This window comes from Mycoplana sp. MJR14 (assembly GCF_029210525.1).
Lineage (GTDB): Bacteria > Pseudomonadota > Alphaproteobacteria > Rhizobiales > Rhizobiaceae > Mycoplana.
This window is the reverse complement of record NZ_JARGEO010000007.1, coordinates 1-56,268: the sequence shown is the minus strand read 5'-3', so window position 1 is coordinate 56,268 and position 56,268 is coordinate 1. Positions and strand designations below refer to the sequence as shown.

The following is a 56,268-nucleotide window of genomic DNA, read 5'->3' as shown; positions in this document are numbered from 1 at the left end:
ATGGCGGGCCGCGCCAGCAGTGCCTGTCGCCCTACTACTGAAACAGCGAAGGGCGGCCCACGAGGCCGCCCTTTCCCTTGTCACGCGCCTGAAGCCCGTTCACTCTGCCGGTTGCTGCTGTTCGGCAGCCGTGTCGTTCTTCTTCAGGAGAACGACCTCATCCGAGGCGGGCGTGGACTTTTCCGAAATGCTGGCCGTCGTGGTCGTCGTGTCGACGTCGGCCTTGGCGTTGGTCTGGTGATAGGCGCAATCGGCAAAAGCCATGGGAGCCGACAGGCCGAGCGCGCATGCAAATACGAGGATGCGTTTCATCAATCGTCTCCTTGTTCGTTGCAGCGAGAGGATATCGGCGCAGGCCGCAAAGCGGAAATCACGATTGCGCGCGCGTCGCGTCAGATGAACGTCGCGACAGCACAATCAAGGAGAGAACGCCCCGTTCTCTCTCCCCATTAAGTCGTCCTTAACCACCCCTTAAATCGCCGCATTTAAAGTTCAACGGACCGAGAGCCCTGCCTTCGCGGCCGCTCTTCAGAATAAAGGCGCTACCGTAACGCCCTGTCCGCGCTGCGGACCTGGCTCGAGCGGCACGGACACGAAAGGCATATTTCTTCCAGGATGGCAGGCCGGCGCAAATCACAGCGGATCGAGCCCTCGTTCAACGACGAGGACGACTACGACGATGACGATCTGCGCATCGACGAGGAGGATCGCGTGACCCGATCTGCGACGCGCAAGGCGAAGCCCGCGGCCCGCAAGGCGCCGGCGTCGCGCCGGAGAGCTCCGGCCCGCAAGCGCCGCCACAGCGGCGGCGGGGGCCTCCTCGGTGCCGTCCGGTTCCTCGCCTACTGGTGCGTCGTGCTCGGCATCTGGGGCGGCATGGCGATCGGCGCGCTCGTTCTCTACTACGGCGCGCAGATGCCGAGCGCGACGACCTGGAACATTCCGGCGCGCCCGCCGAACGTCAAGATCATCTCGACCGACGGCACGGCGATCGCCAACCGCGGCACCACCGGCGGCGAAGCGCTGGCGCTGGAACAGATGTCGCCCTACATCCCGCAGGCGGTGATCGCCATCGAGGATCGCCGCTTCTACTCGCATTTCGGCATCGACCCGCTCGGGCTCGCCCGCGCCATGGTGACGAACATTGCGACCGGACGCATGGTCCAGGGCGGCTCGACGCTGACCCAGCAGCTCGCCAAGAACCTCTTCCTCTCGCCGGAACGGACGCTGGAACGAAAGGTCCAGGAGGTGCTGCTCTCCTTCTGGCTGGAGCACAAGTACACCAAGGACGAGATCCTGGCGATGTACCTGAACCGCGTGTTCTTCGGCTCCAACGCCTATGGCGTCGAGGCCGCGTCGCGCCGCTACTTCAACAAGTCCGCCCGCGACGTGAACCTCGGCGAGGCGGCGATGCTCGCGGGCCTGTTGAAGGCGCCTTCGCGGCTTTCGCCGGCGCGCGATCCGGAGGCGGCGGAAGAGCGGGCGCAGGTCGTGCTCGGCGCGATGCGCGACGCCGGCTTCGTGACCGAGCGGGAGATCACCACCGCCATGTCCCAGCCGCCGACACGGGCAAAGAGCTACTGGTCGGGGGCCGAGCACTATGCGGCGGACCTCGTCATGGACCAGGTGCCGGCGCTGATCGGCGACATCACCGAGGACCTCGTCGTCGAGACGACGATCGATCTCGACCTGGAGAAGAAGGCGGAGGATGCGATTGCCGCCGTGCTCGACGCCGAAGGCGCCAAGCTCAACGCCTCGCAGGCCGCCCTCGTCTCGATCGACGGCACCGGCGCGATCCGGGCGCTCGTCGGCGGCCGCGACTATGCCGAAAGTCAGTTCGACCGTGCCTCCAGGGCCAAGCGCCAGCCGGGCTCGGCCTTCAAGCCGTTCGTCTATGCCACCGCGCTGGAAATGGGCCGCTCACCGCTGTCGATCCGCAACGACGCACCGGTGCGCATCGGCAAGTGGACGCCGGAGAACTACGACCAGAAATATCGCGGCGAAGTCACGCTTTCGACCGCCCTGGCCAACTCGCTGAACACGATCGCCGCCCAGCTTGTGATGGAGGTCGGGCCGGACAACGTCATCAAGCTCGCCCACCGGCTCGGCATCGAATCCGAGATGCAGTCGAACGCCTCGATCGCGCTCGGCACCTCGGAAGTCTCGCTCGTCGAGCTGACATCGGCCTATGCGCCGTTCATGAACGGCGGATACAAGGCGACGCCGCATATCATCCGCCGCATCTCCACCGTCGAGGGCCGGGTCCTCTACGAGAATACCTATGACAACCCGCCGCGCGTGCTCCAGCCCGAGATCGTCTCCATGATGAACGGTATGATGACCCGCGTCATCACCGAGGGTACGGGCAAGAACGCGAAGATCCCGGGCTGGGAGGCGGCCGGCAAGAGCGGCACCACCCAGTCCTTCCGCGATGCGCTGTTCGTCGGCTACACCAGCAACCTGACCACCGGCGTCTGGTTCGGCAACGACGACGGCAAGTCGATGAAGAAGGTGACCGGCGGCGGGCTGCCCGCGAAGGCCTGGAGCCGGTTCATGATCGCCGCACATGACGGGCTTTCGCCGTCGCCGCTGTTCGGCACCACCGGCGGCGGACTGCCGGTGGCGAGCGCCGAACCTCCACCGGCTGCCGGGGAAGGCGAGGAATCGCTGGCGGAGATGGTGGCGCGCGCGCTGGGCACGAGCAGCCGCGACGGCGGCGGCGAGACGGCCACGGCGCCGGAACAGACCGGCGGCATCGGCGGCGATCTGCCCGTCCCGCCGGCCGATGTCGGCGCGCAGCCGGCACGGCCGCGGCGCTCCAGCCTGCTGGACGTGCTCATCGGCGGATGATCGGGCCGGGCGACGAGGCATCGGTTCCGCCCGTCCGACAGGCGCCGGCAACCTTGACGGAGACAGGCGGCCCCACCACATTTCAGCCGGAGGCATCGGCCTTTTTCGACTGTCCGCGCCGGTCTGGAAGGCGCATTCCAGGGAGATTGACGCCTTGCAGTCACCTAGACTGATCCTTATATAGCCGGAAACCGCGGCCCCGTTCGCGAATTCCTGCAATACCATCCCACTAGGGACTGCCAAACGAATGCCTGATTGGGTTCCGGCAGTTCGCTTCAAGGAGAGAATGACATGGCAAAAGTTATCGGTATCGACCTCGGAACAACGAATTCCTGCGTCGCCGTCATGGATGGCAAGGACGCGAAAGTGATTGAAAACGCCGAAGGCGCGCGCACGACGCCCTCCATGGTCGCCTTTACGGACGACGGAGAACGCCTCGTCGGTCAGCCGGCCAAGCGCCAGGCTGTCACGAACCCGGAAAACACCCTCTTTGCGATCAAGCGCCTCATCGGCCGCACCTTCGAGGACCCGACCACCCAGAAGGACAAGGGCATGGTGCCCTACAAGATCGTCAAGGCCTCCAACGGCGACGCCTGGGTCGAGGCGCACGGCGAGACCTATTCGCCCTCCCAGATCTCCGCGATGATCCTTCAGAAGATGAAGGAGACCGCCGAATCCTACCTCGGTGAAAAGGTCACGCAGGCCGTCATCACCGTTCCGGCCTACTTCAACGACGCCCAGCGCCAGGCCACCAAGGACGCCGGCAAGATCGCAGGCCTCGACGTGCTGCGCATCATCAACGAGCCGACGGCTGCAGCCCTCGCCTACGGCCTGGACAAGAAGGATGGCAAGACGATCGCCGTCTACGACCTTGGCGGCGGTACGTTCGATATCTCGGTCCTGGAGATCGGCGACGGCGTCTTCGAGGTGAAGTCCACCAACGGCGACACCTTCCTCGGCGGTGAAGACTTCGACATGCGCCTCGTCGAGTATCTCTCGGCCGAGTTCAAGAAGGACCAGGGCATCGACCTGAAGAACGACAAGCTCGCCCTGCAGCGCCTCAAGGAAGCTGCGGAAAAGGCAAAGATCGAGCTGTCCTCCTCACAGCAGACCGAGATCAACCTGCCGTTCATCACGGCTGACGCGTCCGGCCCGAAGCACCTGACGATGAAGCTCTCGCGCGCCAAGTTCGAAAGCCTCGTCGACGACCTGATCCAGCGCACCGTCGCCCCGTGCAAGGCCGCGCTCAAGGATGCCGGCGTTTCCGCAGCCGAGATCGACGAAGTCGTTCTCGTCGGCGGCATGAGCCGCATGCCGAAGGTGCAGGAAGTCGTCAAGCAGCTGTTCGGCAAGGACCCGCACAAGGGCGTGAACCCGGATGAAGTGGTCGCCATGGGCGCCGCCATCCAGGCCGGCGTCCTGCAGGGCGACGTCAAGGACGTGCTGCTTCTCGACGTCACCCCGCTGTCGCTCGGCATCGAAACGCTCGGCGGCGTGTTCACCCGCCTGATCGAGCGCAACACGACGATCCCGACGAAGAAGAGCCAGACCTTCTCGACCGCCGAGGACAACCAGTCGGCCGTGACGATCCGCGTCTCCCAGGGCGAGCGCGAGATGGCTGCGGACAACAAGCTGCTCGGCCAGTTCGACCTCGTCGGCATTCCGCCGGCACCGCGCGGCGTGCCGCAGATCGAAGTCACCTTCGACATCGACGCCAACGGCATCGTGCAGGTCTCGGCCAAGGACAAGGGCACCGGCAAGGAGCACCAGATCCGCATCCAGGCATCGGGCGGCCTGTCGGACGCCGATATCGAGAAGATGGTCAAGGACGCCGAGGCCAATGCCGAGACCGACAAGAAGCGCCGCGAGGCCGTCGAGGCGAAGAACCAGGCCGAAAGCCTGATCCATTCGTCCGAGAAGTCGCTGACGGAATACGGCGACAAGGTCTCCGCCGATGACCGCAAGGCCATCGAGGATGCGATCGCCGCGCTGAAGACGGCCGTGGAGGCTTCCGAGCCCGACGCCGAGGACATCAAGGCGAAGACCAACACGCTGATGGAAGCCTCGATGAAGCTCGGCCAGGCGATCTACGAGGCCCAGCAGGCCGAGGCGGGCGCCTCGTCCTCCGACGCCGGCGACAACGTCGTCGATGCCGACTACGAGGAAGTCAAGGACGACGACGACCGGAAGCGTTCGGCTTCCTGATCATGACGATCGCTGGCCGCGCAAACGGCGCGGCCAGCCTGTCTTTTTCAGCAGGGGCGGAAGAAACCAAGGGGCGAGTTCCATGATGCATCCCGTTCGAGGCGGCGACGATGTCATGGCTTCACTTGCTCCCACGGCACCGCCTCCTTGCTTTTTGGCCGTGAAGCCGGATACATCAAGCTACGGCTGGCATTTCCACCTTCAACGAACAAGAACTCCGTTCACGAGACGGGCGCGGCACCAATATGGCTAAGAGTGACTTCTACGAGACGCTGGGCGTTTCCCGGACCGCCGACGAAAAGGAGCTGAAAAGCGCCTTTCGCAAGATGGCAATGAAATACCACCCCGACAAGAACCCCGGGGATGCGACGGCCGAGATCCGCTTCAAGGAAGTCAACGAAGCCTACGAGGTCCTGAAGGACCCGCAGAAGCGGGCCGCCTACGACCGCTACGGCCATGCGGCCTTCGAGCACGGCGGCATGGGTGGCGGCGGCATGGGCGGCGGCGGTTTCGGTGCCGGCGGCTTCTCCGACATCTTCGAGGACATCTTCGGCGAGATGATGGGCGGCGGTCGCCAGCGGCGCTCCTCCGGCGGCCGCGAACGCGGCGCCGACCTGCGCTACAACATGGAGATCTCGCTGGAAGAGGCCTTCACCGGCAAGACGGCGCAGATCCGCGTGCCGACCTCGATCACCTGCGACGTCTGCGCAGGCTCAGGCGCCAAGCCCGGCACCAAGCCGCAGACCTGCTCGACCTGCCAGGGTGCGGGGCGCGTACGTGCGGCACAGGGCTTCTTTTCGATCGAGCGGACCTGTCCGACATGCCAGGGCCGCGGGACGACCATTCCCGACCCCTGCACCAAGTGCCACGGCCACGGCCGCGTCACCGAGGAGCGTTCGCTGTCGGTCAACATTCCGCAAGGGATCGAGGACGGCACCCGCATCCGGCTCGCCGGCGAAGGCGAAGCCGGTGTGCGCGGCGGGCCGGCGGGCGATCTCTACATCTTCCTCTCGGTCAAACCGCACGAGATCTTCCAGCGCGACGGCGCGGACCTGCATTGCAGCGTGCCGATCTCCATGACGACGGCCGCACTCGGCGGCACCTTCGACGTCTCGACGCTGGACGGCACGAAGTCGCGCGTGACGGTGCCGGAAGGCACCCAGAACGGCCGGCAGTTCCGCCTGAAGGGCAAGGGCATGCCGGTGCTGCGCTCGAGCCAGGTCGGCGATCTCTACATCCAGATCATGATCGAGACGCCGCAAAAGCTGACCAAGCGCCAGCGCGAGCTGCTCAAGGAGTTCCAGGAAATCTCCTCGAAGGACAACAATCCGGAATCTACCGGCTTCTTTGCCCGGATGAAGGAATTCTTCGAGGGCTGAGCGCCCCGAACGCCCTCCGGCCCGCTGAACGCCCGTGCGCGCATCGAGGCGGGTTCCGGAGAACAGGGCCTCACTTGCAGTCAGAACCGAGGCACGCCCGCGATCGAACCCGCGGGCGGCCTTGGTCGTTTGTTCGCGCGCTTCCGGGTCGCCGCGGCCCGGACCCTTTCTGCCGGCTAGGCGCGCAGCCGCTCGGGCGCGCGGTAGTCCGAGGCGGCTTGCGCCTGATCGGACAACCGGAAGCCGGCGAGCAGCCGTTCCAGCGTGCCGCTCTCCTGCGCAAGCCCGGCCCCGGCCGCATTCATCTCCTCCACCATTGCGGCGTTCTGTTGCGTTGCCTGGTCCATGTGGTTCACGGCGGTATTGACCTGCGAAAGGCCGGCGGACTGCTCGTGGGCGGCCGTCGCGATCGCCTCCATATGCATGTTGACCTGCTGCACCAGCTGCACGATGTCCGCCAGCCCCTCGCCGGTGTCGGAGACGAGCCTTACGCCTTCGGCGACGGCGACCTCGGAATTGCCGATCAGCGTCTTGATCTCGCGCGCCGCGGCGGCGGAACGCTGGGCCAGCTCCCGCACCTCCTGGGCCACGACCGCAAAGCCCTTGCCGGCGTCGCCGGCGCGCGCCGCCTCGACGCCTGCGTTCAAGGCCAGGAGGTTCGTCTGGAAGGCGATCTCGTCGATGACGCTGATGATCTGGCTGATCTGGCCCGAGGCATGCTCGATCCGCTCCATCGCCGCAACAGCCTCGCGGACGACCTCGCCGGATCGTCCGGCCTGCGCATGCGCTTCCTGCGTCACGTCGCGCGCTTCCGTCGACCGGCGCGAGGTTGCCGCAACGTTGGCGGTGATCTGCTCCAGCGCCGCCGCGGTCTCCTCGAGCGAAGCTGCCTGCTGCTCCGTGCGGCGCGACAGATCGTCGGAAGCGGCGGACACCTCGGCAGCGCCGCTGTTGACCGTCAGGACCGATCGACCGACGCTGAGAAGCGTGCGGCGCAGCTGGCCGACCGAGCTGTTGAAGTCCTGGCGAAGGGCCTCGAACTGCGGCGCGAACGGCTCGTCGATCTCGCAGAGCAGGTCGCCTTCGGCCAGTTTGCGGAGGCCGGCGGCCAGCGTCCCGGTGGCCCTGTTCAGGCGCTCCTCCGCTTCCGCCTCGGCCCGGCGCTGCGTCTCGATGCGCTCCTGCTCGGCCCTTTCCCGGGACGCGGCCGCTTCCGCCTCGAGCGCGCCGTTGCGGATGGCCGCTTCGCGGAAGACGTCGACCGCACGCGCCATGTCGCCGATCTCGTCCTTGCGACCCGCGCCCGTATCGCGCGCCTCGAGATCGCCGCCGGCCAGCGCCCGCATCGCCGCAACCATCCTGTTGAGCGGCCGAACGATCGTCGCGGCCATGAAGCCCGACAGGCCGATCATGACGATGCCGCCGCCGACGCACAGGACCAGGATCGTGACCAGGCCTGCAAGCGCTCCGGCAGCATCGGACTGCGCCATTTGCGACAGATGCGCGAGGCTCCTGGCTTCGACCTGCCGCATGGCGTCGATGCGCTGCGTGGTCGCGGCAAACCACTTCAGGCTGTCGAGGCCGGTGAGGTCGGCCGCCGCCCCGCCTGCAACGATCGTACGGCGAACGGCCTCGATCTCGCCGAGAGCGGCAACGTCGAGGCCGGCGGCGTAGCTGCCGCGCAGGTCCTGGTCCTGGAGGGACAGGAAATCGTCGAGCAGGGCGCTCTGCGCACCCGCCATCTGGGCGAAGGCGACGAGACGATCGGCATCGGGCCGCCCGGCCTTGATGAAGCCGGTTCCGGTGGCGCGCTCCTGTCCTGCGATCTCCTTCGCCTGCATCAGCTGGGTATAGGCGACGACCTCGGCTGAGATCGCCGACCCCAGCCCCCGCATCGACAGGTCGTTCGACAATGTGGCCAAAGAGCCGATGATGCCGGTGTAGGCCTCGAAGGATTGCTGGCCGGACAGGGCGGCGCCGTCGATCGCCTGCCGCGTCGTTTCCAGCAGCCTCACCGTGTCGCCGAGCCCCTTCGCCTTCTCCTGAAGACGCGCATCCTCGAGCGTTCCGACGCCCCTCTGGAACGCCGGCAGCTTTCGCAGTGCGGCGTCGCTTTCCTTGCGCGCCGCGCTCAGCTCGGATGCGCCGCGCTTTCCGGCAGAGCCGACGAACTCGGCGCTGCGCGCTCTCTCGATCTGGATCGCGTGCACCATCTCGCCGATGATCGCCATGTTGTCGCTGACGGTCACCACCACTTCCATACGCCTGTAGGAAGCCCACATGTCGGAAACCTGGAGCGACGCGAGATAGCCCATCGCCAGGAGAGGAAGAAGGACGGCAAGCCAAAGCCGCCGATTGATGGAGATGTCGGTGATACGCATGAGAGCCTCTAGTTTCCGGGCCTCATGCCGTTTCAACGACGCGATCATGCGTCACGCCATGCTTTTCAGGCAGGCATTAACATATCGTCATTGCGTTTTGTCATGGCTCACGGGGTTTTCGGGCGTTCGAGGCCTGGTCTGCACGGCAGAAACGGCACGGTGCGACATCAGACCGCGGCAGCGGTTTCCAGGCAGGCAAGCACAAAATCGACCCGTTCCCCGACCGAAGCCCTCGGCAGTTCGACCGGCCGGTAGCCGAACCTGGCAAACGTCTTCAGCGACGCATGGTACTGCGCGACGGCCTCTTCGTAGGAATGCCTTCGCTCGTTGTCGCCGGCATAGATCGCTCGCCAGGGCGGGGTGAGAAAGACGGTCGCATTGTAGCGCAGCAGCTGCGCCGCCCGTTCGAGATGGGCGGGGACTTCGCGGCCGAGGTAGTCGAAGAACGCGACGGCATCGACGATGCCGCGATCGAAGAACACCGGTCCCGTGCTGCCGGCGGCCGTCTCCATCTGCTCGACGGCGCAGAACACGCACAGCTCGGCGAAGAGGGCCTGGTCGCGCCAGGGCAGCCCAGGGCCGTCAATCAGCATCTGCGCCTTGACGACCTGTCGCCCGGGTTCCTCGAAGGCGAGATGACCTTGCTCCTGCAAGGCGGCGAGCAGCGTCGACTTTCCGCCGCCCGAACAGCCTGACAGGAGAAAAAAGCGGGCGGCATCGTGCGCGAAGTCCTCAGTGCCACGACCGTCATCCCCCATCACTTATCGCCTCAGGTTAGTCGACCATTGCGGCCGCAACTCTTGCGGCCGTTTCTGACGAACACCGGCCGCTCCGGCGCAGGTTCAGTTTTTCGACGGTGCCAGGGCCAATGCGCCCTGCACAGACTGCAGATGCAGGTCCTGATAGCTTGCGATCGTCAGATGGGGCGTGTCCATCCTGTGTCGATGCGTTGCCGTAACGACCACGACACCGGCGCCGGCCCGTTCGCCGGCCTGGACCCCGGCCTCGACGTCCTCGAACACGAGGCAGCGGGCGGGATCGACGCCGAGCCGCGATGCCGCCAGGAGATAGCCTTCCGGCGACGGCTTGCCGGTCTTGACGTCTTCCGCCGTCACGATGGTCTGCGGAACGGCAATGCCGGCGGCGGCCAGCCTGCGTCTTGCGAGCGCCACGGGCGCGGAGGTCACGATCGCCCAGCGATCCTTCGGCAGCGCGGAGAGGAACGCGATCGCGCCATCGATCGCCACCACACCCTCGACATCCTCGATCTCGCCCCGCTCGACCTCCAGCGCTTCGGCGCGCGGATCGATGCCCGGCAGGCCGAGCGCGGTAATCGTGTCGATGCCGCGCTTGCCGTGCATGGTCGGCAGGAAGGCCTCCACGTCGAGACCGTGCTTGCGCGCCCACCTGCTCCACACCCGTTCGGTCGAGGCGATGGAATTGAGAAGCGTGCCGTCCATATCGAACAGGAAGGCGTCGAAGGTCTTGCCAAAGATCGGAAAGGTCTGTGCGTCCACGTCTGGTCCATTCATCTTGGGGGAACAGGTGCGCCGACAGGGCGCGCGGACCCTGGGATACAGTGCCAGCGCCGAAGAGGCAACGCCGGCGCGTTCACGATCGGGAAAGCCTGTGCTTTGGTGTACAGTCCATTCATCCGCAGGATACTGGCGTCCGGGCGCAAGGGGGCCTATCTTTTATCAAGATATCGGCGCCGGGCCGCGGAAAGCAGGAATGCGGAGGTGCCAGACGGCCGGCTGCCGGCCAGGGGGTGTCACGATGCACTTGCGAACCATTTTCGTCCTCGCCGCCGCCCTGGCGATGGCCGGCACCGCACTGGCCGCCCCGCCCGAACCGGAAGAGGATGCATCCTACCAGCTCCCGGTGGTGGTCCACGGCAAGACCAGCATGCGGCAGGCGATGCGATCCGGCTCGACGTTCAGCTTCAAGATGTTCCAGCAGGAGGGCCGTGCGACGCGCCAGCCCTACTCCTACCCGGAGCCGGACAGCAACAGGTGAAGCCGTGCCGCCATCCGGCGCGTTCCGGTGAGAGCTGACCCCGTCGTCAAGCCTGTCAGATGTGGAAGGCCGCGCCGATCAGGGCCTTCGTATATGCATCGGCCGGCGCCTCGAAGATCAGATCGGTCTCTCCCTCCTCGACGATCCGGCCGTCCTTCATCACCACGACATAGTCCGACATGGCCCTGACGACGGACAGGTCGTGGCTGATGAAGATGTAGGACAGGCTGTGGCTCTGCTGCAGCGTGCGCAGAAGGTCGATCACCTGGCCCTGGACGGAGCGGTCGAGCGCCGAGGTCGGCTCGTCGAGGATGACCACCTTCGGCTTGAGGATCATCGCCCGGGCAATCGCGATGCGCTGGCGCTGGCCGCCGGAGAATTCGTGCGGATATCGATTGCGGGCATCGGGATCGAGCCCGACCTCCTTCAGGGCGGCAATCGCGCGCCGGTCGCGCTCGGCCTTGCCGAGATCCGGCTCGTGTACCAGCAGACCCTCGGTGATCACCTCGCCGACCGTCTGCCGGGGCGAAAGCGAGCCGTAGGGATCCTGGAAGACAAGCTGCATCGCCTTGCGCAGGGGACGCATGCGCGCACGGTCGTAGCCCGAGATGTCGGTCGTGCCGAAGCGGTAGTAGCCGGCGCCGGGGATGAGGCGCAGGAGCGCGCGACCGAGCGTCGACTTGCCGGATCCGGATTCACCGACGATGCCGATCGTCTGCCCCTCCCTGAGCCGCACCGTCACGCGGTCGACGGCGCGGAACATCGCCTTGCCGCCGGAGAACAGGCCGCCGCCGATCCGGTAGTCGACGACGACGTCGCGGCCCTCCAGGATGATCGGTGCGGTGTCGGCGGGGGCCGCCTTGCGCCCGTGCGGCTCGGCGGCGAGCAGCATCTTCGTGTAGTCGGACGTCGGCCGCTCGAAGATGTCGGCCGTCGTGCCCTGCTCCACCACCTGGCCACGCCGCATCACCGCGACGCGCTCGGCGAAATGGCGGACGATGCCGAGGTCATGGGTGATCAGCACGATCGCCATGCCGAAGCGTTCCTGCAGGGAGCGCAGGAGCTTGAGGATCTGCGCCTGGATGGTGACGTCCAGGGCCGTCGTCGGCTCGTCGGCAATCAAGATGTCGGGATCGTTGGCGAGCGCCATCGCGATCATCACGCGCTGGCGCTGGCCGCCGGAAAGCTCATGCGGATAGCTGTCGATGCGCCGCCCGGGCTCGGGGATGCCGACGAGCTCCAGGAGTTCCAGCACGCGCTTGCGCGCATCCTTGCAGGTGCCGCCGCGATGGTGGACGATCGGCTCGGCGATCTGCCGCCCGATCGGGTAGAGCGGGTCGAGCGAGGTCATCGGCTCCTGGAAGATCATCGTGACCTTGGCGCCGCGCACCTTGTTCAGCTCGGCCGGCGGCAGGCCGATCAGCTCCCTGCCGCGATAGCTGGCCGAGCCGGTGACGGCGCCGTTGCGGGCGAGCAGCCCCATGATGCCCATCATGGTCTGGCTCTTGCCGGAACCGGATTCGCCGACGACGGCGAGCGTCTCGCCGGCGCGGACGTCGAGGTCTATGCCCTTGACCGCGTTCACGGTGCCGTCCGGGGTCGTGAAGTCCACCTTCAGGTCGCGGATGGCGAGGATGGTTTCGTTCTTGTCTGCCATCTCAACGGTCCTTCGGATCGAACGCATCGCGCAGGCCGTCGCCGACGAAATTCAGCGAGAAGAGGGTGGCGACGAAGAATATCGAGGGGAAGATCAGGAGCCAGGGCGCGGACTGGATGTTGTTGGCGCCCTCGGAGATCAGCGCGCCCCAGCTCGTCAGCGGCGCCTGGACGCCGAGGCCGAGGAAGGACAGGAAGCTCTCCAGCAGGATCACCTTCGGCACGACGACGGTGACGAAGACGATGACCGGGCCGATCGTGTTCGGAATGATGTGGCGGCGGATGATCTGCCAGTCGGTCAGCCCCAGCGCCTGGGCGGCGCCGACGAACTCCCGCCGCTTCAGGGCCAGCGTCTGTCCGCGGACGATGCGCGCCATGTCGAGCCACTCGACCGCGCCGATGACCAGGAAGATCAGGACGAAGCTGCGGCCGAAGAAGACGACGAGCACGACGACGAGGAAGACGAAGGGCAGCGAATAGAGGATTTCGACGAAGCGCATCATGACGTTGTCGACGCGCCCGCCGATATAGCCCGAGGTCGCGCCGTAGACGACGCCGATGCCGAGCGAGACGAGACTTGCGAGCAAGCCGACGGCGATCGAGATCTGCCCGCCCAGCATGACGCGCGCCAGAAGGTCTCGCCCGTTGGGATCGGTGCCGAACGGGAAATATTCGCGGTTCACCTGACCGGTGAGCTTGAGGACGCGGCCGTCGTTCTCCGTCGCCGCCACCGTGGTTTCCCTGAACTCGTTAGCGCGATCGAAATAGCGGGTCGCACGCGGGTCGATCGGTTCGTCGGCGCTGATCGTGGCGGTGAAGGTCTGCCCGTCGACGGCAAATGCGTCGAGATTGACGCGGGCGCGGGCGGCAACCCCCTCCATCACCTCCTGCAGCGTCGAGGTGTCCGGCCGTGGCTGCAGGCTCGGCGGGACCGTCACGTAGGACGAGAACACCTGGTCGTAGGTGTGCGGGACAAAGAGCGGCCCGACGAAGGAGAAGAGCGCGATCAGCAGAAGCATGACGCAGCCGGCCATCGCCGCCTTGTTGCGGCGGAAGCGGATCAGCGCCAGCTGGAACAGGCTGCGGCTCGCCGTCTTCGGCGCCTCGTGCATCGGGGTTGCGGCAAGGTCAGTCATGGCGGACCCTCGGATCGAGAAGGCCGTAGAGGATGTCGACCAAGAGGTTGAAGACGATGACGAAGATGGCGATCAGGATCACCGTCCCCATCACCAGCGTGTAGTCGCGGTTGATGGCGCCGAGCACGAAGTAGCGACCGACGCCGGGGATGGTGAAGATCGTCTCGACCACGGCGGAGCCCGTCAGCAGTGCCGCGGCACAGGGCGCGAGATAGGAGACCACCGGCAGCATGGCGCCGCGCATGGCATGGGTGACGACGACGACCCGCGACGGCAGGCCGTAGGCGCGCGCGGTGCGGATGTGGTCGGCGTGCAGCGCCTCGATCATCGAGCCGCGCGTGAGGCGGGCAAAGACGGCGAGCTGCGGCAGGGCGAGCGCGATCATCGGCAGGATCAGGAAGCGCAGCGAACCGTCGCCCCAGCCGCCGGCGGGCAGCCAGGACAGGGCGATGGCGAAGATCAAGGTCAGGACCGGGCCGACGACGAAGTTCGGCACCGTGGTGCCGACGGTCGCAAGCGACATGATGGAGAAATCGAGGGCGCTGTTCTGGCGCAGGGCGGCCACCGTTCCCATGGTGACGCCGCCGATCAGCGCGAGCAGCAGCGCGTAGAAGCCGAGCTCCATCGAATAGGGCAGGCCCTTGCCGATCAGTTCGGCGACGGTGTTGTCCTTGTAGATGTAGCTGGGGCCGAAATCGCCGGTGACCGCATTGGTGATGTAGGTCACGTACTGGCGCCAGAGCGGCTGGTCGAGCTGGTAGGTGCGGACCAGGTTCTCCATCGTGGCCGGAGGCAGCGGGCGTTCGAGATTGAAGGGGCCGCCCGGGGCAAACCGCATCAGGAAAAAGGAAATCGTGACGACGATGAACAGCGTCGGCACGGCGCTCGCAAGGCGGCGCAAGACAAAGGCGATCATGCCCGTTCTCCCGCGAGGCGGCGCGCGCAGACCCGCGCGCCGCCTCGTATGGCAATGTTACTCGGAAACGCTGAGGAAGCGGCTCAGGTGCTGGTTGGCGGCATTGTCGTGCCAGCCCTGCACGCGGCCGGAAACGAGCCAGAGATCCGCCTGGGTGAGGAACGGCGCGATCGGCTGGTCCTTCATCAGCATGGCTTCGGCCTCGTGCATCAGCTTCGAACGGGCCGCGGGATCGGTTTCCTCGTAGGACCTCTTCATCAGGTCGTCGAACGCCGGGTTCTCGTAGTGACCGTAGTTGAAGGTCTTGTTCGAGCTGAGGCTCAGCGCCAGGAAGTTCTCGGCGTCGGCATAGTCGGCCACCCAGCCGGCCCGGGCGACGTTGAACTTGCCGCCCTCCTGCAGGTAGGCGTAGTGCGAGGAGACGTCGAGGTTCACCAGCGAGACGTTGGCGCCGAAGGTGTTCTTCCACATGTCGGCAACCGCCGTCGCCACGCGCTCGTGGTTCGGGTTGGTGTTGTAGCGGATCTCGATGTTCAGCGGCTTGCCGCCTTCGCCATAGCCCGCTTCCTTCATCAGGGCGACCGCCTTGTCCTCACGATCGAGCTGCGACATCGTGCCGAAATCGGCCTTGGACGGCTCGCCATAGGTCTCGATGCCGGGGGGCACCATCGAATAGGCCGGGATCTGCGAACCCGAATAGATCTCCTTGGCGAGGAAGTCGCGGTCGACGGCCATGGACAGCGCCTGGCGGACGCGGACGTCGCTATAGGGCTCCTGGCGGGTGTCGAAGGCGTAGTAGTAGGTCGCGAGCGTCGGCGAGACGTGGACCTGGTCGCCGTAGGCACCGCGCAGCCGGTCGATCTGGTCGGCGGAGAAGTTGTAGACGAGGTCCATTTCCTTCGCCTCGAAACGGCGGACCGAGGCGGCCTGGTCGTCGATCGGGTAGAAGATCACCTTGTCCAGCTTGACGTTGGCGGCATCCCAGTAGCTGGCGTTCTTCTCGACGACGAGATTGTCGTTCGGCACGTGGCTGACGAGCTTGAAGGCGCCGTTGGAAACCATGGTGCCCGGCTTGACGAAATCGGCGCCGTTCTTCTCGACGCTGGCCTTCGAAACCGGCAGCGCCGTCTGGTGCGCCAGCAGCTCCAGGAAGAAGGGCGTCGGGCGCTCCAGCGTCACTTCCAGCGTCTTTTCGTCGATCGCCTTCACGCCGAGCTCGGCGGGCGGAACCTCGCCCTTGTTGACCTTTTCGGCATTCTTGATCGGGTAGAGGATGTTGGCGTAGCCGGCTGCGGTCTTCGGATCCTCGACGCGCTGGTAGGAGAAGACGAAGTCCTCAGCCGTGAGCGGCGATCCGTCGGACCACTTGGCGTCGGCGCGCAGCTTGAACGTGTAGGTCAGGCCGTCGTCGGACAGGTCCCAGGTCTCGGCGGCGCCGGGCACGATCTTGCCGCTGGCGTCATAGACCGTCAGGCCTTCGTAGAGATCCTTGAGGATGAATTCCTCGATGTTGATCGAGGTGTGCGCCTGATCGAGCGTCTGCGGTTCGCCGGCATTGCCGCGATGCAGGACGGCTTCAGCCAGCGCCGGGCTGCTCGCGAGCAAGGTTGCCCCGAGCAGGAGGGCTGCGCGCAGGTTGAGAATTCGAGGTGTCATTTTAAGTTACCTTCCCCGTGTTGTTTTTGCTTTGAAGGCCGAAGTGAATGCCAGAAAGACCGGAAACGCAAGGATTTTTGCGCGGAGGCCCGCCAAATCGGTCGAAGGCGCGCAGAAGGGTGAACGCCATGATTGTAGGCCTGATCGTTCCCCGGCGCCGTGTTCCAAAGCAGATCATCGCGATCGCGGGCGGGCACGCGGACGGCCCGCGACGGCCGCCGCGCAATTTTTCGAATGCTGGACTGCCGCTTACGTAATATGTGGAATTGCGAAAGCCGGTCGCCTTCATCTTTCGTTTGCGGGCGGCAGCGGACTGTCCGGCGCACACGTTCCCCAAACGGGTCGATCGGAATTTTCGAACCTCGACGCCTTTCTATCTGTGGTAGCAGGCGCCTCTGTGGATGGCAGGGCACCATCGCGGCCGGAAACCCGCCTCCCGGCCGCCTTGCCTTGCGGTCGGCTTCGAGGCTAACCTCGCGCCGACCGAACCGGGAGCTCCACATGCGCGTCGTTTTCTCAGAGGATCACAAGCTCAGAAATGCCAAGACCGAACTGCACGGCGGGGAGCTCGTACCGCCATTCGAGGCACCGTTCCGGGCGGAATGGATCCTTGCGGCGGTGAAGGAGGCAGGGTTCACCGACGTGGTGGCACCGGCAAGGCACGGGCTGGAGACGGCGCTGAAAGTGCACGACGCCGGCTACCTGAAATTCCTCGAGACCGCATGGGACCGCTGGCAGGCCGCCGGATACCGGGGCGAGGCGATCGCCACCTCCTTTCCCGTGCGCCGGACCTCGCCGCGCATCCCGACCGACATCGACGGACAGATCGGCTACTACTGCAACGCCGCCGAGACCGCGATTTCGCCCGGCACCTGGGAGGCCGCGCTCTCCTCGATGGCGTCGGCCCTCGACGGCGCGGATGTGATCGCCGCGGGCCACAGGGCCGCCTTCTCGCTCTGCCGGCCGCCGGGCCACCACGCCGGCATCGACATGTTCGGAGGCTACTGCTTCATCAACAACGCCGCCGTCGCCGCCCAGCGCCTGCTCGACGCCGGCGCCGGCAAGGTGGCGATCCTCGACGTCGACTTCCATCACGGCAACGGCACGCAGGACATCTTCTACGAACGCGGCGACGTGTTCTTCGCCTCGCTGCACGGCGACCCGGCCGAAGCCTTTCCGCATTTCCTCGGCTACGAGGAGGAAACCGGCAAGGGTGCCGGGGCGGGGGCGACGCGGAACTACCCGATGGGCCGGGGCACGCCCTATTCGGTCTGGCGGGTCGCGCTGGAAGACGCGCTGAAGCAGATCGCGGTTTTCGGCGCGGAGGCGATCGTCGTCTCCCTCGGCGTCGACACGTTCGAAAAGGACCCGATCTCCTTCTTCAAGCTGACCTCCCCGGACTATATCGACATGGGCCACAAGATCGCTTCGAACGGCGTGCCGGTCCTCGTCGTGATGGAAGGCGGCTACGGCGTGCCGGAGATCGGCCTGAACGTGGCAAACGTGCTGAAGGGCATCGCCGGCTGAGGGCCATGGTGGCCGGCCGGCCACACGGCGGGGCCGTCGTGTGCCGCGAAGCTGGGGACGACGGCGGCGGTTCCATCTTGCCGCCGCAATCGCTAGTTTGAAGCAGAATCAGGATAAACGCTCGGAATCACCTCTCCATGTACAAGAAGATCGCAATCGTCTCCCTTTCCGCCATCTACCTCTCCGCCTGCACCACCACCGATCCCTACACGGGGGAACAGAAGGTCTCCAACACCGCCGGCGGCGCGCTGATCGGTGCGGGCCTCGGTGCGGCGACCGGCCTTCTCGTCGGCAACAACCCGGTACAGCGGCGCAACGCCGCGCTGATCGGCGCGGGCGTCGGCGCGCTCGCCGGCGGCGCCATCGGCAACTACATGGACAACCAGGAGGCCGAACTGCGGGCGCAGTTGCAGGGCACCGGCGTCTCGGTCACCCGCGCCGGCGACCGCATCATCCTGAACATGCCTTCCAACATCACGTTCGCCACCGACCAGGACCAGATCGTGCCGGCCTTCTATCCGACGCTCGATTCGGTCGCGATCGTGCTGCGCAAGTTCAACAAGTCGCTGATCGACGTCGACGGCCACACCGATTCCACCGGCACCGCCGCCCACAACCAGGCGCTCTCGGAACGCCGCGCCTATTCGGTCGCCAACTATCTGGGCTCCCGCGGCGTCGACCAGCGGCGTATCTCGGCCATGGGCTACGGGCAGGACCGCCCGATCGCCTCCAATGCGACCGAGGCCGGCCGCGCCCAGAACCGCCGCGTGGAAATCTCGATCTCGCCGCTGCGCCAGGGCTGATCGCCGCCGATCGCCACAAGCGCATGATCTTCGGACGCGCACCCCGCCGGGGTGCGCGTTTCTCGTTGGACTGCAGGCAAAGCGGCACGGCCAGCGGCCACTGCCGGATCGTCGCCGGAATATCAGACCAGCGACGCGCGTGGTCGTCTAGAACAGCGAGCCCTGCTTCGGCGGATCGGCCGCGGCGTCGGCGGGCCTTGCGATCTTTCGCTTCTGCGGTGCCGGCGGGGTGGTGGGCGGCGTTTCGCCGCCCTGCGAGGGCTTGCCGGCCACCGCTTCGATGGTGCCGTCGGAGAACTCGAGGCTGATGGCCGCTCCCTCCGAGAGGTCCGCGGCCTGCTTGACGGCATGTCCGGCTTCATCGCGGACCAGCGCGAAGCCGCGCTTCAACACGTTCCTGTAGGACAGCGATTGCAGGATCCGGCCCTGCCCCGAAAGCAGTGCCTTGCGGCGGGCAAGGTCCGCCGAAAGTGCCGTGTCGGCGCGAAGGGCGAGCCCCGCGAGCCGGTCGCGCGAGCGGCCTGCTCTTGCCAGGATGCGCGACGGGGCCGTGCGCAATGCCGCATCCAGCGCAGCAACCCGGCTGCGGCCCTGGTCCAGCCGCCGCTCGACGAGCCGATCCGCCCGGCGGAGGGCATCGCTCAGCTTCTGGCGGCGCTCGACCATCCGGCCGGACAGAAGCTCCGGCCGCACATGCGCCGCGACCCGCTCGAAGGCGCGGCGCTTGTTGACCGTGTTCATCCGCAGCCCGCGGCCGAGGCCGGCGGCCGCCTCGTCGAAACGCCGCCGCGGCAGCGCCAGCAGCTGATCCAGCGACGGCAGCGCCCGGGCCAGCGCGCGCACGGCCTGCCGGCGCCCGTCCATCTGGCGGCTTGCGGCGTTGCGCAGGCGCGCGGCCAGCGCCGATACCGCCGCCTCCAGGTCGGCCTTGACCGGAACGGCCATTTCAGCCGCGCCGGTGGGCGTCGGGGCGCGACGGTCGGCGGCATGGTCGATCAGCGTCCAGTCGGTCTCGTGGCCGACGGCCGAGATCAGCGGGATCGCCGAGGCGGCGGCGGCCCGCACGACGATCTCGTCGTTGAAACTCCAGAGATCCTCCAGGCTGCCGCCGCCACGCGCAACGATCAGAACGTCGGGGCGCGCGATCGCCCCGCCCGGCTGCAACGCGTTGAACCCCCTGATCGCGGCGGCGACCTCCTCGCCCGAGCCCTCGCCCTGGACCTTCACCGGCCAGACGAGCACATGAACCGGGAAGCGGTCGGCAATGCGGTGCAGGATATCGCGGATGACGGCGCCGGTCGGCGAGGTGACCACGCCGATCACATGCGGCATGAACGGCAACGGCCGCTTGCGCGCCTGCTCGAACAGGCCCTCGGCCGCAAGCTTGCGCCGTCGTTCCTCCAGAAGCGCCATCAGCGCGCCGGCGCCGGCGGGCTCCAGCGTCTCGATGACGATCTGGTACTTGGAGGAGCCCGGGAAGGTGGTGACCTTGCCGGTGGCGATCACCTCCATGCCTTCCTCGGGACGGAAGCGAAGCCGGGAGAAGCTGCCCTTCCAGATCACCGCGTCGATGCGGGCACGATCATCCTTGAGGCTGAAATAGGCGTGGCCGGAAGAGTGGGGGCCGCGATAGCCCGATATCTCGCCGCGCACCCGCACCTGATCGAAGGCCTGCTCGACCGTGCGCTTGATGGAGCCGGAAAGCTCCGACACGGAGTACTCGGCGAGGTTGGTGGGCGAATCGTTTTCCGGAAACATGCTCATGGCCCATTCTGACCGGCTCCGCGCCGCCTGGCCAGAGGGAGCCCTCGTCCCGTCCCGGCAAAGGGGAAGGCGCCCGCTTGCGCCGGACCTATTGCGCGGCCCGCACGCGGTAGATCCGCAATCGCGACGCTCCATTGTCGACCGGCTCCAGATAGTCCGGGACGTTGCCGGAGGTCAGCTCCGCGTAGAGCCCGCCCGGCTCTGCCCTGACCAGGCTGCGCACGCCGGGATCCGACGGGCAGAAGGCCAGGAGCGTCACCCCGGCGCCGCGCAGAAAGGCTTCGGCCTGATGGGGTTCGGACAGGCCGATATGCATTTCGGTCAGCATGCCGCCCTGGTTGCGGTGGTAGGGCGCGGACAGCACCCGGTGACCGGTGAACCGGAGGATGTCGGTGCCGAGGTCCGTCGCCGCGGCGACGACGCCGGTCGGCTCGGCTGCGAGGGCGAGAAGGGACGCGCGGCTGTCGCAGGCCGCTGCGTCGTCCTCGCTGACGGTCTCGGCCGCCGGCTTCTCCGTCGTCGTCACCTTCGATACCAGAAAGCCTGCGAGCGCCCAGGCAGGCGGTACGCTCGCCAGGGTGAACGCCGCAAAGCCGAGGCCAAGCCGCCAGTTCTTCGTGTCCGCATTGGCGCGCCGGCGAAGGTCGACGATCGCCGCGGCAAGCGGCGGCATGGCGAGCAGGTTGGTAAAGACGTAGCCGCGCACTTGAATCAGCGAGATCGCGAACGAGACGGCAAGGAGGGGCAAGAGCGCAAGATAGGCGTCCGCCTGCTGCCGCCGCCTTGCCCGATACAGGCAGACGGCCATGGCAATGAGCCCCGGCATGTAGAAGCCGCCGATCGGGACCGGATTGCCGCGCCACTGGCTGAACACCGACTGTGCCTCGACGACCCCGGAAAGCCAGAAGGTGTTCAACATGGGATCGAGATCGGCCAGCGGGCTGCGCAGGCATTGCGGCGCGATGACGAGGACCGCCAGCGACAGGACGGCGCCGGTCCCGGCCAGCGCGAGGAGGCGCATCCTGACGCTCCATCCGCTCGCCACCGCCGCCACAAGGAAGAGCGCCGAGCCGCCAAAGGTCGCAAGCGCGTAGAAGCCGTAGGACAGGCTGTCGCAGGTCACCTGGCCATAGTGCGAGGGCGGCACCGTGGCGAAGAAGGCGAAGCTGGTCGTTGCCGCAAACGCCAGGCCGAAAGCGGTCGCCGCCCGCCGGAACGCCATGCCGTGGCAGGCCCAGCGAAAGGCGGTGACGATGCAGATCACGCCGATCAGGGGCGTGGTCTCGGCGCCGATCGCAATCGCCAGCCCGCACAGGATGCCGGCGAGCGCATAGCTTCGGCCGCGATGCCGCGCATCGAGCAGCATCGCGGTAAGCAGCGCCACGATCGCAAGCTGGACGTTGTGGTGATCAATCGCGCCGGGCCGGAAGCGGCCGACGGCAATGACATAGATCGCCGCCAGAACCAGGGCGGCGTGCATGGCGGACCGCCCGCCGAGCCTAAACGCAGCCAGGCCGATGCCGAGCAGGAACGGAGCGATCAGCATGAGCGGCCAGGCCGCCAATGCGGCCGCCTCCGCACGCTCCTTCGGCAGGAACAGGCCGAAGAAATCGATGAGATTGGCGATCGGCAGGTCGACGAAGCGCGACCAGTGCATGGGCGTGCCGCCGGCGAGCCCCAGCCGGTACTGCATCATGTCGAACCAGCCCTGGCCGGCGAGCAGATCGCGCACCTCGACGAGGCGCATCGCGTCGTCGTTGTCGCGCCCGACATAGTCGTTGCCGAAGATCAGCCAGACGGAGAGGATGTAGAGGATCGTGCCTGCCACATAGAGGGCAACCGGTCGGAGCGGCAGCCTTTCGGTGTCCTTCGGACCAGGCACGCATGCGGCCGGGACATCCTGCAAGTCCGCCGTGCCGTCCGTCATCCCTCTTCCCCGTGCCGCTGCATTTTCCCGCAGCGAAACCTAGCCTTAACCTTCTCAAGAAATAGTAAAGCGGGGGGAGACGCCGGTGCCTGCGGCCCCGCCGGTATTGCGTTGACGGCACAACGGAACAGACCATGTCGGATTCGTCGCAGTTGCCGCTCGATGTGGCAGTCCTGCTGCCGTGCTACAACGAGGCCCAGACGATCGGTGCGGTCGTGTCGGGCTTCAGGGAAGCCCTCCCCGGCGCGCGCATCTACGTCTACGACAACAACTCGACCGACGGCACGGCGCTCCGCGCCCTTCTTGCCGGCGCCACCGTGGCGCGCGAACGGCGCCAGGGCAAGGGCAACGTGGTGCGGCGGATGTTCTCCGACATCGACGCCGACGTCTACATCATGGCGGACGGCGACGGGACCTATGCGCCGCAGGATGCCCGGCAGCTGATCGACACGCTGATCTCCGAACGGGCCGACATGGTCGTGGGAACGCGGCGCGGCGTGCGCGCCGATGCCGGCCGGCAGGGCCATGCCTTCGGCAACCGGATCTTCAACCGCCTCTATCGGACACTGTTCGGCACGGACTTCACCGACATCTTCTCCGGCTACCGGGCCTTTTCGCGGCGCTTTGCCAAGAGCTTCCCGGCTATGTCCGCCGGATTCGAGATCGAGACGGAAATGTCCGTCCATGCGAGCCGACTGAGGGCGCCGATCCACGAAATCGAACTCGACTACGGCCGCCGGCCCGAGGGATCGCATTCGAAGCTCTCGACCTTCCGCGACGGTGGCAAGATCCTGTGGATGTTCGCCATGCTGATGAAAGAGACGCGGCCCTTCACCTTCTTCGGCGCTTTCAGCGGCCTGTTCATGCTGGCGAGCTTCGTCTTCATGGCGCCGGTGCTCGTCGAGTATTTCGAGACCGGCCTCGTGCAACGGCTGCCGACCTGGGTCCTGTCGATGGCGCTGATGATGATTTCCTTCCTCGTCTTCTCCGCCGGCCTCATCCTCGATTCGCTCGCCCGTGCGCGAAACGAGCAGCTGCGCATGCATTACATGACGCTGCCCAAGCTTCCCGCGGGCCTGACCGCACCGCTTGCAACACCTCTTGCTGAAGGCGCCGCATCGGTGGATGCGGCATGAGGCGGATCGTCTGGTTTGCCGTTGCCGGCGGAACCGGATTTCTCGTGGATGCGGGCCTGCTTGCGCTGCTGTTGGCTGCGACGCCGCTCGGTCCGCTGACCGCGCGCGTCGTTTCCATCGTTACGGCGATGGCTGCGACGTGGGTGCTCAACCGTCAGCTGACGTTTGGCCGAAGCGGACGGTCGCTCGTATCCGAAGGCGCCCGTTACGGTGGCGTGGGCCTGACGTCGGCCGCCCTCAATTACCTGCTTTATACCGGAACTCTGCTTGCAGTGCCGTCGACACCACCGGTCCTGGCCGTGGCTGCCGCTTCGGCAATCGCGATGCTCTGGTCGTGGTTCGGTTATTCCCGCATCGTCTTCGGCTCGCCCGCCTCCCCGAAATAGGCACGGGTGGCCTCGTTGCCGGGGAAGAACGTTTCGATCAGGACACCCTGCACCAGCGCGTCCTGCGCCGAGCCGAACGAGGTGAGCGTGGTGATGAAGCTCAGGCGCTCGATGCCGTGCCGGATCTCTATCGGCAGCACGGGCAGGCGTTCCGTCTCCGGATAGGTTTCGAGCGCGGCGCGCACTGCCGGATCTGCCGACAGCCGCTCGATCCTTTGCGCCAGCGCGCTGCGCGGGCCCTGCAGCCACGCGTCGGTGCGGATGCGGTGGACGAGATCGGCGGCTGTTCGCGGCCAGTTCACGACCAGCGCCCGGAACGGGGATGGCCCGAGATAGGCATCGAGGAAATTGTCACCGATCTGAAGCGTCATGCCTGCCATTGCCGCCAGACCGCGGAAGGCGGCATTGGCGTCAAGCACGTTGTAATCGTGATCGAAGACGACGCCCGGATAGGGATCGTGACGCTCCAGGATAAGCCTGATCGCCTCGATCACCGGCGCCGGCAGGGCTTCCAGACGACGTGCGGGATGGGTCTCGTGGCGCGGCCGGAAACCGGCGGCGGAAAAGAGGGCGCCCTGGTCGCGGGCGGGGATCGCCAGCACATCCGCCAGACGCAGGATCATGCCCTCGGACGGCCGTGAGCGGCCGGTCTCGAGAAAGGACAGATGGCGCGCGGAAATACCGGCCTCCACGGCGAGGTCCAGCTGACTCATGCGCCGATGGCCGCGCCATTCCTTGAGATGCTCGCCGAACTCCATAACCTCTCCCCTCCGTTCCGCGCCATCAAAGAGGATCCGCGGGAGCAAATCCATTACCTCAGAGGTAATTGGTTTTGGTTCCGGCACCATCGAGGATCGCCCCATCCGCAACGAAAGGAGCATCTCATGCTTGCCAGCATCAATCGCAATCTCCTGAAGTCCGTCATGCTCGCCGACGGCGCCTTCTCGCTCGCGGCCGGAGCGGGGCTCCTCGCCCTGTCCGGTCAGATCGCCACCCTTGCCGGCCCCGCCGTTCCGCCCGGTATCGTCATCGCCGTCGGTGTCTTCCTGCTCGGCTGGGGCCTGTTTCACCTGGTGTCGGCGCAACCGGCGCACCCGGCTGAAAGCGCCGTTCGCTTCGCCATCGCCGGCGACGCCGCGTGGATCATCGGCAGTGCAGCCATCCTTCTTGCCGGCCGCGATGGCCTGTCGGCAGCCGCGATCGGCGTCATCACGGTCGCCGCTGTCGCCGTCTTCGGTATTCTTTTGCTGAAGATGGCCGGGCTGCACCGCCAGCGGGCAGCGATGGCGTGAGATGCAGGTGAAGGCCTTCCGCCGTGATCGTCGGAAGGCCTTTCGTCTGTCCCGACAAACGGCCGGGCGTCAGACCGTTTCCCAGCCGTCCTTCTCGCTGGCGCGATAGATCGCGTCGATCAGCTTCTGGCTGTTCATCGAGCTCTCGAGCGTCACCACTTCCTCGGGCTCGCCTTGCGCCGCACGCGCGAAGGCCTCGGCCTCCAGCTTGTACTGTCGCGAGTCCTGGAAACGGAACAGCTGCGATTGCGAGTGGTTCTGGTTGGTCAGTTCGATTTCCTCGGCGCCGTAGCGGTCGGCGTTGAAGGGCGACTTGACCTCGATGAAACCCTTGTCGCCGTGGAAGACCATCACCTGGCGGGCGGCGAGCTGGGTCGAGATGTAGAAACTCAGGTCGAAGTCGCCGAAGTCGGCGCGGACGGTGGAATAGATGTCGGTGCCGAAGTCGGGATCGCGCTCGGTCGCCGCCTGGACGCGGATCGGCTCCTTGCCGGTGGCAAAGCGCGTGGTCATGGTCGGATAGACGCCGATGTCCGGCAGGCCGCCGCCGCCGAGCGCGGGAATGTTGCGCATGTTGCCGGGGTCGCGGTTGAAATAGGTGAAGGCGCCCTGGACATGGCGAAGCCTGCCGACGGCACCCTCCTTCAAGAGTTCGCGGACCTTCCGCCACACCGGGGCATAGGTGACCATGTAGGCCTCGGAGATCAGCACCTTGTTGCGGTCGCGCGCGGCGATCAGGGTCTCGATCTCGGACGCGCGCAGCGCGATCGGCTTTTCGCAGAGCACATGCTTGCCGGCGTCGGCCGCCTTGATCGTCCATTCGACGTGCTGCGAGGTCGGCAGCGGGATGTAGACGGCGTCGATCAGATCGGAGGCGAGCATCTCCTCGTAGGAGCCGAAGGCGTGCGGCACCGAGAAGCGGTCGGCCATGGCGCGGGCCTTGGCGAGATCGCGGCTGGCAATTGCGGTGACGACGCAGTTCTCCGCGTCCTGGATCGCGGGCACGACCAATTCACGGCCGATCTTGGCCGTAGACAGAATACCGAAACGCAACATGGCGGCTCCTCCTTGAATCGGCCGCAGACTATGCCTGAGGTACGTGCCTAGCAAGGGTGACCTGCAGCGAAATTCCTTTGCCGCTGGTTCAAAAGTCCGCCGCCTGCCCTATGCTTGCAGGCGCCACCCGCCTGCCTCGCCACCTGACAATGGAGAATGCACCATGCAGAAACGCAACCTCGGGCGAACCGGCCTGGACATCGCGCCGCTCGTGTTCGGCGGAAACGTGTTCGGCTGGACCGCCGACGAGAAGACCTCGTTCACCCTGCTCGACGCCTTCACGGATGCCGGCTTCAACGCCATCGACACGGCCGACGTCTATTCGTCCTGGGTGCCGGGCAACAGGGGCGGCGAGTCCGAGACCATCATCGGCAACTGGCTGAAGCAGTCCGGTCGACCGCGCGACAGCGTCGTCCTGATCACCAAGGTCGGCTCGGACATGGGCCAGGGCCACCGCGACCTGTCGCGCAAGTGGATCATGGAGGCGGTCGAGGCTTCGCTGAGGCGGCTGCAGACGGACCACATCGATCTTTATCTTTCGCATTGGCCAGACGACCGCACCCCGTACGAGGAAACGCTCGCGGCCCATGCCGCGCTCGTTTCGGCCGGCAAGGTCCGCGCCTTCGGCGCCTCCAATCTCAATGCCGCGCAGTTGCAGGCATCCTTCGAAGCCGCCGACCGGGCCGGCCTGCCGCGTTACGGCGCGCTGCAGCCCGAATACAATCTCTACGATCGGGCCGGATTCGAGGGCCCCCTTGCGGCGCTCTGCACGCGCGAGCATATCGGCGTCATCACCTATTTCAGTCTCGCCCGCGGCTTTCTCAGCGGAAAGTACCGCTCGATCGCCGACACGGAAGGCAAGGCGCGCGGCGGCGGTGTCGCCGGATATCTTGACGACAAGGGCCTGCCCATCCTCGCGACCCTCGACAGGATCAGCGCCGAGACCGGTGCGAAGCCTGCCGAGATCGCTCTCGCCTGGCTGATCGCCAAGCCCGCCGTCACCGCACCGATTGCCAGCGCAACCAATCTCGAGCAACTGAAGAGCCTGACCAGGTCGGCCGGTCTCGCGCTCTCGGCCGAACACATGGCGGCACTGGACGCCGCCGGCGCCTGACCGGCCGCCGCTCCGCAACGGCATGGTCCGGCCGACGCGCCTTCGGGCCGGTCCTGCCGTGCGGGTGGGCGATCTCGCATCAGGAAAACGTCCACACGACGGAACAACTGCGTTCGACCATCGTTGTCGGGGAGCCACCGCGACGTGGCATTCCCAGATTTTCCCCAGGAGGACGAGGCAGATGGCCAAGGAAAAGACATTGGACGACCTGTTCTACGACACGCTGAAGGACATCTACTACGCCGAGCGGCAGATCCTGAAGGCGCTGCCGAAGATGGCCCGCGGCGCCCAGTCGGCCGAGTTAAAGGCGGCTTTCGAGAAGCACAAGGAACAGACGCAGGGCCAGATCGAGCGCCTTCAGAAGGTGTTCGAGATCATCGGCAAGCGCGCCCAGGGCAAGACCTGCGAGGCGATCGAAGGCATTCTCGCCGAGGGCGAGGAGGTGATGGAGGAATTCAAGGGCACCGCGGCGCTCGACGCCGGCCTGATCTCCGCCGCGCAGGCGGTGGAGCACTACGAGATCTCCCGCTACGGCACGCTGAAGACCTGGGCGCAGACGCTCGGCCACAAGGAGGCCGTCAAGCTCCTCGATGCGACGCTGCAGGAGGAAGGCCAGACCGACGAGGACCTGACCAGGCTGGCCGTCGCGACCTCCAACAAGAGGGCCGCCAAGGCGGCCTGACGTTTCGCCGGACCCGATCGAGCGACCGGGGCCGGGCATGAAGAATGACGGGCGGGGAGGCCATCGAAGCGGCCGGCGGATCCCTCGCCCGTCATTCCGTTACGTTTCCATTCGTCACCCGATCAGGCGCGAAGGACACCGCCCGTCGCCTTGGCGACGCTTGCGACGATCTTGGCGGTCAGCGCCTCGAAGTCCTCGTCCGTCAGCGTCTTGTCGGACGGCTGGATGACCACTTCGATCGCAACCGACTTCCTGCCTTCGCCGACGGAGGCCCCCTCGAACACGTCGAAGACGGTCACGGCCGTAACCAGCTTGCGGTCGGCGCCGGCGGCAGCGCGCACGATGGCGCCTGCTTCCACCGTCTTGTCGACCACGAAGGCGAAGTCGCGCTTCACCGCCTGGAAGGGCGACAGTTCCAGCGCCGGCTTGGTGCGCGTCGCCTTCTTCTTCGGCTCGGGCATGGCGTCGATGAAGATCTCGAAGCCGGCGAGGGCGCCGGAGACGTCGAGGGCGGCCAGCGTCTTCGGATGGAACTCGCCGAAATGGCCGAGCACGATCTTCGGACCCATCTTGATGGTGCCGGAGCGACCGGGATGGTACCAGTCCGGGCCGCCCGGCTCGATCTGGACATTGGCCATCGGCAGGCCGCAGGCCTCGATTACCGCGAGCGCATCGGCCTTGGCGTCGAAAACGTCGACCGGCTTGCCGCCACCCTTGGCCGGATTCGACCAGAGGCGCCCGGCCCCGGACAGCGAGGCCGTTGCGCGGCGGATACCGCCGGCCACGCGACGCTGGCCTTCCGGCCGGTCGTTCTCGTAGGTGCCCGAGACCTCGAAGATCGCGACGTCGCCGAAGCCCCTGTCGGCATTGCGCTGCGCCGCCGTCAGGAGGCCCGGCAGCAGCGAGGGCCGCATGTCGGACATGTCGGCCGCGATCGGGTTCGACAGCGCCAGTTCCGGCGCGCCGCCACCGAAAAGCTCGGCCTGCGCCTTCGGAATGAAGGACCAGGTGACGGCCTCCATCATGCCGCGAGCGGCCAGTGCGCGCTTGGCGAGGCGCGAACGGATCTGCAGCGTCGTCAGGATCTTGCCGTTGACGCTTGCGTGGTTTTCGAGCGGCGCCGCATGAATGTTGTCGACGCCATGAATGCGCATCACCTCCTCGACGAGGTCGGCCTTGCCGTCGACATCCGGACGCCAGGACGGGACCGATACCGAGAGCCGTTCACCCGAGCCGGAAACGCCAAAGCCGAGCTTCGTCAGGATCGCGCGGCTCTCCTCTGAAGAGACTTCGAGGCCCGTCAGGCGCCTGACCTCGGAGACCGGGAAATCGACGACCTTCGGCTCGTAGCCCCGGTAGCCGACGACGTCGGCCTTCGCCGCGACACCGCCGCACAGCTCGAGCACGAGTTCGGTCGTGCGCTCGAGGCCGGGCGTCATGTACTCCGGATCGACGCCGCGCTCGAAGCGGTAGCGGGCATCGGTGATGATGCCGAGCGTGCGGCCGGTGCGCGCGATGTTCATCGGGTCCCAGAGCGCGGACTCGATCAGGACGTCGGTGGTGGACTCGTCGCAGCCCGAATGCTCGCCACCCATGACGCCGCCGATGGACTCCAGGCCGCTGTCGTCGGCGATGACGACATTGGCGGGGGACAGCTTGTACTCGCGCTGGTCGAGCGCCAGGATGCTCTCGCCCTCCTTCGCCCGGCGGACGACGAGATCGCCCTTGACCTTGGCCGCGTCGAAGACGTGCATCGGCCGGCCCTGGTCGAAGGTCATGTAGTTGGTGATGTCCACCAGCGCATTGATCGGGCGCAGGCCGATCGCGATCAGCCGCTGCTGCATCCAGCGCGGGCTGGGGCCGTTCTTCACGCCGCGTACGAGCCGGAGCGCGAAGCCCGGGCAGAGATGGGCATCCTCGCCCAGATCGAGCTTCACCTTCACCGGCGTCTCGCCCTCGACCTTGAACGACGGCGAAACGGGGTGCTTCAGGGTGCCGAGGCCGGAGGCTGCGAGATCGCGGGCGATGCCGAAGACGCTGGTGCAATCCGGGCGGTTGGGCGTCAGGTTGATCTCGATGACCGGATCGTCGAGGCCGGCATAGGCGGCGAAGCTCGTGCCGACCGGCGCATCGGCCGGCAGGTCGATGATGCCGTCGTGGTTGTCCGACATCTCGAGTTCCTTCTCCGAGCACATCATGCCGCGGCTCTCGACGCCGCGGATATTGCCGACGGAAAGGGTCACGTCGATGCCGGGAACGTAGGTGCCGGGCGATGCGAAGGCGCCGACGAGGCCTGCGCGCGCGTTCGGCGCGCCGCAGACGACCTGAACCGGTGCACCGGCGCCGGTGTCGACCATCAGCACGCGCAGCTTGTCGGCGTTCGGGTGCTGCTCGGCGGAGACGACCTTGGCGATCACGAAGGGGCGGAACGAGGCCTTGTCGTCGACGTCCTCGACCTCGAGCCCGATCGCGGTCAGGCGTTTGCAGATCTGTTCCAGCGTCGCATCCGTATCCAGATGCTCTTTCAGCCAGGAGAGTGTGAATTTCATCGTTTCTGATCCTTACGCGCGCGACTTAAGCACTGAGGCCGCCGAACAGGGTCGGGACGTCGAGCGGGCGGAAGCCGTAGTGGTTCATCCAGCGGACATCGGCGTTGAAGAAGTCGCGCAGGTCCGGCATGCCGTATTTCAGCATGGCGATGCGGTCCAGCCCCATGCCCCAGGCGAAGCCCTGGTACTCGTCCGGGTCCAGCCCGCCAGCGCGCAGCACGTTCGGGTGCACCATGCCGCAGCCGAGGATCTCCATCCAGTCGGTGCCTTCGCCGAACTTGACGATCGGTCCCGACGAGCGGTCGCACTGGATGTCGACCTCGAAGGAGGGCTCGGTGAAGGGGAAGAAGGACGGGCGGAAACGCATGGTGACGCCGTCGACCTCGAAGAAGGCCTTGCAGAACTCTTCCAGCACCCAGCGCATGTTGGCGACGTTCGCGGTCTTGTCGACCACGAGGCCTTCCACCTGGTGGAACATCGGTGAGTGGGTCGCATCCGAATCCTGCCGGTAGGTCTTGCCGGGGATGATGATGCGGATCGGCGGCTTCTGCGCCTCCATGGTGCGGACCTGCACCGGCGAGGTGTGGGTGCGCAGCACCTTGCGCTCGCCGTTTGCATCCGGCGGGAAGAAGAAGGTGTCGTGCATCTCGCGCGCCGGATGGCCCTCGGGGAAGTTCAGCGCGGTGAAATTGTAGTAGTCGGTCTCGATGTCCGGACCTTCGGCGATCGAAAAGCCCATGTCGGCGAAGATGGCGGTGATCTCGTCGATGATCTGGCTGATCGGATGGATGCGACCGCGCTCGGCCGGCGAGGACCGCACCGGGAGGCTGACGTCGACGGTCTCGGCCGCAAGCCTTGCGGCGATCGCGGCGTCGCGCAGTTCGCTCTTGCGGGCGGTGATCGCCTCCGTCAGCTCGTTCTTCAGCGCGTTGATCGCCGCGCCGCGCGTCTGGCGCTCTTCCGGGGTCATCGTGCCCAGCGTCTTCAAGAGCTCGGAGACGGAGCCCTTCTTGCCGAGCGCGTTGACACGCACGGCCTCGATGGCCGCTTCATCGCCGGCGGCCCCGACGTCCGCCAACAGGGTCTGTTTCAGGGAATCAAGATCGGACATCGTTTCAAATCCATTGGGCCCAAAGAAAAACCCGCGCCAGCCCTGCCAGCGCGGGTTTCCCAATTCTAGATACAAAGGCTTGGGAAGCGCTGGTCTTAACGAACCGCGCTTTCAAACTCGTTCTTCGTGCCGGCGTCCTTGAGGTAGGCGAGCGCCTTCTTGGAAGCTTCGACGAGGGCGCCGAAGGCTGCCGGCTCGTGGATCGCCATGTCTGAGAGAACCTTGCGGTCGACTTCGATGCCGGCCTTGTTCAGGCCGTCGATGAAGCGGCCGTAGGTCAGGCCGAATTCGCGGACGGCAGCGTTGATGCGCTGGATCCACAGAGCGCGGAAATTGCGCTTGTTCACCTTGCGGTCGCGATAGGCGTACTGCTTGGAACGGTCAACCGCAGCCTTGGCGGCGCGGATGGTGTTCTTGCGGCGGCCGTAAAAGCCCTTGGCTGCCTTGAGGGTCTTCTTGTGCTTGGCGTGGGCGGTAACGCCGCGTTTTACACGTGCCATGTCATGATCTCCTTAACGTATCCAAATAGCCCGAAAGTCTCAGAGACCGTTCGGCAGGTAGTTCTTGACGACCTTCTTGCCGTCGGGCTCGGCGAGAACCATGGTTCCACGCGCGTCGCGAATGAACTTGTTGGTACGCTTGATCATGCCGTGGCGCTTGCCGGCGGCGGCAGCACGGACCTTGCCGGTCGCGGTGATCTTGAACCGCTTCTTGGCAGACGATTTCGTCTTCATCTTGGGCATTTTGCTACTCCATTCTTCTTGGTTTCGAGACGGCTGACGAGGCCCGTCTCCAGCGTAAAGAACGGCCACGGCATGCCCTGCCGGACCGTTCGGACGGGGGCTTGTAACCGAAGTCCCCCGAAAGCGCAACCGGATTCCTGAAAACCGGGCGGTTGCGCCGGAAAAGCAAAAAGCCGCCCGGGGGGCGGCTCATGCGTCTCGTCGCGCGCCTCAGCGGGGCGCCAGCACCATCATCATCTGGCGGCCTTCGAGCTTCGGCTCGGCCTCGACCTTGGCGATCGTCTGCGTGTCTTCCTTGACCTGCAGCAGAAGCTTCATGCCGAGTTCCTGGTGCGCCATTTCGCGCCCGCGGAACTTGAGCGTCACCTTGACCTTGTCGCCGTCTTCGAAGAACCGGTTCATCGCCTTCATCTTCACGTCGTAGTCGTGCGTGTCGATGTTCGGGCGCATCTTGATTTCCTTGATCTCGACGATCTTCTGCTTCTTGCGCGCTTCGGCCGCCTTCTTCTGGTTGGCGTATTTCAGCTTGCCGAGGTCGAGGATCTTGCACACCGGCGGATCGGTGTTCGGGGAAATCTCCACGAGATCGAGGCCGGCGTCTTCCGCCATGCGAAGGGCCTGATCGGTGGGAACGATGCCGTGGTTCACGCCTTCGGCATCGATGAGCTGAACCCGGGGAATCCGGATTTCTCGGTTTGAGCGCGGGCCGTCCTTGACCGGGGCGTCCGCTTTGAAGGGTCTGCGAATGGTCGTATTCTCCTCGAATAGTTTCGGATAGGCATTCCAATTTTTCGGGGCAATTTTCACCGCCGCATCGCGCGGGTGCGCTGCTTGCGGGCAATGTGTCGATCGCCGAGGCGAAGTCAATACCACGTCGCGCGGAAAAAATCACCACCTGTGCCGCCCCGTGCGAAATCGTGTAAATCGGAGCCACAGAGGCGGTCGAGGCAGGTGTGGCAAGCTGTCGCCGCCATCATTTCAGGAGCATTTCATGACCTCAGGGGACACCACCGAAACGAGCGGCATGCTGGCCGTCGGCACAGGCAACGACCAGCGCGCGATCGCCATGCGCCTTCTCGCCGAACGGGAGGGCAATGGCCATCCGCATCTCGTCTGGCTCGGCGGCTACCGTTCGGACATGACCGGCACGAAGGCCGAGGAGCTCGCGCGCCTTGCCGCCGACCTCGGCACCGGCTGCGTCCGGTTCGACTATTCCGGCCACGGCGCCTCCGGCGGCGCCTTCGTGGACGGCACGATCTCGCGCTGGCTGGAGGAGGCGCTCGCCGTCGTCGGCCACGCCCGCAAACAGATCGGAATGCGGCGGATGATCCTGGTCGGCTCGTCGATGGGCGGCTGGCTCGCGCTGCGGCTGACGCAGGAGCTGCGCCAGGGCGGACAGGGCTCCGACATCGCCGGCATGGTCCTGATCGCGCCGGCGCCGGACTTCACCAGCGAACTGATCGAGCCGAACCTGACGGATGCCGAACGCCATTCGCTCTCCGAGCGCGGCTATTTCGAAGAGCCGACGCCCTATGGCCCCGACCCCAACGTCTATACCCTGAAGCTGATCGAGGACGGACGCCGAAACCGGGTGCTGAACGGGGTGATCGACACCGGCTGCCCGATCCATGTGCTGCAGGGCATGGAGGATCCGGACGTGCCCTACACGCACGCCATCCGGCTGATGGAACACCTCGCCTGCGACGACGCCGTGCTCACCCTGATCCGCGACGGCGACCATCGCCTGTCGCGTCCGGAGGACATCGAAAAGCTGAAGGAGGCGGTTTCCCACCTTGTGAATGCTGCATAATGGTCACGCGACGCGGCGCATTTTAACCATGTTGTCGCATTGCGAATTATCGTGATTGACGAGCGGGCCCCTAAAAATTTAACGTTTTGTTAACGATTGAGGGGACACCCATGGCGCGAATGATTGGTGCTAAGGCTATTTTTGTGGCATTTTCAGCCCTGTTCATTTCCTCTTCCGTCGCCATGACGGCCCCCGCATCGTCCCTTTCGATGCGCACGGGTAGCGTGACCTCGCAGCCGATCGGGCACTACGAGTTCTGCCGGTCCAACCCTTCGGAATGCAAGACATCGCAGCGCGATCCCGGTGCGGCGAAGGTCACGACGTTCGGCTGGTCGGTCGTCCGGGACATCAATGCCGAGGTCAATCGTGACGTCAGCCCGATGACCGACAAGGACCTCTACGGCCGGGACGAGTACTGGTCCTATCCGGAAGCCGCCGGCGACTGCGAGGACTTCGTCCTGCTGAAGCGCCGCAAGCTGATGGAACACGGCTTCGATCCCGCCGACCTGCTGATCACCGTCGTGCGCAAGCCCGACGGAGAAGGACACGCGGTCCTGACGATCCGCTCGACGGACGGCGACTTCGTCCTCGACAATCTCGACGACGGCGTGAAGCTGTGGACCGAAACCCCCTATCGCTACCTGAAGCGCCAGGCGTCCTTCAATCCGGGCCGCTGGGTCTCGATCGAGAACGGCGATGCAGTCATGGTGTCGTCGGTCGGAAAATAACCGGAGCGTCCCGGCACCGGTTTCGGAAGCGGCTGTATTCAGCCGCTTTTTTCATGCGTTCCCGATCAGCACGCCGCAGGCAAACACCAGTCCGCCGCCGAGAACCACCTGGAAGGCGGCGCGCAGGAACGGCGTCTCCATGAAACGGTTCTGGATGAAGGCGATCGCCCACAGCTCGACGAAGACGACGGCGACGGCGATCGCGGTGGCGACGACGAAATTCGGGATCAGGTAGGGCAGCGCGTGGCCGAGGCCGCCGATGGCGGTCATGATGCCGGACGACAGGCCGCGCCTGACCGGCGAGCCGCGCCCGGAGATCTTACCATCGTCGTGGGCGGCTTCCGTGAAACCCATGGAGATCCCTGCGCCTATGGAGGCGGAAAGCCCGACGAGGAAGGTCTGCCAGGTATCCTGAGTGGCGAAGGCGGCGGCGAAGATCGGGGCGAGGGTGGACACGGATCCGTCCATCAGCCCGGCAAGGCCCGGCTGCACATAGGTCAGGATGAACTGCCGGCGCCCCGCCGCGTCCTCCTCGGCGATCGCCGCGCGGTTCTCCTCCCCCTCGCCCATCCGCCGCGCCTTGCCCTCGTGCGATTTCTCCGCAATGGCGAGGTCGCCGAGAAGCCTGCGCGTCGATGCATCCGTCGTTCGTGCCGCCGCCGCGAGATAGAAGCGATGCGCGGCCTCCTCCATCGCCTCTGCCTGGGCGCGGGCGGCTTGCGCCGACATGTTGGCGATCAGCCAGTCCGGCTTTCGCTCCGGAAAGTCGCGGACGAATTCGCGGCGGACCAGGGGAATCCGGTCGCCGAAGCGGCGGACATGCATGTCGATCAGCATGCGGCGATGCCCGTTCTCCTCCCGCGCCATCTCCTCGAACATGCCTGCCGTATGCGGGGAACTCTCACGCAGCGCGTCGGCATAGGCGAGATAGATGCGACCGTCGTCCTCTTCGGACGAGATGGCGAGGGCGAGAATTTCCTGTTCACTGAGCGATTCCAGGGTGCGCTTGGCGCTACGGAAGAGGCGGGAAAACATGTCTGAACCTATTTTTAGAATTATTCTAAAAATAGAAGCCGGGATGCAGGACGTCAACCGTTTGCGTCAACTCGCCGCGCTGCAAGGATCAGGTTCGGAAGATGCGACCGGGCCGGAGCGGGGCGGTCCGACCGGATGCTAGAGCAGCCCCTCTTCGGCGCGCCGGCGGGCGGCCGAAAGCCCACGGAAGATCGGCGAGGCGATGTCGGCCTCGATCATCGCCGACAGGCCGGCCGCGGTCGTGCCGCGGTATTCAAGGAAGATGTCGACCAAATCGGACGGCGGCGTCTCGGACTGCGCCATCAGCACGCCGGCGCCGAGAAAGAGCTGGCGCACCGCGGCATCGGCCGTCTCCGGATCGAGCCCGGCACCGATCGCATGGCGGATCATCGCGTCGGCAAAGAGGGCGGGGAAGGCCGGTCCGGAACCGGTCAGCGCCGTGAAATAGTCGAGCTGCGCCTCTTCGGTGATGCCGTGCGCCTGACCCGAGGCCGAAAAGAAACGGAAAACGAAATCCGCATCCGCGTCGGTGACGCGGTCGGTCGCAAACCAGGGCGTGAACGACAGCCGATATTCGGCGCAGGCATTGGGCATGGCGCGCACGATGCGGGCGGCACCGAACCGCGCGGCAAGATCCGCCGCGCTGACGCCGGCCACCACGGAAACGAGCAGCCGGTCTGTCAGATCGACGTCGATCTCGTCCAGGTCCTGCGGGCGCACGCACAGGACGACGATATCGGCACGCGCCACCAGCGCCTCGTTGTCGTTCGTCGTGACGATCTCCGGCCAGTCCTCGAAACCGGCGATTTCGCCGGACCTCGAGGACAGGATCAACTGGCGCGGCCGGATGACGCCGTCTTCCAGCGCAGGGGTCAGCAACGCGCCTGCAAGCCAGCCTCCGCCGCCGATGACCCCGATCGTCGCCACGCCCGCCTCAGGCCCATTCGCCGGCGCGCATCACCGGGATGCGGCTGCCGTCGGCACGGATCCCGTCGATATCGATCTCTCCCGAGCCGATCATCCAGTCGATGTGGATTAAGCTCGAATTGCCCCCCTGTGCCGCGATCTGGTCGGCGGAAAGGCTGGCGCCGTCGAGGAAGCATTTCGAGTAGCACTGGCCGAGCGCGATGTGGCAGGCGGCGTTCTCGTCGAAGAGGGTGTTGTAGAACAACAGCCCGCTCGCCGAGATCGGCGAGGAATGGGGAACGAGCGCGACCTCGCCGAGCCGGCGCGCGCCCTCGTCCGTGTCGAGCACCTTGTTCAGCACCGCTTCGCCCCTGGAGGCATGCGCCTCGACGATGCGGCCGCCCTCGAAGCGAACGCGGATGTCGTCGATCAGCGTGCCCTGATGCGACAGCGGCTTGGTGCTCGACGCGTGGCCCTCGACGCGCAAGGCATGCGGCGTCGTGAACACTTCCTCGGTCGGGATGTTCGGATTGCAGGTGATGCCGTTCTTCGCCGTCGAGGCGCCGCCATGCCACTCGTGCCCGTCGGCGAGCCCGACCGTCAGGTCGGTGCCCGGCCCCCTGAAATGCAGGGCGGCGAAGCGCTCGCCGTTCAGCCAGCGCGAGCGGCTGTGCAGGTTGGCATTGTGCGCCTTCCAGGCGCCGACCGGATCGTCGCGATCGACGCGCGATGCCGCGAAGATCGCATTGGCCAGCTTCTCCACCGCCACGTCCTCCGCATCGTCCGGAAACACCTGCCTCGCCCAGGACGGATTGGGATAGGAGACGATGTTCCAGTTGATGTCGAAGTTGGCGATCTTTTCGAGCGCGGGCTTGTAGGCGATCGAATTCGCCTTGTTGGCGCGGGCGACCTTGGCCGGATCCTCGCCGGAAAGAAGCATCGGATTGTCGCCGGCGATCGCAAGCCTGGCGGCGCCGGCGGCATAGGCCTTCGCCATGCCCTCGTAGAGCCAGTCGGTGGCCCGGTCGAAGCTCTCGTCGGGGGCATGGCGATAGCGGGCAAGCGTGGCATCCTCATCGGCATAGAAGGTGCTGACGAGGCCGGCGCCGGCCATGTAGGCGTGCTTGGTGATCAGGCGGACCAGCGGAAGTGCCGCGATCGGCGCCGTCATCACGAGATCCTGGCCCCTCTGCAATTGCAGGCCGACCCTGACGGCCACTTCGGCGAGCCTATCGAGCTTGACGGGATCGACGGGCGTGGTTGCTGTACGAAGCGGTGCGTTCATCGCTCTACCCTGCTGTCTTCGATTGCGTTGCCTTCTACTTAGGACGGAATGGCGGAAAACAGAAGATCGACGACGACAGGCGGAGGCAAATAAGTCGCCCGCCTTCCTGCCTGCTCGCCCTGTCTCAGCCTCTCAGGCGACGACGGAAGCGCCCACGGCGGAAAGCGCCTTGCGGGCGTCCTCCGGGGAAAGGCGGACCTGCAGGCCCCGCTGCCCGCCATTGATGTAGACGCGTTCATGCCCGAGTGCGGTCTCCTCGATCGCCGTCGGAACCGCCTTGCGCTGCCCGAACGGGCTGATGCCGCCGACATGATATCCCGTCAGGCGCTCGGCGTCGGCCGGCTTCATCATGCTCGCCGACTTGCCCCCGAAGGCCGCGGCAAGCTTCTTCATGCTGACCTCGCAGTTGGACGGCACGACGACGCAGACGGGCTTGCCGTCCACCTCCGCCATCAGCGTCTTCAGCACGCGGTCCGGCACCTCGCCCAGCGCCTCGGCCGCCTGCAGGCCGACCTTCTCGGCGGAGGGGTCGTAGCCGTAGGTATGGACCGTGAAGGGAACGCCCGCCTTTTGCAGAGCCTGGGTGGCGCGAGTGGTCTTGGACATGGCTTGGCCGTCGGGATAGGTCGCTTGATGATGGACGATCGGTGCCGCATCGCCACGATCCTTGTCAACAGGGGATGCAACCAGCCCTGCTACTTGGAATTGCGAAATGCCAGGCGGGGCCTTTTTCCTGCGGGATCGGACCGGAGCACGGGCGCCGGCGACCTTGCCATGCCACAAAGTATTGGTTACTGCGGAATTTCTTCGATCGGCCGAAACCCGTACTGGTTGTTCTCCTTCGGGAATTTCGGCAAGCGGGTGGATCGTGCTGCAATTCCGTCGACTTCAATTTCACTATCTCCTGTCCACCAACCGGTTTGCGGAAGCGCTCGCACTGTCGCAGGCGGATCCGGAGGCGACCCGCGCGGGCCGCGCCTGGGCCTACTATCGCCTCGGCTGCTACAGGTCGGCGAGCGCGCTGCTGCGCCAGCCGCGCTCGGGGCGGGAGGCGCTGGCGCTCGGCATCTCGCTCGTCGCCTCGGGCGAGAACGAGGCGGGGATCGCTTTGCTGCGCAAGGCGCAGGAAGGCGGACAGTTCAGCGGAAGGCAGCTTGCGGCCGCGGTGGAAGCCGTCGCGCCCTACAGCCTGGACACGGCGGTCGACTTCTGTCGCGCCGGCGCCCCGGTCAGCACCGGCCTGCGGATCGCCCTGCTTCTGGCCGGAGGGCAGCAGCAGGAGGCGCTGAGCGAGGCAAGGGCCGCCATCGGACGCGGCGAGGGCAAGCGCGAGCCGGACCTGCACCTGCTGCTCGCCAATGCCACGGGCGACGAAAGTGCGGCTCTGGCGCTCGCGAACGATTTCCTTGCCGCCCACGGGCTGTCGCCGGTCGCCCTGCTCGATCCGCAGCGGCCGATCTCGGCCTCGAACCTGGCAAGCCGCGTCGCCGCCGGCAGCATCCGCGGACCGCTGGTGACGGTGACGATGCCGGCCTACAACACCGCAGAGCGGATCGGCCGCTCGATCGAATCCCTGCTGGCCCAGACCTACCGGGACATCGAGGTGCTCGTCGCCGACGACGCCAGCACCGACGACACGGTTGCGGTCGTTGCGGCACTGGCCGCGCGCGACGACCGCGTCCGTCTGATCCGGCGCGACCAGAACGGCGGTCCCTATCCGGCGCGCAACCTGGCGCTCGCCAATGCGCGGGGCGTCTTCGTGACCTGCCAGGATTCCGACGACTGGGCGCATCCGGAAAAGATCGCCCGCCAGGTCAAGCCGCTCCTGAAGGACAAGGGGCTGTTCTTCACGCTGTCCAACTGGGTCCGCGTCGACGACCACGGCCAGTTCTATGCCCGGCAGATCTATCCGCTGACACGCCTCAACCCCGCCTCGCCGCTGTTCCGGCGCGAGGAGGCACTTGCGCGCGCCGGCTACTATGAGGATGTCCGCACGGGCGCCGACAGCGAGTATATCGCGCGGTTGAAGCTCGTCTTCGGATGGCGGGGATGGCGACGGCTGCGCCAGCCGCTATCCTTCGGCGCCCATCGGCCGGGATCGCTGATGACCGATGCCGATACCGGCATCGCACGCGGAAAGGTCAATCGCGAGCGCCTCGACTACTGGGAGGAATGGACCGCCCGGCACATCGGGCGGTTTGCGCGCAAGTAGCGCTGCCGCGCTCGTTGCAGCAGGCTCAGAAATCGCGCTGGAACCGGATCACCCCGCCCCAGTTTTCGGCCTTCGGTCCGGCCTTCTCGTCCATGTCGTTGACGTAGTTCAGTTCCGGCGTGATGCTCAGTCCCGGAACGATGGTATAGACCACGTTCAGCGCCGCTTCGATGTCGTCGCCGTCGTCGAAGTTGATGGAGGCGTTGAGCTGCGCCTTTTCGGAGATGTCCGCCGTGGCGCCCAGCCAGGCCGCCCAGTCGCCGTCCCAGAGCGCATAGCTGTTGATCCGATCCCCATCGGTGCTCCAGCCGCCCATCGCAAAGAGCGAGACGATCCCCACCTTGCCGTCGATGCGGACCTTGATGGCGCCCTCCTCCATCGATTCGTCGTATCCACCGGCCGCGCGGATCATGAAGTCGCCTGCGGTATAGCCCGCCGCCGCCACGAGATCCGGCATGTAGCTGTCGACCGCCACGTCGAAGTCGTAGACGCGGTCGCTGCTCGGATCGTTGTCCTCGACGGCAAATCCGAAGCTGAAGCCCGAGCCGGTATCGTAGGTGTAGCGGAGCTGGGTGCGACCGAAATCGCCGTAGTCGACCTCATAGTAGTCGTTGATGCCGTTGCCGGCATATCCGGTGAACTCGGTGTAGAGCGTATCGCTGAAGCCGACGCGGAAGCCGCTGAGTTCGATATAGGCGGCCTTCATCGTGTCATAGGCGTCGGTGTTGTCGTCGCGGTTGATCTCGACCTCGAAATACGTGCCGAGCACGCCGTAGTCGGTCTCCTGGGACGTGCTGAGCTGCAGGTCGAGGCGGGAGCGGGTGAACAGCGAATCGCCGCCGCCGCCGGGGAAGGTGTCCTGCCCGTTCGGATCGCCGAAATAGACTTCGCCGCGCACATAGCCGGCGATCTTCAGGCAGATCTCGGTGCCCGGGATGAAGAAATGCCCCTCGCCATAGGCATCGCAGACGCGAACATAGTCCATCGGTTCCGGCTCGGCCGCGACGATGGCGTCGGCCGCACCGGCCGCCGACACCCAGACAAGGCCGGCCGCCGTGCCGAGAAAACAGGTTCTGATGTTCATGATGCGCGTCCCCCCGGATGTGCAGCCGCCGCGATTTTGAGCTGACGAATCAGCCTGACGCGGCCATTCCGGGCAGGATCGCAGGGCGCCGGGCGGTTGGCAAGCTGACGGCCGGCCGGATGACGTCGACAAGCGGGCACCGTGCCTGTCTCCTCGAGGGCGATGGCGCTCGTTGCTGCATTGGCCGGACGAAGGCCGCGCACACGCCTAGTCGAAGACGGCGTTGCTGTTTCGCGCGTTGCGGAAGCGGGCCGCCGCCTCCGTCCTGTTGTGCACGCCGAGCTTGCGGATGATGTTGTGCAGGTGGATCTTGACGGTGTGCTCGGAGAGGCCGAGACCGGCTGCGATCAGCTTGTTCTGGAGCCCACGCGAGACCATTTCCAGGATCTGGAGCTCCCTGGCCGTCAATTCCGCCACGCTGCTCTCCGCCTTGCGCTGACCGACCGGCACGCCGTTGTGGGCAGGCGGCGGGGAGGCCGGCTCGCCGGCGCGCACCCCGACCAGCGACCCCGGCGGCAGATACTCGCCGCCGCACAGCATGAGCCTGATGATCGAGAGCCAGATGTCGAGCCGCATGTCCATCGGCAGCACACTGCGGAACAGGGCGGAATCGGCAATCGCCGAGAAGGAGGTCGTCTGCATCTTGTCATAGGGCTCGATGACGGCGGCCAGGGCATGCGGATGAACCCTGGACAGCATCGCCGCGGCGGCCTCGGCCTCGTGCATCAGGCTGACGTCGACGAGGATCAGGGCGACCGGATGGGCAAACGACCGGCATCCGGCGACGACACTCTCCACCTGCTCGACGAGAACCCAGGGGAACTCGCGCTCGACCGCCTCGATCAGGCGCTTCGATACGCTCCCCGTGTTCGTGACTATCAGCATCACGCGCTGTGGTTCAGGCCCACCCCTGATACCTGCCGCGCCCGGTCCGGCTTCCGCGTAGTCGTTCCCGTCCAAAAGCACCATATCCTTCACCCGCGCGGCCCGATCCCGGCTTTTGTCGCCGGCAATCGTCACCGCCGACGAAACGCACGAAATCGTGCACCATTGGCAAGACCTTAGCGCACGATACGAACGATCGCGACGGCGCAAATGGGCTGAGAAAAGGGGCGAAGGGCAATGCATGTGGAAGCGCCTGGCAAGGCGCATTCATCCAAACGAACTAACCTAAGGTGAAGCCTACCCACCAACTTGGGCATCAGGCGCGAATTTGCTTCTACCTCGCCATCCCCGGCACCGCCCATAGGTCGCACCGGTCCCGGCCGGGCCTACGCAGCGGCGATGGGGGTAGGCCCGGCCTATGCGCTTTCACCAATATTGATGAAGCCCGAGCAAGCGCCTGCCCCTTCTCAATATTTCAGGAATTTGCACACTGGGACAGCTGTCTTGAAGGCAGCGGTGAGCATTGATCGAGCGCGCATCTGCACCTCCCGGGTTGGAGAACCATATGCCAGTCGCCATTCTGCATCGCACAAGGTCCCTCAAGGCCGGGATCGTCCTCGCCGCGATCCTCGTGGCGGGCGCGCTTGCGCCTGCCCCGGCGCTCGCATCGAAACTCGCGCCGCAAACGCGCATCCGGCTGCAGGTGGTCCAGTGGATGCCGACGCGGGGAACCTACGAGCGCTGGGATGCGCTCGGCGGCGAGTTCGTCATTTCCGACGAGGGCACGCTTTCGCTTCCGGTTCTCGGCAACGTCTCCGTCGGCGATCTCGACGAGGCCCAGTTGGCCGCCAAGATCGCCGAAGAGCTGAAGAACCGGATCGGGCTGGTCGAACGACCCGACGCCTCGATCGCGGTGGTCGAGTATCCGCCGGTCTATGTGGTCGGCGACGTGGCCTCGCCCGGCGAATACCGCTTCCGCCCCGGCCTGACCGTGCTGCAGACGCTCGCCATGGCTGGCGGCGAGTTCAGGCTGGAAGGCCTCACCGGCGCGCGCGGCGTCGAATATGCGGGCGAACTGCGCGAACTCAACGATTCCATCCTGCGCAGCAGCATTCGCGTGGCGCGCCTCGAGTCGGAGATGGCAGGCGCAAGGGACTTCACCTTCGACCTGAAACCCTATGGCGACAACCCGCTCGCAACAGCCATCTACAAGCAGGAGCAGCAGATCTTCGCCGCGCGCGCGGCCGTGGTGGAGCGGCAGTCCCGATCCTTCGTCGAGCTTCGCGACCTGATGGGCCAGGAGATCGACACGCTGGAAAAGAAGATCGACAGCAACGACGAGGACATCGAATCGGTCCGCAAGGAGCTCGAGACCGTCAAGCCGATGGTCGAACGCGGCGTGATCCTGCCGACGCGGCAGACCGACCTGGAGCGGTCGCTGCGCGGATACCAGGCGACGCGGCTCGACATGGTCACGGCGATCATGCGCGCCCGCCAGAACATCTCCGAGGCGACGCGCAACCTCGAAGGGCTCACCGACAACCGGCAGGTGGACGTGACCGCGCAGTTGCAGGCGGAAAAAGGGGCGCTGAAACAGCTGCAGCTGCGTCGCGATACCCGCAACAACGTGCTCACCGGCGCTCTGGGCGCCGATGCGAACGGCGACAGCGCGGCAAGTCCCTCGCTCACCAGCTACAGCATCTCGCGGCGCGCCGACGGCAAGGTCGCCGTGATCGCGGCAAACGAAACGACGACGGTGCAGCCGGGCGACGTCGTCCGCGTGGTGCGGACGCGGCTGGCCGCCCCGGGGGCGTCGCCGGACGAGGCCGCCGTCGTGCCGGCGACGGAAAATCCGACGGAACAGGCCAGTCAATGATGAGACGGGGCAACGAGGGGCAAGCGCGATGAAAGGCATCATTCTGGCGGGGGGCAGCGGCACGAGGCTCTATCCGCTCACGATCGCGGTGTCGAAGCAGATCCTGCCGATCTACGACAAGCCGATGATCTACTATCCGCTGAGCGTGCTCATGCTCGCCGGCATCCGCGAGATCCTGATCATCTCCACCCCGCGCGACCTGCCCTGCTTCCGGGCCCTGTTCGGCGACGGGTCGGATCTCGGCCTCGACATCTCCTACGCCGAACAGCCGCAGCCGAACGGCCTTGCCGAGGCCTTCATCATCGGCCGCAACTTCATCGGCTGGGACAACGTCGCCATGATCCTCGGCGACAACATCTTCTTCGGCCACGGCCTGCCGGGCATCTGCCGCGAGGCGACGGCGCGCAAGAAGGGCGCCTCGGTGTTCGCCTACCATGTCGACGATCCGGAGCGCTACGGCGTCGTCAGCTTCGACCGCAAGACCGGCAAGGCGCTGACGATCGAGGAAAAGCCTGCGGAGCCGAAGTCGAACTGGGCGGTCACCGGCCTCTATTTCTACGACAACGACGTCATCGACATCGCCCAGTCGATCAAGCCGTCCGCCCGCGGCGAGCTGGAGATCACCACCGTCAACAACATCTACCTGGAGCGCGGCGACCTGCATGTCTGCCAGCTCGGCCGCGGCTATGCCTGGCTGGACACCGGGACCTATGACAGCCTGCAGGACGCGTCCTCCTTCGTGCGCACCGTCGAACGCCGCCAGGGCGTGCAGATCGCCTGCCCCGAGGAGATCGCGCTGGAGATGGGCTGGCTCGGGGTCGAGGCGGTGAGCCGCCGCGCCGGCATGCTCGGCAAGACGGCCTATGCCGCCTACCTCAACCGCCTCGTCGAGGAACGTGCCGGATGACGCTGGAAATCAGGCGCCTGGAGATCGAGGACGTGCTGGAGATACGGCCGCGCAAGTTCGGCGACGCGCGCGGCTTCTTTTCCGAGACCTGGAACGCACAAGCCTTCGCAGACGCCGGCATCGCGCTCGATTTCGTGCAGGACAATCATTCCTATTCCGCCGCGCGCGGCGTCCTTCGCGGGCTCCACTACCAGCTGCCGCCCTTTGCGCAGGACAAGCTCGTCCGCGTGATCCGGGGGGCGATCTTCGACGTCGCCGTGGACATCCGCAAGGGCTCGCCGACATTTGCCCGGTGGTGCGCGGTGCGGCTCTCGGCGGCGGACTGGAACCAATTGCTGGTGCCGAAGGGCTTCGCGCACGGCTTCGTCACGCTCGAGCCGGACACCGAGGTGATCTACAAGGTCACCAATCCCTATTCGCCGGCGCACGACCGCTCCATCCGCTACGACGATCCGCAGATCGGCATCATCTGGCCGATCGCCGCCTCGCAATTCCAGCTTTCGGACAAGGACCGCAATGCACCTCGCCTGGCACAGGCGGACGTCTTCGGGCCAACAGGGGGAACCGCGCCATGAACATACTCGTCACCGGCGGCGCCGGTTTCATCGGTTCGGCCCTCTGCCGCCACCTCGCCGCCGATCCTGCAAACCGGGTGGTCAACGTCGACAAGCTGACCTATGCCGGCAACCTGGCCTCGCTGTCCTCGATCTCGGGCCAGCCCAACTACCGGTTCGTCCGCGCCGACATCTGCGACGAGGCTGTGATCGGCGAGGTGCTGCGGACCGAGGCGATCGACTGCGTCATCCACCTCGCTGCCGAGACCCATGTCGACCGCTCGATCGACGGGCCGGGCTCCTTCGTCGAGACCAACATCGTCGGCACCTACCGGCTGCTGCAGGCGGTGCTGAAATACTGGCGCGGCCTGCCGGCGCCGGCGGCGGACAGCTTCCGCTTCCATCACGTCTCGACGGACGAGGTCTTCGGCGACCTTCCCTTCGACGACAGCAGCTTCCACGAAGCCACCCCCTACGCGCCGTCCTCACCCTATTCCGCCTCCAAGGCCGCGTCCGACCACCTCGTGCGCGCCTGGCACCATACGTTCGGCCTGCCGGTCGTCCTCACCAACTGCTCGAACAACTACGGGCCCTTCCACTTCCCGGAAAAGCTCATCCCGCTCGTCATCCTGAACGCGCTCGACGAGAAGCCGCTGCCGATCTACGGCACGGGAGCGAACGTCCGCGACTGGCTCTATGTCGAGGACCATGCCCGCGCGCTGGCGCTCGTCGCCGCCCGTGGCCGGATCGGGCAGAGCTACAACATCGGCGGCGGCGCCGAACTGACCAATCTCGCGGTCGTGCAAGCGATCTGCGACGCCCTCGACAGGCGGCAGCCGCGGCGGAACGGCAAGAGCTACCGTGAACTGATCGCCTTCGTCGCCGACCGGCCGGGCCATGACCGGCGCTATGCCATGGACACCTCCAAGATCGAGCGCGAACTCGGCTGGGCGCCACAGGAGACTTTTGCGAGCGGGCTCGCGCGCACGGTCGACTGGTATCTCGGCAACGACTGGTGGTGGCGGCCGATCCGCGAGGGCACCTATGCCGGCGACCGCCTCGGCAGACTGGCTGCAGGATAATGAAGATCCTGGTGACGGGAACGCATGGACAGCTGGCGACGAGCCTCGCGGAGGCCGCAGCGGCCATGCCCGGGATCGATCTCGTGGCGGCCGGACGGCCGGCGATCGACCTTTCGGACCCGGCCTCCATCCAGCGGGAAATCCTTGCGGTGCGGCCCGACCTCGTGGTTTCGGCCGCCGCCTATACGGCCGTCGACCGGGCGGAGGACGAGCAGGACCTTGCCTATGCGGTGAACGTCATCGGCGCCGCTGCCGTCGCGGAGACGGCCGCGACCCTGCGGATCCCGGTGATCCACATCTCCACCGACTACGTTTTTTCGGGCGATGCGGCACGGCCCTATTCGGAAGACGACGATACGGAGCCGAAAACGGTGTACGGTTATACGAAGCTGCGCGGCGAGCACGCTGTGGCGAGCGTCAACCCGCGCCACATCATCCTGAGGACGAGCTGGGTCTACAGTCCCTTCGGCGCGAACTTCGTCAAGACCATGCTGCGGCTTGCGGGCGAGCGCCCGGCCATTTCCGTCGTTGCCGACCAGTGGGGAAACCCGACCAGCGCGCTGGACCTCGCAGAAGCCATCCTTCTGGTCGCGACGCATCCCGCAAGGGAACGGTCGGGGATCTATCATGTGGCCGGCAGCGGCGACACGAACTGGGCCAACTTCGCCCGGGCGATCTTCGCCTCCAGCGCGGCGGCCGGCGGCCCTTGCGCCGAGGTCCACGACATTGCCTCGGCGGAATACCCGACGCGGGCGCGGCGGCCGCTGAACTCGCGGCTCTGCTGCGGAAAATTCGAGCGGACATTCGGCTGGCGCGCGCCGCCCTGGCAGGAGAGCACCGCGGCGGTTGTCCGCCGCGTGCTGCAGCAGGATTGACGAGACAGGGGGACGGGCGCCTTGAGGGCGTTTGCATGGACCGATGGCAATGAGTACGCCGCACGTAGAGAAGCAGTCCTATTTCCATATCCTCAGGTCGATGGCGATGATCGGCGGATCGTCGGCCATCAACGTGCTGTTCTCGATCGTCAGGACCAAGGCACTCGCCGTCCTGCTCGGCCCCGCGGGCGTCGGGCAGTTGAGCCTCTACATGTCGATCGTCGATCTGGCCCAGGCGCTTGCGGGCTTCGGCGTGCAATCCAGCGGCGTGCGCCAGATCGCCGAATCCACCGGCACCGGCGACACCGACCGGATCGCCCGCACGGCGGCGGCGCTGAAGCGGACCTCGATCGTCCTCGGCCTGCTCGGTGCCGTCCTGCTCGCGGCGCTCGCCGCGCCGATCGCCAGCTTCACCTTCGGCGACGACCAGCACACGCTCGGCGTGGCGCTGCTGTCGCTGGCGATCTTCCTGCAACTCGTGGCCGGCGGGCAGATCGCATTGACGCAGGGCATGCGCGACATCGCCAGCCTCGCCCGCATCCAGATCCTCTCCGGTCTCGCCACCACGGCCATCACGGTCGCGCTCGTTTTCGTCTTCGGACCGGCCGCCATTGCACCCTCGATCGTCGCCAGCGCTGCGGCGCTGCTGGCGATCTGCTGGTGGTATGGCCGGCGCCTGCGGATCAGCCGGGCGCCGATGTCGACCGCCCAGCTGGCGGAGGAAGTGGCACCGCTCCTGAAGCTCGGCTTCGCCTTCATGCTGAGCGCGATCCTCGGCTTCGGCGCCGCCTACGTCGTCAGGCTGCTCGTGACCTGGGAGGGCGGCGTCGCCGCCGCCGGCCAGTATCAGGCGGCTTGGGCGCTGGGCGGCCTCTATGCCGGCTTCATCCTGCAGGCGATGGGGGCGGACTTCTATCCGCGGCTGACCGCCGCCGCAGGCGATCACCAGGCAGCGAACCGCCTGGTGAACGAGCAGACGCAGATCAGCCTGCTGCTCGGGGGGCCCGGCGTGCTGGCAACGCTGACCTTCGCGCCGGTCGCGATATGGCTGTTCTACTCGCCGGCGTTCTATCCGGCTGCGGACATCCTGCGCTGGATCTGCCTCGGCGTGCTCTTGCGCATCGTGTCCTGGCCGCTCGGCTATGTGATCATCGCCAAGGGCCGGCAGGTGATCTTCCTCTGGTCCGAGGTGGTCTCGCACGGGATGAACGTCGTGCTGGCCCTGATCCTGGTACCCCGTTTCGGGGCGACCGGCGCGGCCGTCGCCTTCCTCGGCCTGTATGTCTGGCACGGCTTCATGGTCTATGCCATCGCAAGGCGCCTGACGCAGTTCCGCTGGTCGGCCGCCAATGTCAGGACGGGCGCCCTCTTCATCACTGCCGCCGGCTTCGTCTTCTGCACCGACCGCTACCTGCCGGCCTGGCAGGCGATGGCGGTGGGGACGCTCGTGACGCTGATCCTCGGCCTCCACGCGCTGCGTCGCCTGCTCAGCCTCCTGCCGCCGGATTCGCTGCCGGCACCGATCCGCGCCCTGGCGTCCAGGCTCGGCTGAGAAGCCTCCCGCAACGACAGAAGCCCCGGGAACCGACAGGATCCCCGGGGCTTCCGTTCGTCGAAATGCCTGTACCGGCCTGCAAGGGACGGCATCGGCGAGCATGCCGCAGACAACCTCCCCCGCGCTGCCTCGCCGGGCAGCTTGCCCTATTCGGCCGCCGCCACCGGGCGCTGCCGCGGCGACAGCCGGCAGGCTTCGCGCAGTTCGTCGATCACCGTCGCCACGTCCGCCTCCGTCATCTGCGCAAACAGCGGCAGGATGATGCACCGCTCCTGCGCCGCCTCGCTGTTGGCGAGGCTGCCGGAAACGTGATGCGTCGAGGCGTCGGCATAGGCGGGCTCGCGATGGCTGTTCATGATGCCGCGCCGGGTGGAGACGCCGCGATCGAGCAGCCGCTGCATGACCTCCAGCTGGTCCAGCCCGTCGTCTATGAGGCGCACGCAGTAGCTCTGCCAGTTGGTGCGCGCCCAGGACGGCTCGGAGGGGGGCTCCACGCCCGGGACGGTCTCCAGGCCCCGGCGATAGAGCTCCGCCAGCCGCCGGCGCGCCGCGATCAGCTCCGGAAGCCGTTCGAGCTGGATCCGGCCGATCGCCGCCTGCATGTCGGTCATGCGGTAGTTGTAGCCGAGCTCGGGATAGCGCTCGAAGATCACCTGCTTGGAACCATGGCGGACCGCGTCGGTGACGCTCATGCCATGCTGCCGCCAGAGGCGGAACTTGGCATCGTATTCGGCATTGGCCGTCGTCAGCATGCCGCCGTCACCCGTGGTCAGGAGCTTGCGCGGGTGGAAGGAGAAGCAGGCGACGTCGCCATGCGGCTTGCCGATCTTCTCCCAATTGCCCTGCCAGAGGATCTCGCTGCCCGACGCACAGGCCGCGTCCTCGACGACGGGGATGGAATGCTTTTTGCCGATCGCCACGATCGTCTCGAGGTCGCAGGGCATTCCGAGCTGGTGGACGCACAGGATCGCCATCGTCCTCGGCGTGATCGCCGCCTCGATCCTGGCCGGATCGATGTTGAAGCCGCCTTCCTCGATATCGACGAAGACCGGCACGGCACCGCAGTAACGCACGGCGTTGGCGGTGGCGATGAAGGAATGGCTGACGGTGACGACCTCGTCACCCGGCCCGACGCCGACGGCCTTCAGCGCCAGATGCAGCGCGGTCGTGCAGTTCGACACCGCGCAGGCATGCTCCGCGCCGACGAAGGCTGCGAACTCGCTCTCGAAGGCTGCGACCTCCGGACCCTGGGTGACCCAGCCGGACAGGACGACACGCCGGACCGCCTCGACCTCGCGCTCGTCCAGCATCGGTTTTGCGACGGGGATCATGGCCATCACGCTGCCTCGCCCTTTGCCCGCTCGACCTCGCTGCGCCACCAGGCGACGAGTTCACGCAGACCGTCCTCCAGCGAGATCTCCGTCTCGAAGCCGAGCAGGCGCTTCGCCTTGCTGGTGTCGGCCAGGCGGCGGGTGACCGCGTTCACCTTGCGGGCCGGCTGGAACTGCGGCTCCAGCGACGAATCCATGATCCGCACCAGCATCTGCGCGAGCTCGAGCAGGCTCGTCTCGGTGCCGCTCGCGACGTTGAAGATCTCGTCGGTCACCCCGGACTTGGCGGCCAGCATGTTGGCGCGGGCGATGTCGCGGGCGTTGACGAAGTCCATCGTCTGCAGGCCATCGCCGAAGATGATCGGCGGCAGGCCGGCGGCGATCCGCTCCATCCAGCGGATCATCACCTCGGTATAGACGCCGTAGGCATCCATGCGCGGGCCGTAGACGTTGAAATAGCGAAGAGCCACGTAGTTGAGGCCGTACATCTCGGCAAAGCTGCGCAGCAGCGCCTCGTTGAACACCTTGGCGGCGCCATAGATCGTGCGGTTGTTGTAGGGATGGTGGTCCTCGGTCGTCGGGAAGCTCTCGGCCAGTCCCAGCACCGACGCCGACGAGGCGGCGACGACCTTGGAAACCTTGGCGCTCACCGCGGCCTCGATCACGTCGAACGTGCCGCCGGCCAGCACGTCGAATGCGAGCCGCGGCTCCTCGGCGCACTGGGTGATGCGGATCGCGGCCTGGTGGAAGACGATATCCACGCCTTCGAACATCTCGGCCAGCAGCTTGCGGTCGCGGATGTCGCCCTCGACGATCGTGACCGGGGCGGCAGCGATCGCCGCCTCCAGGTTCTCGCGGCGCCCGCGGACGAAATTGTCGAGCACGAGGATCTCGCGCGGCTCCTCCAGCGCGACGAGGTCGGCAATATGCGAGCCGATCAGGCCCGCGCCGCCGGTGATCAAAATCCGCTTGTTCTTCATGACCAATCCACCGTTCACGAGGGGAGGTCCGGCGTTGGCTCCTGCCGCCACCGGATGAATTTCGCCGGCACGCCGGCAACGACCGAGAAGGGCTCGACGTCCGCGGTGACGACAGCACCGGCGCCGACGATGGCGCCCTTGCCGATCGTGACCCCGGGAAGGATCGTGGCATTGGTACCGATGTCGGCCCAGGCGCCGACCCTGACGGGCTTGATCTCCAGATCGGTGCGGATGATCGGCACGTCGACGGGGATCGCGGTATGGCTCGAGCCGAGCACCTTCGCACCCGGGCCCCAGCCGACGTGATCCTCCAGCACCAGGTTGCGCGCGTCAAAATAGGCCTGCGGGCCGATCCAGACGTTGTCGCCGATGCGGCAGTTCCCGTCGAAGCGGCCCTGGATGTAGGCCTGGGCGCCGATGAACACGCCGCTGCCGATCTCGAAGGTCTCGGCATGCTTGAAGCCGACGCCGCTGCCGACCTGCAGCCCGGAGCCGGAACTGCGGGCCAGCGCCTTCAGGATCAGCTTGCGCATCATCGCGTCGAGGAAGCCGTCGCCCATGGCAAAGCGCCCGTAGAGCTCGACGAGGCCCGCGGGCGTATAGGCCTGCTTCAGTTCCTCGACCAGCGCACGCTGATGGTCCGGATCGGCCGGCGCCTCGCGGCGGCCGTGGACCGAAGGGACGATGCGGGCGGCGAGCTGTTCAACCGACATAGGCATCCTGCTCCATCGCGGCCACCACCTGCTCGACCTGCCCCACCGTCATCTCCGGATAGATCGGCAGCGACAGCACGGTGCGCGCGGCGGCCTCGGAGACCGGGAAGTCGCCCGCCTTGTAGCCGAGGTCGGCATGGGCCTTCTGCAGGTGCACCGGAATGGGATAGTGCAGCCCCGTCTGGACGCCCTCCGCCTGCAGGTGACGCTGCAGCGCGTCGCGGTCGCGGCAGCGCACGGCATAGACGTGATAGACGTGCCGGCGGCCCTCGATCTCGACGGGGATCTTCACCTCCGGCGACCCCTTCAGCAGGCTGGAATAGCGCTTCGCATGGGCGCGGCGCGCCTCGGTCCAGTCTTCGAGATGGCGGAGCTTGACCCGCAGGATCGCGCCCTGGATGCCGTCCATGCGGTAGTTGAAGCCCTTCAGGGCGTGGTGATAGCGCTGCTCCTGGCCCCAGTCGCGCAGCATGCGGATCGTCCTGGCATGATCGTCGTCATTGGTGACGACGATCCCGCCTTCGCCGCAGGCGCCGAGGTTCTTGCCGGGATAGAAGCTGAAGCAGCCGGAGACGCCGATGCTACCCGCACGGCGCCCCTTGTCTTCCGCGCCATGCGCCTGGCAGGCATCCTCGATCACCGGGATGGCATGCCGGTCGGCGATCGACTTGATTGCGTCGAGATCGGCCATCTGACCATAGAGATGAACCGGCAGGATCGCCTTCGTGCGCGGCGTGATCGCCGCCTCGAGCTGCTGCGGATCCATGGTCAGCGTCACCGGCTCGACATCGACGAAGACCGGCGTCGCACCGACGTAGCAGATCGCGGACGCGGTGGCGACGAAGGTGAAGGGAACGGTGATCACCTCGTCGCCGGGGCCGACACCGGCTGCGAGCAAGGCGAGGTGCAGCGCGCTGGTGCCGGTGTTGACGGCGATCGCGTGCTTCGTGCCGCAATAGGCGGCGAACTCCCGCTCGAACTGGGCGACCTCCTCGCCCAGCACATACTGGGCCGAGGCCAGCACGCCGAGAACTGCCGCGTCGATCTCGCTCTTCAGCGAGGCGTACTGGGCCTTCAGGTCGAGAAACGGGATCATGCAATGCGCCTCTGCTGCTCGAGTTCGATGACGCGGCCGCGCTGGGCGAGCGACTGGGTGGCGGCTTCCAGGATGCGCACGACGCGCAGGCCGGCGAGGCCGTCGGCCTCCGGCAGGCCGTTGGTCTCGACGCATTCGACGAACTGCCTGAGTTCGCGTCCGAGCGCCTCGGTCATGTCGAGCTGCGGGGCGTACATGTCGCCGGTGCGGTAGCCGACCAGCATCTGGTAGACCTTCTCGCCGTTCTTCTGCGGATTGCCGTTCAGCGTGATGCCCTTGTCGTAGACCTTGATCTTCTCGCTGGCCTCGAGGTCGTCATAGACGATCATCTTGCCGCTGCCGCCGACGAGGGTCCGCCGGACCTTGACCGGTGCCAGCCAGTTGACGTGGATGTGCGCGATCAGCTTGCTTTCGAAGAAGAGCGTCAGATAGGCGATGTTCTCCGGCTCGCCGGCGACATGGCTCATGCCCGTCGCGCTGACGGCGACCGGCTTCTCCGGCAGCACGTAGTCCATGATCGACAGGTCGTGCACGGCGAGATCCCAGATGACGCTGACGTCGTGCTGGAACAGGCCGAGGTTCACCCGGACGCTGTCGTAGTAGTAGATGTCGCCGAGGCCGTTCTCGACGATCTCGCGCATCTTGCGGACGGCGCCGGTGTGGATGAAGGTGTGGTCGACCGCCAGCACGAGCTTGCGCCGGGCCGCCTCCTCCACCATCCGCCGCGCCTCGTCGCCCGTCGCAGCCATCGGCTTTTCGACGAAGACGTGCTTGCCCGCCATCATCGCCTTCATGGCGAGCGGGTAGTGGGTCGAGACCGGGGTGGCGATCGCCACCGCGTCGACCCGCGGATCGCGCAGGATCTCCTCGAAGTCGTCGGTGATCTCGATCGTCGGATAGCGCAGCTTGACGCCCGCGAGCCGCTCCTTGGCGAGATCGCAGACATAGACCACCCGCGCATTGGGGATTTCGGCGATGTTGCGGACCAGGTTCGGGCCCCAGTATCCGTAGCCGACTACAGCGATGCCGATCATCATTTTCTCCCGGAAGAGCGGATCTCGTAAGGCGCGTCCGCGACGCGGCCGATGACACGCGCCGGAACCCCGGCGACGATTGCATGAGGGGGCACGTCCTTGGTCACCACGGCGCCTGCGCCGACCTGAGCGCCCTCGCCGATCACGATCCCCGGCAGGATGGTGGCGTTGCTGCCGATCGAGGCCCGGTGTCCGACGCGGGTGGGAAGGAGCTCCCAGTCGCTGTCGGTCTGCAGGCTGCCGTCCGGATTGACGGCGCGGGGGTGCATGTCGTTGGTGAACATCACGCCGTGACCGATGAAGACGCCGTCCTCGATGGTCACGCCTTCGCAGATGAAGGAGTGGCTGGAAATCTTGCAGTCGCGGCCGATGGCAGCGCCCTTCTGGATCTCGACGAAAGTGCCGATGCGGCTGCCGGCCCCGATCGTGCAGCCGTAGAGATTGACGAGATCGGGATGGTGAATGACGACCCCCTCGCCGAGGGTCACTGAAGGTGCGATCATTCCGTATCGATCCCCGTTCCCGCCAAAGCCCAAGAACATCTGCGCACCGGAACCGATGTGCGACACGGCCCACGGCAAAGTTCTTCTGCGGATCAGCAGAGTTCTTTTCAGGCTGGGAGTAAAGGAAACAAAACGCGGTAGTCGTTTCCTCTAAAGGTGTATCCGGACAGGGGTAGATGCTCAGTATTCGCGGCTGCGATTAGCCGCCTCGCTCGAAGGAGTGACCCCACTGGAGGCCGCGCCACCACCGGCGCACGGGCGGCGGGGTAGCCTGTCGACGGCGGCCATCGTCCTTCGCCGCCTCGCCAAAAAGCAAAGCGCGCCGGGGTTGCCCCCGGCGCGCTGCAAGCCTTGTCGATGCTATCGGCGTTCAGCCGAAAGCAATCGTTTCGTCGTCAGAACAGCCAGATGTCGTCGGCAGAGACCGTATGGCCGTTGTCGAAGGTGGCGACCTTGACCTGCGCCGCGGATCCGCTGCCGTCCCGGTCGTAGTAGAGCGCATCGCTCTTCTTGTCGAAGATGAAGCGGTCGTTGCTGTCGACAGCGTGCGTGCCGAGGCGGAAGGCGCTGTCGGCAAGGGCACCCGTGTGGCCGGACGTGACGTCGAAACGGATCAGGTCGTTCGAAGCGAAGTCCGTGATGTGGTCCGGCTGGTCGGATTTCAGGCTCTCCTGACGGAAGACGAACCTGTCGGCGCCGCCGCCGCCGGTCAGCTTGTCATAGCCGGTGCCGCCGGTCAGCGTGTCGTTGCCGGAACCACCCCTGATGTCGTCGCTGCCGCCGCCGCCGGACAGGACGTTGTCGCCGCTGTTTCCAACGATATCGTTCGCCTTGCCGTTGCCGGTCCCCTTGAGGTCGTGATTGCCGCTCAAGCGCAGGTCTTCAATGCTCCCGCCAAGCTTGTAGCTGGCGCTCGCCTTGACGACATCGTGTCCGTTGCCGGAGGTCTCGATCACCTTGTCCCAGGCGCTGTTGACCCCATAGGTGTCGTTGCCGCCGCCGCCCATCATCTTGTCGGCGCCGAGGCCGCCCTTGAGGACGTTGTTGCCGCTGTTGCCTTTCAGCGTGTCGTTGTGGCTGGAGCCCGTCAGGTTCTCGATGCCGGAGAGCCTGTCGCCCTGGGCATGGCCGCCCTCGCCGGTGCCCGACCTGAGGCTGACCTCGACGGCCTTGCTGGAACCCGAATAGGTCGCCGTGTCGCGTCCTTCGCCGCCGTTCAGATGGTCGGCACCGGCGCCGCCCTTGAGCGTGTCGTTGCCGTCGCGGCCGTTCAGGGTCTCGCTGCCGCCGTTGGCCTGGCCGGAACGCGGCATGACGTCATTGCCGGCGGTGCCGTTGTAGACTGTCGTATCCGGGGTCGGCGTGGGCTCCGGCTCCGGCGTGGGCGAAACCGTCCCGTCACCCGGCTCGGGCGCGCCACCCTGAGGATATTCGGTGTTGCCGGAGACCGTCGGGTTGGAATTCTCGATGTTGTAGTAGCCGTAATAGCCCTTCTCGATGTGGTTGTTGGTGATCGAGACGCCGGTGATCGC

Annotated in this window: 51 protein-coding genes (1 of these 51 only partly in view); 21 read left to right on the top strand and 30 right to left on the bottom strand. The window is 66.2% G+C overall.

From position 1 onward, the window contains the following. Positions 1-41 carry the final stretch of a BA14K family protein gene (locus P0086_RS16995; RefSeq protein WP_112594607.1) on the top strand. The gene continues 427 nt to the left of window position 1, outside the view, so the window shows 41 of its 468 coding nt (coding positions 428-468); its start codon lies off the left edge, out of view; it ends in the stop codon at positions 39-41. Positions 42-99: 58 nt separating this feature from the next. Here the strand turns inward: P0086_RS16995 and P0086_RS16990 are convergent, their stop codons facing one another. Continuing rightward, a complete protein-coding gene (locus P0086_RS16990) occupies positions 100-312 on the bottom strand; it encodes a hypothetical protein (RefSeq protein ID WP_112594609.1) in 213 nt (70 codons plus the stop codon). 303 nt (positions 313-615) lie between these two features. Here P0086_RS16990 and P0086_RS16985 point away from each other — a divergent pair, with 303 nt between their 5' ends. From P0086_RS16985 to dnaJ, 3 genes are all read left to right on the top strand, one after another. Beyond that, positions 616-2,850 carry a transglycosylase domain-containing protein gene (locus tag P0086_RS16985; protein ID WP_275787662.1) on the top strand — a complete coding sequence of 745 codons (2,235 nt, stop codon included), beginning with the start codon at positions 616-618 and terminating at the stop codon, positions 2,848-2,850. A gap of 291 nt (positions 2,851-3,141) precedes the next feature. Next, positions 3,142-5,055: a molecular chaperone DnaK gene (gene dnaK / locus P0086_RS16980; RefSeq protein ID WP_112594613.1), complete on the top strand. Its 1,914-nt coding sequence runs from the start codon at positions 3,142-3,144 to the stop codon at positions 5,053-5,055. 245 nt (positions 5,056-5,300) lie between these two features. Beyond that, positions 5,301-6,434 (top strand): molecular chaperone DnaJ, encoded by a 1,134-nt coding sequence (gene dnaJ / locus P0086_RS16975; protein ID WP_275787659.1) that lies wholly within the window; start codon positions 5,301-5,303, stop codon positions 6,432-6,434. Between the two features lie 176 nt (positions 6,435-6,610). Here dnaJ and P0086_RS16970 read toward each other — a convergent pair whose 3' ends face one another. The 3 genes from P0086_RS16970 to P0086_RS16960 form a co-directional block, all read right to left on the bottom strand. Beyond that, positions 6,611-8,815: a methyl-accepting chemotaxis protein gene (locus P0086_RS16970; protein WP_275787656.1), complete on the bottom strand. Its 2,205-nt coding sequence runs from the start codon at positions 8,813-8,815 to the stop codon at positions 6,611-6,613. Positions 8,816-8,982: 167 nt separating this feature from the next. Further along, positions 8,983-9,573 carry an AAA family ATPase gene (locus P0086_RS16965; RefSeq protein WP_275787653.1) on the bottom strand — a complete coding sequence of 197 codons (591 nt, stop codon included), beginning with the start codon at positions 9,571-9,573 and terminating at the stop codon, positions 8,983-8,985. An 84-nt stretch (positions 9,574-9,657) separates the two neighbouring features. Next, entirely contained in the window at positions 9,658-10,332 is a 675-nt protein-coding gene (locus P0086_RS16960; protein WP_275787650.1) for an HAD-IA family hydrolase, read from the bottom strand. A 259-nt stretch (positions 10,333-10,591) separates the two neighbouring features. Between P0086_RS16960 and P0086_RS16955 the strand changes: the two genes are divergently transcribed. Next, on the top strand, positions 10,592-10,831 hold the full coding sequence (locus tag P0086_RS16955) for a hypothetical protein (protein ID WP_275787647.1): 240 nt from the start codon (positions 10,592-10,594) through the stop codon (positions 10,829-10,831). Positions 10,832-10,886: 55 nt separating this feature from the next. Here the strand turns inward: P0086_RS16955 and P0086_RS16950 are convergent, their stop codons facing one another. From P0086_RS16950 to P0086_RS16935, 4 genes are read right to left on the bottom strand one after another with little or no spacing between them, the layout of a single operon-like run. Continuing rightward, the gene (locus P0086_RS16950; RefSeq protein WP_275787644.1) at positions 10,887-12,488 is read right to left on the bottom strand and encodes an ABC transporter ATP-binding protein; all 1,602 of its coding nucleotides are present in this window, start codon (positions 12,486-12,488) and stop codon (positions 10,887-10,889) included. Position 12,489: 1 nt separating this feature from the next. After that, positions 12,490-13,623: an ABC transporter permease subunit gene (locus P0086_RS16945; RefSeq protein WP_112594625.1), complete on the bottom strand. Its 1,134-nt coding sequence runs from the start codon at positions 13,621-13,623 to the stop codon at positions 12,490-12,492. Next, a complete protein-coding gene (oppB, locus tag P0086_RS16940; RefSeq protein ID WP_112594627.1) occupies positions 13,616-14,539 on the bottom strand; it encodes an oligopeptide ABC transporter permease OppB in 924 nt (307 codons plus the stop codon). Before oppB ends, P0086_RS16945 begins: the two co-directional genes overlap by 8 nt. A gap of 57 nt (positions 14,540-14,596) precedes the next feature. Then, positions 14,597-16,195 carry a peptide ABC transporter substrate-binding protein gene (locus tag P0086_RS16935; protein ID WP_275787640.1) on the bottom strand — a complete coding sequence of 533 codons (1,599 nt, stop codon included), beginning with the start codon at positions 16,193-16,195 and terminating at the stop codon, positions 14,597-14,599. A 501-nt stretch (positions 16,196-16,696) separates the two neighbouring features. Here P0086_RS16935 and P0086_RS16930 point away from each other — a divergent pair. Together P0086_RS16930 and P0086_RS16925 are read left to right on the top strand one after the other, a co-directional pair. Beyond that, entirely contained in the window at positions 16,697-17,722 is a 1,026-nt protein-coding gene (locus tag P0086_RS16930; RefSeq protein WP_275787637.1) for a histone deacetylase family protein, read from the top strand. A gap of 137 nt (positions 17,723-17,859) precedes the next feature. Beyond that, positions 17,860-18,525 (top strand): OmpA family protein, encoded by a 666-nt coding sequence (locus P0086_RS16925; protein WP_112594633.1) that lies wholly within the window; start codon positions 17,860-17,862, stop codon positions 18,523-18,525. Positions 18,526-18,672: 147 nt separating this feature from the next. Here the strand turns inward: P0086_RS16925 and xseA are convergent, their stop codons facing one another. Together xseA and P0086_RS16915 are read right to left on the bottom strand one after the other, a co-directional pair. Beyond that, complete coding sequence (xseA, locus tag P0086_RS16920) at positions 18,673-20,289, bottom strand: exodeoxyribonuclease VII large subunit (protein ID WP_275787633.1); 1,617 nt, start codon at positions 20,287-20,289, stop codon at positions 18,673-18,675. Positions 20,290-20,377: 88 nt separating this feature from the next. Continuing rightward, positions 20,378-22,216 (bottom strand): hypothetical protein, encoded by a 1,839-nt coding sequence (locus P0086_RS16915; RefSeq protein WP_275787630.1) that lies wholly within the window; start codon positions 22,214-22,216, stop codon positions 20,378-20,380. 134 nt (positions 22,217-22,350) lie between these two features. On the opposite strand from P0086_RS16915, the gene P0086_RS16910 reads away from it, so the two are divergent. Both P0086_RS16910 and P0086_RS16905 read left to right on the top strand, forming a co-directional pair. Beyond that, positions 22,351-23,352, top strand: coding sequence for a glycosyltransferase (locus P0086_RS16910; protein ID WP_112594639.1), 1,002 nt, complete (start codon positions 22,351-22,353; stop codon positions 23,350-23,352). Then, positions 23,349-23,738, top strand: a complete 390-nt coding sequence (locus P0086_RS16905; protein WP_275787627.1) for a GtrA family protein — start codon at positions 23,349-23,351, stop codon at positions 23,736-23,738. The genes P0086_RS16910 and P0086_RS16905 overlap by 4 nt, the downstream gene beginning before the upstream one ends. Here the strand turns inward: P0086_RS16905 and P0086_RS16900 are convergent. Further along, positions 23,696-24,496: a helix-turn-helix transcriptional regulator gene (locus P0086_RS16900; RefSeq protein ID WP_275787624.1), complete on the bottom strand. Its 801-nt coding sequence runs from the start codon at positions 24,494-24,496 to the stop codon at positions 23,696-23,698. The genes P0086_RS16905 and P0086_RS16900 overlap by 43 nt on opposite strands. A gap of 126 nt (positions 24,497-24,622) precedes the next feature. On the opposite strand from P0086_RS16900, the gene P0086_RS16895 reads away from it, so the two are divergent. Continuing rightward, a complete protein-coding gene (locus P0086_RS16895) occupies positions 24,623-25,030 on the top strand; it encodes a hypothetical protein (protein WP_275787622.1) in 408 nt (135 codons plus the stop codon). Positions 25,031-25,099: 69 nt separating this feature from the next. Here the strand turns inward: P0086_RS16895 and P0086_RS16890 are convergent, their stop codons facing one another. Continuing rightward, on the bottom strand, positions 25,100-26,086 hold the full coding sequence (locus P0086_RS16890) for a Gfo/Idh/MocA family oxidoreductase (protein ID WP_112594642.1): 987 nt from the start codon (positions 26,084-26,086) through the stop codon (positions 25,100-25,102). Positions 26,087-26,249: 163 nt separating this feature from the next. Between P0086_RS16890 and P0086_RS16885 the strand changes: the two genes are divergently transcribed. Together P0086_RS16885 and P0086_RS16880 are read left to right on the top strand one after the other, a co-directional pair. Then, entirely contained in the window at positions 26,250-27,200 is a 951-nt protein-coding gene (locus P0086_RS16885; RefSeq protein ID WP_275787618.1) for an aldo/keto reductase, read from the top strand. A gap of 181 nt (positions 27,201-27,381) precedes the next feature. Then, positions 27,382-27,882: a ferritin-like domain-containing protein gene (locus tag P0086_RS16880; RefSeq protein WP_275787615.1), complete on the top strand. Its 501-nt coding sequence runs from the start codon at positions 27,382-27,384 to the stop codon at positions 27,880-27,882. A gap of 122 nt (positions 27,883-28,004) precedes the next feature. Here the strand turns inward: P0086_RS16880 and pheT are convergent, their stop codons facing one another. The 5 genes from pheT to infC all read right to left on the bottom strand — a co-directional run bounded on the left by pheT (position 28,005) and on the right by infC (position 33,032). Further along, positions 28,005-30,431, bottom strand: coding sequence for a phenylalanine--tRNA ligase subunit beta (gene pheT, locus P0086_RS16875; RefSeq protein WP_275787612.1), 2,427 nt, complete (start codon positions 30,429-30,431; stop codon positions 28,005-28,007). Positions 30,432-30,456: 25 nt separating this feature from the next. After that, entirely contained in the window at positions 30,457-31,542 is a 1,086-nt protein-coding gene (gene pheS, locus P0086_RS16870) for a phenylalanine--tRNA ligase subunit alpha (protein WP_112594649.1), read from the bottom strand. A gap of 95 nt (positions 31,543-31,637) precedes the next feature. Continuing rightward, positions 31,638-32,042 carry a 50S ribosomal protein L20 gene (gene rplT / locus P0086_RS16865; protein WP_112594651.1) on the bottom strand — a complete coding sequence of 135 codons (405 nt, stop codon included), beginning with the start codon at positions 32,040-32,042 and terminating at the stop codon, positions 31,638-31,640. 39 nt (positions 32,043-32,081) lie between these two features. Next, complete coding sequence (rpmI, locus tag P0086_RS16860) at positions 32,082-32,285, bottom strand: 50S ribosomal protein L35 (RefSeq protein ID WP_077962740.1); 204 nt, start codon at positions 32,283-32,285, stop codon at positions 32,082-32,084. Between the two features lie 210 nt (positions 32,286-32,495). Then, positions 32,496-33,032, bottom strand: a complete 537-nt coding sequence (gene infC / locus P0086_RS16855) for a translation initiation factor IF-3 (protein ID WP_112594721.1) — start codon at positions 33,030-33,032, stop codon at positions 32,496-32,498. 277 nt (positions 33,033-33,309) lie between these two features. Here infC and P0086_RS16850 point away from each other — a divergent pair, with 277 nt between their 5' ends. Continuing rightward, positions 33,310-34,095 carry an alpha/beta hydrolase gene (locus P0086_RS16850; protein ID WP_275787978.1) on the top strand — a complete coding sequence of 262 codons (786 nt, stop codon included), beginning with the start codon at positions 33,310-33,312 and terminating at the stop codon, positions 34,093-34,095. A gap of 110 nt (positions 34,096-34,205) precedes the next feature. After that, a complete protein-coding gene (locus P0086_RS16845) occupies positions 34,206-34,823 on the top strand; it encodes a transglutaminase-like cysteine peptidase (protein ID WP_112594655.1) in 618 nt (205 codons plus the stop codon). 51 nt (positions 34,824-34,874) lie between these two features. Here the strand turns inward: P0086_RS16845 and mbfA are convergent, their stop codons facing one another. The 4 genes from mbfA to ybaK all read right to left on the bottom strand — a co-directional run bounded on the left by mbfA (position 34,875) and on the right by ybaK (position 38,655). Further along, positions 34,875-35,858: an iron exporter MbfA gene (mbfA, locus tag P0086_RS16840; protein ID WP_275787603.1), complete on the bottom strand. Its 984-nt coding sequence runs from the start codon at positions 35,856-35,858 to the stop codon at positions 34,875-34,877. Positions 35,859-35,996: 138 nt separating this feature from the next. Then, the gene (locus P0086_RS16835; RefSeq protein WP_275787600.1) at positions 35,997-36,785 is read right to left on the bottom strand and encodes a pyrroline-5-carboxylate reductase dimerization domain-containing protein; all 789 of its coding nucleotides are present in this window, start codon (positions 36,783-36,785) and stop codon (positions 35,997-35,999) included. A gap of 7 nt (positions 36,786-36,792) precedes the next feature. Further along, positions 36,793-38,049: an aminopeptidase gene (locus tag P0086_RS16830; protein ID WP_275787597.1), complete on the bottom strand. Its 1,257-nt coding sequence runs from the start codon at positions 38,047-38,049 to the stop codon at positions 36,793-36,795. Positions 38,050-38,181: 132 nt separating this feature from the next. Further along, complete coding sequence (gene ybaK, locus P0086_RS16825) at positions 38,182-38,655, bottom strand: Cys-tRNA(Pro) deacylase (protein ID WP_275787593.1); 474 nt, start codon at positions 38,653-38,655, stop codon at positions 38,182-38,184. A gap of 262 nt (positions 38,656-38,917) precedes the next feature. On the opposite strand from ybaK, the gene P0086_RS16820 reads away from it, so the two are divergent. Next, complete coding sequence (locus P0086_RS16820; protein WP_162715085.1) at positions 38,918-40,261, top strand: glycosyltransferase family A protein; 1,344 nt, start codon at positions 38,918-38,920, stop codon at positions 40,259-40,261. A 25-nt stretch (positions 40,262-40,286) separates the two neighbouring features. On the opposite strand, the gene P0086_RS16815 is transcribed toward P0086_RS16820, so the two are convergent. Then, positions 40,287-41,345: a porin gene (locus P0086_RS16815; protein WP_148179874.1), complete on the bottom strand. Its 1,059-nt coding sequence runs from the start codon at positions 41,343-41,345 to the stop codon at positions 40,287-40,289. Between the two features lie 207 nt (positions 41,346-41,552). Continuing rightward, the gene (locus P0086_RS16810; RefSeq protein ID WP_275787589.1) at positions 41,553-42,230 is read right to left on the bottom strand and encodes a response regulator transcription factor; all 678 of its coding nucleotides are present in this window, start codon (positions 42,228-42,230) and stop codon (positions 41,553-41,555) included. A 565-nt stretch (positions 42,231-42,795) separates the two neighbouring features. Here P0086_RS16810 and P0086_RS16805 point away from each other — a divergent pair. Genes P0086_RS16805 through P0086_RS16780 form a run of 6 tightly spaced genes read left to right on the top strand, consistent with a single transcriptional unit; the run spans position 42,796 to position 49,076 of the window. Continuing rightward, positions 42,796-44,106 (top strand): polysaccharide biosynthesis/export family protein, encoded by a 1,311-nt coding sequence (locus tag P0086_RS16805; protein ID WP_275787586.1) that lies wholly within the window; start codon positions 42,796-42,798, stop codon positions 44,104-44,106. A gap of 28 nt (positions 44,107-44,134) precedes the next feature. Beyond that, the gene (rfbA, locus tag P0086_RS16800; RefSeq protein WP_112606333.1) at positions 44,135-45,013 is read left to right on the top strand and encodes a glucose-1-phosphate thymidylyltransferase RfbA; all 879 of its coding nucleotides are present in this window, start codon (positions 44,135-44,137) and stop codon (positions 45,011-45,013) included. Further along, positions 45,010-45,588: a dTDP-4-dehydrorhamnose 3,5-epimerase gene (gene rfbC / locus P0086_RS16795; protein ID WP_275787583.1), complete on the top strand. Its 579-nt coding sequence runs from the start codon at positions 45,010-45,012 to the stop codon at positions 45,586-45,588. Before rfbA ends, rfbC begins: the two co-directional genes overlap by 4 nt. Continuing rightward, the gene (rfbB, locus tag P0086_RS16790) at positions 45,585-46,649 is read left to right on the top strand and encodes a dTDP-glucose 4,6-dehydratase (protein ID WP_275787580.1); all 1,065 of its coding nucleotides are present in this window, start codon (positions 45,585-45,587) and stop codon (positions 46,647-46,649) included. The genes rfbC and rfbB overlap by 4 nt, the downstream gene beginning before the upstream one ends. After that, a complete protein-coding gene (rfbD, locus tag P0086_RS16785; protein ID WP_275787578.1) occupies positions 46,649-47,524 on the top strand; it encodes a dTDP-4-dehydrorhamnose reductase in 876 nt (291 codons plus the stop codon). Before rfbB ends, rfbD begins: the two co-directional genes overlap by 1 nt. 49 nt (positions 47,525-47,573) lie before the next feature. Beyond that, complete coding sequence (locus tag P0086_RS16780) at positions 47,574-49,076, top strand: O-antigen translocase (RefSeq protein ID WP_275787576.1); 1,503 nt, start codon at positions 47,574-47,576, stop codon at positions 49,074-49,076. A gap of 149 nt (positions 49,077-49,225) precedes the next feature. Here P0086_RS16780 and P0086_RS16775 read toward each other — a convergent pair whose 3' ends face one another. The 7 genes from P0086_RS16775 to P0086_RS16745 all read right to left on the bottom strand — a co-directional run. Further along, a complete protein-coding gene (locus tag P0086_RS16775; protein WP_275787573.1) occupies positions 49,226-50,416 on the bottom strand; it encodes a DegT/DnrJ/EryC1/StrS family aminotransferase in 1,191 nt (396 codons plus the stop codon). Next, the gene (locus tag P0086_RS16770; RefSeq protein WP_275787570.1) at positions 50,416-51,390 is read right to left on the bottom strand and encodes an NAD-dependent epimerase/dehydratase family protein; all 975 of its coding nucleotides are present in this window, start codon (positions 51,388-51,390) and stop codon (positions 50,416-50,418) included. Before P0086_RS16770 ends, P0086_RS16775 begins: the two co-directional genes overlap by 1 nt. A gap of 14 nt (positions 51,391-51,404) precedes the next feature. Further along, the gene (locus tag P0086_RS16765; protein WP_275787567.1) at positions 51,405-52,103 is read right to left on the bottom strand and encodes an acyltransferase; all 699 of its coding nucleotides are present in this window, start codon (positions 52,101-52,103) and stop codon (positions 51,405-51,407) included. Further along, positions 52,093-53,199, bottom strand: a complete 1,107-nt coding sequence (locus tag P0086_RS16760) for a DegT/DnrJ/EryC1/StrS family aminotransferase (RefSeq protein WP_275787564.1) — start codon at positions 53,197-53,199, stop codon at positions 52,093-52,095. Before P0086_RS16760 ends, P0086_RS16765 begins: the two co-directional genes overlap by 11 nt. Continuing rightward, a complete protein-coding gene (locus P0086_RS16755) occupies positions 53,196-54,233 on the bottom strand; it encodes a Gfo/Idh/MocA family oxidoreductase (RefSeq protein ID WP_275787561.1) in 1,038 nt (345 codons plus the stop codon). The genes P0086_RS16760 and P0086_RS16755 overlap by 4 nt, the downstream gene beginning before the upstream one ends. Next, positions 54,233-54,736: an acyltransferase gene (locus tag P0086_RS16750; RefSeq protein ID WP_275787557.1), complete on the bottom strand. Its 504-nt coding sequence runs from the start codon at positions 54,734-54,736 to the stop codon at positions 54,233-54,235. Before P0086_RS16750 ends, P0086_RS16755 begins: the two co-directional genes overlap by 1 nt. Before the next feature lie 395 nt (positions 54,737-55,131). Continuing rightward, on the bottom strand, positions 55,132-56,268 hold a 1,137-nt coding region (locus tag P0086_RS16745), incomplete at its 5' end, for a calcium-binding protein (protein ID WP_275787555.1).

Excerpts from the sequence above, each read along its gene's own strand:
- P0086_RS16945 (WP_112594625.1), bottom strand. The coding sequence starts at position 13,623 with ATGACTGACCTTGCCGCAACCCCGATGCACGAGGCGCCGAAGACGGCG.
- P0086_RS16905 (WP_275787627.1), top strand. The coding sequence starts at position 23,349 with ATGAGGCGGATCGTCTGGTTTGCCGTTGCCGGCGGAACCGGATTTCTC.
- P0086_RS16815 (WP_148179874.1), bottom strand. The coding sequence starts at position 41,345 with ATGAACATCAGAACCTGTTTTCTCGGCACGGCGGCCGGCCTTGTCTGG.
- P0086_RS16775 (WP_275787573.1), bottom strand. The coding sequence starts at position 50,416 with ATGGCCATGATCCCCGTCGCAAAACCGATGCTGGACGAGCGCGAGGTC.
- oppB (WP_112594627.1), bottom strand. The coding sequence starts at position 14,539 with ATGATCGCCTTTGTCTTGCGCCGCCTTGCGAGCGCCGTGCCGACGCTG.
- mbfA (WP_275787603.1), bottom strand. The coding sequence starts at position 35,858 with ATGTTTTCCCGCCTCTTCCGTAGCGCCAAGCGCACCCTGGAATCGCTC.
- P0086_RS16890 (WP_112594642.1), bottom strand. The coding sequence starts at position 26,086 with ATGTTGCGTTTCGGTATTCTGTCTACGGCCAAGATCGGCCGTGAATTG.
- P0086_RS16930 (WP_275787637.1), top strand. The coding sequence starts at position 16,697 with ATGCGCGTCGTTTTCTCAGAGGATCACAAGCTCAGAAATGCCAAGACC.
- P0086_RS16915 (WP_275787630.1), bottom strand. The coding sequence starts at position 22,216 with ATGACGGACGGCACGGCGGACTTGCAGGATGTCCCGGCCGCATGCGTG.
- rplT (WP_112594651.1), bottom strand. The coding sequence starts at position 32,042 with ATGGCACGTGTAAAACGCGGCGTTACCGCCCACGCCAAGCACAAGAAG.
- P0086_RS16810 (WP_275787589.1), bottom strand. The coding sequence starts at position 42,230 with ATGCTGATAGTCACGAACACGGGGAGCGTATCGAAGCGCCTGATCGAG.
- P0086_RS16990 (WP_112594609.1), bottom strand. The coding sequence starts at position 312 with ATGAAACGCATCCTCGTATTTGCATGCGCGCTCGGCCTGTCGGCTCCC.
- P0086_RS16830 (WP_275787597.1), bottom strand. The coding sequence starts at position 38,049 with ATGAACGCACCGCTTCGTACAGCAACCACGCCCGTCGATCCCGTCAAG.
- rfbA (WP_112606333.1), top strand. The coding sequence starts at position 44,135 with ATGAAAGGCATCATTCTGGCGGGGGGCAGCGGCACGAGGCTCTATCCG.
- rfbC (WP_275787583.1), top strand. The coding sequence starts at position 45,010 with ATGACGCTGGAAATCAGGCGCCTGGAGATCGAGGACGTGCTGGAGATA.
- P0086_RS16955 (WP_275787647.1), top strand. The coding sequence starts at position 10,592 with ATGCACTTGCGAACCATTTTCGTCCTCGCCGCCGCCCTGGCGATGGCC.
- pheS (WP_112594649.1), bottom strand. The coding sequence starts at position 31,542 with ATGTCCGATCTTGATTCCCTGAAACAGACCCTGTTGGCGGACGTCGGG.
- P0086_RS16845 (WP_112594655.1), top strand. The coding sequence starts at position 34,206 with ATGGCGCGAATGATTGGTGCTAAGGCTATTTTTGTGGCATTTTCAGCC.
- rfbB (WP_275787580.1), top strand. The coding sequence starts at position 45,585 with ATGAACATACTCGTCACCGGCGGCGCCGGTTTCATCGGTTCGGCCCTC.
- rpmI (WP_077962740.1), bottom strand. The coding sequence starts at position 32,285 with ATGCCCAAGATGAAGACGAAATCGTCTGCCAAGAAGCGGTTCAAGATC.
- P0086_RS16900 (WP_275787624.1), bottom strand. The coding sequence starts at position 24,496 with ATGGAGTTCGGCGAGCATCTCAAGGAATGGCGCGGCCATCGGCGCATG.
- P0086_RS16770 (WP_275787570.1), bottom strand. The coding sequence starts at position 51,390 with ATGAAGAACAAGCGGATTTTGATCACCGGCGGCGCGGGCCTGATCGGC.
- P0086_RS16935 (WP_275787640.1), bottom strand. The coding sequence starts at position 16,195 with ATGACACCTCGAATTCTCAACCTGCGCGCAGCCCTCCTGCTCGGGGCA.
- P0086_RS16755 (WP_275787561.1), bottom strand. The coding sequence starts at position 54,233 with ATGATCGGCATCGCTGTAGTCGGCTACGGATACTGGGGCCCGAACCTG.
- P0086_RS16910 (WP_112594639.1), top strand. The coding sequence starts at position 22,351 with ATGTCGGATTCGTCGCAGTTGCCGCTCGATGTGGCAGTCCTGCTGCCG.
- P0086_RS16760 (WP_275787564.1), bottom strand. The coding sequence starts at position 53,199 with ATGATCCCGTTTCTCGACCTGAAGGCCCAGTACGCCTCGCTGAAGAGC.
- P0086_RS16780 (WP_275787576.1), top strand. The coding sequence starts at position 47,574 with ATGAGTACGCCGCACGTAGAGAAGCAGTCCTATTTCCATATCCTCAGG.
- P0086_RS16750 (WP_275787557.1), bottom strand. The coding sequence starts at position 54,736 with ATGATCGCACCTTCAGTGACCCTCGGCGAGGGGGTCGTCATTCACCAT.
- dnaK (WP_112594613.1), top strand. The coding sequence starts at position 3,142 with ATGGCAAAAGTTATCGGTATCGACCTCGGAACAACGAATTCCTGCGTC.
- rfbD (WP_275787578.1), top strand. The coding sequence starts at position 46,649 with ATGAAGATCCTGGTGACGGGAACGCATGGACAGCTGGCGACGAGCCTC.
- P0086_RS16805 (WP_275787586.1), top strand. The coding sequence starts at position 42,796 with ATGCCAGTCGCCATTCTGCATCGCACAAGGTCCCTCAAGGCCGGGATC.
- P0086_RS16885 (WP_275787618.1), top strand. The coding sequence starts at position 26,250 with ATGCAGAAACGCAACCTCGGGCGAACCGGCCTGGACATCGCGCCGCTC.
- P0086_RS16925 (WP_112594633.1), top strand. The coding sequence starts at position 17,860 with ATGTACAAGAAGATCGCAATCGTCTCCCTTTCCGCCATCTACCTCTCC.
- P0086_RS16950 (WP_275787644.1), bottom strand. The coding sequence starts at position 12,488 with ATGGCAGACAAGAACGAAACCATCCTCGCCATCCGCGACCTGAAGGTG.
- P0086_RS16765 (WP_275787567.1), bottom strand. The coding sequence starts at position 52,103 with ATGTCGGTTGAACAGCTCGCCGCCCGCATCGTCCCTTCGGTCCACGGC.
- pheT (WP_275787612.1), bottom strand. The coding sequence starts at position 30,431 with ATGAAATTCACACTCTCCTGGCTGAAAGAGCATCTGGATACGGATGCG.
- P0086_RS16880 (WP_275787615.1), top strand. The coding sequence starts at position 27,382 with ATGGCCAAGGAAAAGACATTGGACGACCTGTTCTACGACACGCTGAAG.
- ybaK (WP_275787593.1), bottom strand. The coding sequence starts at position 38,655 with ATGTCCAAGACCACTCGCGCCACCCAGGCTCTGCAAAAGGCGGGCGTT.
- P0086_RS16970 (WP_275787656.1), bottom strand. The coding sequence starts at position 8,815 with ATGCGTATCACCGACATCTCCATCAATCGGCGGCTTTGGCTTGCCGTC.
- P0086_RS16850 (WP_275787978.1), top strand. The coding sequence starts at position 33,310 with ATGCTGGCCGTCGGCACAGGCAACGACCAGCGCGCGATCGCCATGCGC.
- xseA (WP_275787633.1), bottom strand. The coding sequence starts at position 20,289 with ATGAGCATGTTTCCGGAAAACGATTCGCCCACCAACCTCGCCGAGTAC.
- P0086_RS16965 (WP_275787653.1), bottom strand. The coding sequence starts at position 9,573 with ATGGGGGATGACGGTCGTGGCACTGAGGACTTCGCGCACGATGCCGCC.
- P0086_RS16985 (WP_275787662.1), top strand. The coding sequence starts at position 616 with ATGGCAGGCCGGCGCAAATCACAGCGGATCGAGCCCTCGTTCAACGAC.
- P0086_RS16895 (WP_275787622.1), top strand. The coding sequence starts at position 24,623 with ATGCTTGCCAGCATCAATCGCAATCTCCTGAAGTCCGTCATGCTCGCC.
- dnaJ (WP_275787659.1), top strand. The coding sequence starts at position 5,301 with ATGGCTAAGAGTGACTTCTACGAGACGCTGGGCGTTTCCCGGACCGCC.